The sequence below is a fragment of the Runella aurantiaca genome (assembly GCF_003339505.1).
Classification (GTDB): domain Bacteria; phylum Bacteroidota; class Bacteroidia; order Cytophagales; family Spirosomataceae; genus Runella; species Runella aurantiaca.
The window spans coordinates 1-57,671 of record NZ_QPIW01000034.1 but is presented as its reverse complement, the minus strand read 5'-3'; the positions used below and the strand labels follow the sequence as shown (position 1 = coordinate 57,671).

49 protein-coding genes (1 of these 49 running past the window's edge) are annotated in these 57,671 nt (G+C 46.3%); 36 read left to right on the top strand and 13 right to left on the bottom strand.

The genetic code is table 11. The annotated features are described in order from the left end of the window. From DVG78_RS26540 to DVG78_RS26520, 5 genes are all read left to right on the top strand, one after another. On the top strand, positions 1–1,429 hold the 3' portion of the coding sequence (locus tag DVG78_RS26540; protein ID WP_114464027.1) for a glycoside hydrolase family 36 N-terminal domain-containing protein. It extends 707 nt beyond the left edge of the window; 1,429 of the gene's 2,136 nt are visible here — the last part of the coding sequence; its start codon lies beyond the left edge, outside the window; it ends in the stop codon at positions 1,427–1,429. Positions 1,430–1,486: 57 nt separating this feature from the next. Then, on the top strand, positions 1,487–3,256 hold the full coding sequence (locus DVG78_RS26535; RefSeq protein WP_114464026.1) for an SGNH/GDSL hydrolase family protein: 1,770 nt from the start codon (positions 1,487–1,489) through the stop codon (positions 3,254–3,256). 22 nt (positions 3,257–3,278) lie between these two features. Beyond that, complete coding sequence (locus tag DVG78_RS26530) at positions 3,279–4,241, top strand: glycosyl hydrolase family 18 protein (protein WP_114464025.1); 963 nt, start codon at positions 3,279–3,281, stop codon at positions 4,239–4,241. Between the two features lie 39 nt (positions 4,242–4,280). Beyond that, positions 4,281–5,960, top strand: coding sequence for a PNGase F N-terminal domain-containing protein (locus tag DVG78_RS26525; protein ID WP_114464024.1), 1,680 nt, complete (start codon positions 4,281–4,283; stop codon positions 5,958–5,960). Between the two features lie 77 nt (positions 5,961–6,037). After that, complete coding sequence (locus DVG78_RS26520; protein WP_114464023.1) at positions 6,038–8,254, top strand: B12-binding domain-containing radical SAM protein; 2,217 nt, start codon at positions 6,038–6,040, stop codon at positions 8,252–8,254. A gap of 27 nt (positions 8,255–8,281) precedes the next feature. Here DVG78_RS26520 and DVG78_RS26515 read toward each other — a convergent pair whose 3' ends face one another. Continuing rightward, positions 8,282–9,202 carry an AEC family transporter gene (locus DVG78_RS26515; protein WP_114464022.1) on the bottom strand — a complete coding sequence of 307 codons (921 nt, stop codon included), beginning with the start codon at positions 9,200–9,202 and terminating at the stop codon, positions 8,282–8,284. A gap of 337 nt (positions 9,203–9,539) precedes the next feature. On the opposite strand from DVG78_RS26515, the gene DVG78_RS26510 reads away from it, so the two are divergent. The 9 genes from DVG78_RS26510 to DVG78_RS26470 all read left to right on the top strand — a co-directional run bounded on the left by DVG78_RS26510 (position 9,540) and on the right by DVG78_RS26470 (position 19,934). Continuing rightward, a complete protein-coding gene (locus DVG78_RS26510; protein ID WP_114464021.1) occupies positions 9,540–9,881 on the top strand; it encodes a cupin domain-containing protein in 342 nt (113 codons plus the stop codon). Positions 9,882–9,912: 31 nt separating this feature from the next. Then, positions 9,913–11,823: a glycoside hydrolase family 88 protein gene (locus tag DVG78_RS26505; protein WP_114464020.1), complete on the top strand. Its 1,911-nt coding sequence runs from the start codon at positions 9,913–9,915 to the stop codon at positions 11,821–11,823. Positions 11,824–11,857: 34 nt separating this feature from the next. After that, entirely contained in the window at positions 11,858–13,405 is a 1,548-nt protein-coding gene (locus tag DVG78_RS26500) for a tagaturonate reductase (RefSeq protein WP_114464019.1), read from the top strand. An 18-nt stretch (positions 13,406–13,423) separates the two neighbouring features. After that, entirely contained in the window at positions 13,424–14,833 is a 1,410-nt protein-coding gene (gene uxaC, locus DVG78_RS26495) for a glucuronate isomerase (protein ID WP_114464018.1), read from the top strand. Between the two features lie 165 nt (positions 14,834–14,998). Beyond that, complete coding sequence (locus tag DVG78_RS26490; RefSeq protein ID WP_114464017.1) at positions 14,999–16,036, top strand: sugar kinase; 1,038 nt, start codon at positions 14,999–15,001, stop codon at positions 16,034–16,036. Positions 16,037–16,056: 20 nt separating this feature from the next. Next, positions 16,057–16,728 carry a bifunctional 4-hydroxy-2-oxoglutarate aldolase/2-dehydro-3-deoxy-phosphogluconate aldolase gene (locus DVG78_RS26485; RefSeq protein WP_114464016.1) on the top strand — a complete coding sequence of 224 codons (672 nt, stop codon included), beginning with the start codon at positions 16,057–16,059 and terminating at the stop codon, positions 16,726–16,728. Positions 16,729–16,797: 69 nt separating this feature from the next. Next, the gene (locus tag DVG78_RS26480; RefSeq protein ID WP_114464015.1) at positions 16,798–18,099 is read left to right on the top strand and encodes an MFS transporter; all 1,302 of its coding nucleotides are present in this window, start codon (positions 16,798–16,800) and stop codon (positions 18,097–18,099) included. An 8-nt stretch (positions 18,100–18,107) separates the two neighbouring features. Next, positions 18,108–18,539 carry a nuclear transport factor 2 family protein gene (locus DVG78_RS26475; protein WP_114464039.1) on the top strand — a complete coding sequence of 144 codons (432 nt, stop codon included), beginning with the start codon at positions 18,108–18,110 and terminating at the stop codon, positions 18,537–18,539. Positions 18,540–18,746: 207 nt separating this feature from the next. Continuing rightward, on the top strand, positions 18,747–19,934 hold the full coding sequence (locus tag DVG78_RS26470) for a phosphoglycerate kinase (RefSeq protein WP_114464014.1): 1,188 nt from the start codon (positions 18,747–18,749) through the stop codon (positions 19,932–19,934). A gap of 89 nt (positions 19,935–20,023) precedes the next feature. On the opposite strand, the gene DVG78_RS26465 is transcribed toward DVG78_RS26470, so the two are convergent. Next, positions 20,024–20,665 (bottom strand): hypothetical protein, encoded by a 642-nt coding sequence (locus DVG78_RS26465; RefSeq protein ID WP_147277180.1) that lies wholly within the window; start codon positions 20,663–20,665, stop codon positions 20,024–20,026. A 39-nt stretch (positions 20,666–20,704) separates the two neighbouring features. Between DVG78_RS26465 and DVG78_RS26460 the strand changes: the two genes are divergently transcribed. The 8 genes from DVG78_RS26460 (at position 20,705) to pheS (ending at position 31,777) form a co-directional block, all read left to right on the top strand. Next, positions 20,705–22,165: an NADH-quinone oxidoreductase subunit N gene (locus DVG78_RS26460; RefSeq protein WP_114464038.1), complete on the top strand. Its 1,461-nt coding sequence runs from the start codon at positions 20,705–20,707 to the stop codon at positions 22,163–22,165. A 231-nt stretch (positions 22,166–22,396) separates the two neighbouring features. Beyond that, the gene (locus tag DVG78_RS26455; RefSeq protein WP_114464012.1) at positions 22,397–24,346 is read left to right on the top strand and encodes a KUP/HAK/KT family potassium transporter; all 1,950 of its coding nucleotides are present in this window, start codon (positions 22,397–22,399) and stop codon (positions 24,344–24,346) included. Positions 24,347–24,363: 17 nt separating this feature from the next. Next, positions 24,364–26,319, top strand: a complete 1,956-nt coding sequence (locus DVG78_RS26450) for a KUP/HAK/KT family potassium transporter (RefSeq protein ID WP_114464011.1) — start codon at positions 24,364–24,366, stop codon at positions 26,317–26,319. A gap of 7 nt (positions 26,320–26,326) precedes the next feature. Further along, positions 26,327–27,388: an NAD-dependent epimerase/dehydratase family protein gene (locus tag DVG78_RS26445; protein WP_114464010.1), complete on the top strand. Its 1,062-nt coding sequence runs from the start codon at positions 26,327–26,329 to the stop codon at positions 27,386–27,388. Positions 27,389–27,462: 74 nt separating this feature from the next. Continuing rightward, positions 27,463–28,299, top strand: coding sequence for a 5-dehydro-4-deoxy-D-glucuronate isomerase (kduI, locus tag DVG78_RS26440; RefSeq protein ID WP_114464009.1), 837 nt, complete (start codon positions 27,463–27,465; stop codon positions 28,297–28,299). A 187-nt stretch (positions 28,300–28,486) separates the two neighbouring features. Next, positions 28,487–28,864, top strand: a complete 378-nt coding sequence (gene hpf / locus DVG78_RS26435) for a ribosome hibernation-promoting factor, HPF/YfiA family (protein ID WP_114464008.1) — start codon at positions 28,487–28,489, stop codon at positions 28,862–28,864. A 131-nt stretch (positions 28,865–28,995) separates the two neighbouring features. Beyond that, positions 28,996–30,612 (top strand): amidohydrolase family protein, encoded by a 1,617-nt coding sequence (locus tag DVG78_RS26430; RefSeq protein WP_114464007.1) that lies wholly within the window; start codon positions 28,996–28,998, stop codon positions 30,610–30,612. Between the two features lie 124 nt (positions 30,613–30,736). Next, complete coding sequence (gene pheS / locus DVG78_RS26425) at positions 30,737–31,777, top strand: phenylalanine--tRNA ligase subunit alpha (RefSeq protein ID WP_114464006.1); 1,041 nt, start codon at positions 30,737–30,739, stop codon at positions 31,775–31,777. An 87-nt stretch (positions 31,778–31,864) separates the two neighbouring features. Here the strand turns inward: pheS and DVG78_RS26420 are convergent, their stop codons facing one another. The 3 genes from DVG78_RS26420 to DVG78_RS26410 form a co-directional block, all read right to left on the bottom strand. After that, positions 31,865–32,182 (bottom strand): YrhB domain-containing protein, encoded by a 318-nt coding sequence (locus tag DVG78_RS26420; RefSeq protein WP_114464005.1) that lies wholly within the window; start codon positions 32,180–32,182, stop codon positions 31,865–31,867. A 6-nt stretch (positions 32,183–32,188) separates the two neighbouring features. Further along, positions 32,189–32,698: a HEAT repeat domain-containing protein gene (locus DVG78_RS26415; RefSeq protein ID WP_114464004.1), complete on the bottom strand. Its 510-nt coding sequence runs from the start codon at positions 32,696–32,698 to the stop codon at positions 32,189–32,191. 99 nt (positions 32,699–32,797) lie between these two features. Beyond that, the gene (locus tag DVG78_RS26410) at positions 32,798–33,514 is read right to left on the bottom strand and encodes a hypothetical protein (protein ID WP_114464003.1); all 717 of its coding nucleotides are present in this window, start codon (positions 33,512–33,514) and stop codon (positions 32,798–32,800) included. Positions 33,515–33,678: 164 nt separating this feature from the next. Here DVG78_RS26410 and gcvT point away from each other — a divergent pair, with 164 nt between their 5' ends. After that, on the top strand, positions 33,679–34,779 hold the full coding sequence (gcvT, locus tag DVG78_RS26405) for a glycine cleavage system aminomethyltransferase GcvT (RefSeq protein WP_114464002.1): 1,101 nt from the start codon (positions 33,679–33,681) through the stop codon (positions 34,777–34,779). Positions 34,780–34,829: 50 nt separating this feature from the next. Beyond that, entirely contained in the window at positions 34,830–35,537 is a 708-nt protein-coding gene (locus DVG78_RS26400; protein WP_114464001.1) for a 2-phosphosulfolactate phosphatase, read from the top strand. Positions 35,538–35,589: 52 nt separating this feature from the next. On the opposite strand, the gene argS is transcribed toward DVG78_RS26400, so the two are convergent. Then, a complete protein-coding gene (gene argS / locus DVG78_RS26395) occupies positions 35,590–37,368 on the bottom strand; it encodes an arginine--tRNA ligase (protein WP_114464000.1) in 1,779 nt (592 codons plus the stop codon). Between the two features lie 258 nt (positions 37,369–37,626). Here argS and DVG78_RS26390 point away from each other — a divergent pair, with 258 nt between their 5' ends. Continuing rightward, positions 37,627–39,174: a hypothetical protein gene (locus tag DVG78_RS26390; protein ID WP_114463999.1), complete on the top strand. Its 1,548-nt coding sequence runs from the start codon at positions 37,627–37,629 to the stop codon at positions 39,172–39,174. Here DVG78_RS26390 and DVG78_RS26385 read toward each other — a convergent pair whose 3' ends face one another. Together DVG78_RS26385 and DVG78_RS26380 are read right to left on the bottom strand one after the other, a co-directional pair. After that, the gene (locus tag DVG78_RS26385; RefSeq protein WP_114463998.1) at positions 39,175–39,936 is read right to left on the bottom strand and encodes a phosphoglycerol geranylgeranyltransferase; all 762 of its coding nucleotides are present in this window, start codon (positions 39,934–39,936) and stop codon (positions 39,175–39,177) included. Then, a complete protein-coding gene (locus tag DVG78_RS26380) occupies positions 39,902–40,330 on the bottom strand; it encodes a hypothetical protein (RefSeq protein WP_114463997.1) in 429 nt (142 codons plus the stop codon). Before DVG78_RS26380 ends, DVG78_RS26385 begins: the two co-directional genes overlap by 35 nt. A 298-nt stretch (positions 40,331–40,628) precedes the next feature. Here DVG78_RS26380 and tatC point away from each other — a divergent pair, with 298 nt between their 5' ends. Both tatC and DVG78_RS26370 read left to right on the top strand, forming a co-directional pair. Next, positions 40,629–41,531: a twin-arginine translocase subunit TatC gene (gene tatC, locus DVG78_RS26375; RefSeq protein WP_114068580.1), complete on the top strand. Its 903-nt coding sequence runs from the start codon at positions 40,629–40,631 to the stop codon at positions 41,529–41,531. A gap of 6 nt (positions 41,532–41,537) precedes the next feature. Beyond that, positions 41,538–42,287, top strand: coding sequence for an ABC transporter ATP-binding protein (locus tag DVG78_RS26370; protein WP_114463996.1), 750 nt, complete (start codon positions 41,538–41,540; stop codon positions 42,285–42,287). 15 nt (positions 42,288–42,302) lie between these two features. Here the strand turns inward: DVG78_RS26370 and DVG78_RS26365 are convergent, their stop codons facing one another. Continuing rightward, on the bottom strand, positions 42,303–42,737 hold the full coding sequence (locus DVG78_RS26365; protein ID WP_114463995.1) for an SRPBCC family protein: 435 nt from the start codon (positions 42,735–42,737) through the stop codon (positions 42,303–42,305). A gap of 70 nt (positions 42,738–42,807) precedes the next feature. Here DVG78_RS26365 and DVG78_RS26360 point away from each other — a divergent pair, with 70 nt between their 5' ends. Beyond that, entirely contained in the window at positions 42,808–43,155 is a 348-nt protein-coding gene (locus DVG78_RS26360; protein ID WP_114463994.1) for an arsenate reductase, read from the top strand. A 48-nt stretch (positions 43,156–43,203) separates the two neighbouring features. Further along, entirely contained in the window at positions 43,204–44,316 is a 1,113-nt protein-coding gene (gene wecB, locus DVG78_RS26355; RefSeq protein ID WP_114463993.1) for a non-hydrolyzing UDP-N-acetylglucosamine 2-epimerase, read from the top strand. Positions 44,317–44,425: 109 nt separating this feature from the next. Here the strand turns inward: wecB and DVG78_RS26350 are convergent, their stop codons facing one another. Then, positions 44,426–45,019, bottom strand: coding sequence for a 1-acyl-sn-glycerol-3-phosphate acyltransferase (locus DVG78_RS26350; RefSeq protein WP_114463992.1), 594 nt, complete (start codon positions 45,017–45,019; stop codon positions 44,426–44,428). Between the two features lie 103 nt (positions 45,020–45,122). Beyond that, on the bottom strand, positions 45,123–45,635 hold the full coding sequence (locus DVG78_RS26345; RefSeq protein WP_114463991.1) for a helix-turn-helix transcriptional regulator: 513 nt from the start codon (positions 45,633–45,635) through the stop codon (positions 45,123–45,125). Positions 45,636–45,899: 264 nt separating this feature from the next. Between DVG78_RS26345 and DVG78_RS26340 the strand changes: the two genes are divergently transcribed. The 5 genes from DVG78_RS26340 to DVG78_RS26320 all read left to right on the top strand — a co-directional run bounded on the left by DVG78_RS26340 (position 45,900) and on the right by DVG78_RS26320 (position 51,230). Further along, complete coding sequence (locus tag DVG78_RS26340) at positions 45,900–46,769, top strand: YitT family protein (RefSeq protein ID WP_114463990.1); 870 nt, start codon at positions 45,900–45,902, stop codon at positions 46,767–46,769. A 191-nt stretch (positions 46,770–46,960) separates the two neighbouring features. Then, positions 46,961–48,445 (top strand): acyl-CoA synthetase, encoded by a 1,485-nt coding sequence (locus DVG78_RS26335; RefSeq protein ID WP_114463989.1) that lies wholly within the window; start codon positions 46,961–46,963, stop codon positions 48,443–48,445. A gap of 106 nt (positions 48,446–48,551) precedes the next feature. Next, positions 48,552–48,920: a malonate transporter subunit MadL gene (gene madL, locus DVG78_RS26330; RefSeq protein WP_114463988.1), complete on the top strand. Its 369-nt coding sequence runs from the start codon at positions 48,552–48,554 to the stop codon at positions 48,918–48,920. Positions 48,921–48,922: 2 nt separating this feature from the next. Further along, positions 48,923–49,687, top strand: coding sequence for a malonate transporter subunit MadM (gene madM / locus DVG78_RS26325; RefSeq protein ID WP_114463987.1), 765 nt, complete (start codon positions 48,923–48,925; stop codon positions 49,685–49,687). Between the two features lie 229 nt (positions 49,688–49,916). After that, the gene (locus DVG78_RS26320) at positions 49,917–51,230 is read left to right on the top strand and encodes a hypothetical protein (RefSeq protein WP_147277179.1); all 1,314 of its coding nucleotides are present in this window, start codon (positions 49,917–49,919) and stop codon (positions 51,228–51,230) included. A 123-nt stretch (positions 51,231–51,353) separates the two neighbouring features. On the opposite strand, the gene DVG78_RS26315 is transcribed toward DVG78_RS26320, so the two are convergent. Both DVG78_RS26315 and DVG78_RS26310 read right to left on the bottom strand, forming a co-directional pair. Continuing rightward, positions 51,354–51,974 (bottom strand): response regulator transcription factor, encoded by a 621-nt coding sequence (locus tag DVG78_RS26315; RefSeq protein WP_114463985.1) that lies wholly within the window; start codon positions 51,972–51,974, stop codon positions 51,354–51,356. Between the two features lie 22 nt (positions 51,975–51,996). Next, positions 51,997–55,119: a ligand-binding sensor domain-containing protein gene (locus tag DVG78_RS26310; RefSeq protein WP_158550106.1), complete on the bottom strand. Its 3,123-nt coding sequence runs from the start codon at positions 55,117–55,119 to the stop codon at positions 51,997–51,999. Between the two features lie 261 nt (positions 55,120–55,380). Here DVG78_RS26310 and DVG78_RS26305 point away from each other — a divergent pair, with 261 nt between their 5' ends. Then, positions 55,381–56,439 (top strand): sensor histidine kinase, encoded by a 1,059-nt coding sequence (locus DVG78_RS26305; RefSeq protein ID WP_114463983.1) that lies wholly within the window; start codon positions 55,381–55,383, stop codon positions 56,437–56,439. A gap of 22 nt (positions 56,440–56,461) precedes the next feature. Continuing rightward, positions 56,462–57,097 (top strand): response regulator transcription factor, encoded by a 636-nt coding sequence (locus tag DVG78_RS26300; RefSeq protein WP_114463982.1) that lies wholly within the window; start codon positions 56,462–56,464, stop codon positions 57,095–57,097. Positions 57,098–57,671 lie beyond the last annotated feature (574 nt).

Sequence of the window (57,671 nt, the reverse complement as noted above, 5' to 3'; positions counted from 1 at the left end):
GCGCTACGAGCTATCGGACCAAGCCACGCACTGGAAAATCGACAGCAGCTATACCTCGCAAGTCAATTATTACCTCGAGACCCCCTGCGTGGTGGAAGTGTATCCGATGTTGGGCGTGGGCATCGATTTGGCGGCCAAAGAATCTTACATCTCCATTCGTTCATACGAATTGTTATTGGACTCCTACGACCGCGAGCGCAACGGTTTAGCGCGTCGTAAAATGTACCGCATGCTGTTTCCGTGGACGACCCAAAACCCCATTTTTATGCACCTCATCAGCACGGAGCCAGAAAAGGTCAAAAGCGTGATTGACCAGTGTGCCGAAACGGGTTACGAAATGGTTATTTTGAGTTTTGGCAGCGGCCTCAACATGGAAGACGCCTCCGATGCCAACATTCAAAAATTCAAGTCATTAGCCGATTACGCCCACAGCAAAGGCATTAAACTAGGCGGATATTCGCTCTTCAGCAGTCGCCGAATTGACGACGAAAACGACGTAATTGACCCCGTTACGGGCTTACCGGACAAAGCCGCGTTCTTTGGTCACGCGCCTTGTTTGGCGAGTAAATGGGGCATCAATTACCTAAAAAATATAAAGAAATTTATCGCCGAAACAGGCTTTGATTTACTCGAACACGACGGCCCCTACCCCGGCGACGTGTGCGCTTCGACCAAACACCCAGGCCACAAAGGATTGGACGACTCGCAGTGGGTACAAATGTCGATGCAAAAAGAATTGTATCAGTGGCTCAATGGCCGTGGCGTGTACATCAATGCGCCCGATTGGTACTTTCTGGACGGTTCACACAAGATTGCATTGGGCTACCGTGAAGTAAATTTCTCGTTATCGAGGGCACAGCAAAAAATCCTCAATCGGCAGAATATCTATGACGGGTTGTGGGAAAAAACGCCGTCGATGAGCTGGGGGTTTGTGCCACTTACTAAATACCAAGGCGGCACTGCCGACGCGGTATTGGAGCCACTGAGCGAGCACCTGACCGACTACAAACAACTCATGATGCAGTACTACGGCGCGGGCGTGCAAGCCTGCTACCGAGGCCCACGCCTGTACGATACCGATGCCACCAAACAGGTGGTAAAAGAAACCATTGAATGGTATAAAAAATACCGCGACATCCTCAATTCCGACATTCTCCACCTGCGTCGCCCCGACGGACGTGATTGGGACGGCATCATGCACGTAAATCCAGCGTTGAAAGAAAAGGGATTGATGATGGTGTATAATCCCCTGAAAGAAGCCATTACCAGAAAAATAAAACTGCCGCTCTACTACACTGGTTTGAGCAAAGAAGCCATGATTCGCACGCAAGAAGGCAAAGCGGCAAAGTATGTATTGGATAGAAATTACAACGCCGAAATTACCGTCACTATTCCTGCCGAAGGCTATACGTGGCTGGTGGTGGAATAATGTATGCCTCTAATGCAACGAATAAACCCTTTCAGGGTGACACTTTACGTTATTTCAATGAAACAGCTACCTACCTTTCTCTTTTGCCTTTTTTCCGCCATTGCTTTGGCCCAGGCCCCCGTTGAGCTTAAATGGTGGAAACCCTCCGACAGTCCGTTTGCCGTCATTGATGGGCAGGCGTGGTCGGGAGAAATGCGCGATACAATCCAGCGTTTTCCGCCAAGGGCCGAAAATATCGTTCGGAAAGCCGTTTGGAATCTGTCGCGCAACAGCGCAGGGCTTTCGATTCGGTTTGTGAGCGATGCCCCGCAAATCATTGTTCGTTATAAAGTAACGGGCAACGCCGCCATGCCGCACATGCCCGCTACGGGCGTCAGCGGGGTAGATTTATACGGCCTTGACAGCGACGGAAATTGGCATTGGGCAAACGGAAAGTACAGTTTTAAAGATACGGTTCAGTACAATTTTGACAAACTCAAACCCAACGACAATTACCATAAACTAGGCCGCGAATACCGCCTGTTTCTGCCATTGTACAACAGCGTCAGAGACCTAGAGATTGGCGTGCCCAACGGCAGCATTTTTACAGTTCTGCCGCAACGGATGGAAAAACCCATCGTGGTCTACGGCACTTCCATTGCGCAGGGTGCGTGTGCCTCGCGCCCAGGCATGGCTTGGACAAATATTCTAGCTCGCAAACTCGACCGAACGGTGATTAATCTGGGTTTTTCAGGAAACGGACGCCTGGAAAAGGAGGTTATTGACCTCATCAATGAAATCGACGCTAAGGCATTTGTGTTGGATTGTTTACCGAATCTGATTTACCCCATTGTTGAACGTAAAGAGTTACAAAAGCGAATCATTGAATCGGTCAAAACCCTGCGCGCCAAACACCCCTATACACCCATTTTACTCACTGAGCACGACGGCTACACCGACGGCTACCTAATGCCGCATCGTCAGCCACTGTTTGAAGATGCCAACCAAGATTTGCGCGAAGCCTTTGCTCAATTGACGAACGAAAAAGTGTCTAACATTTACCTATTGCCCATCTCTGAAATTGGGATTGACCACGAAGGAATGGTGGACGGAACCCACCCCAACGATTTGGGTATGATGCGTTATGCGGTCGCGTATGAAAACAAGTTGCGCGAAATCTTGCAACAACCCGTTGGCACGCTTAAGACGCAAATTCCCGTGCAGCACAACCGCGAACCAGGCAGCTACAATTGGGAAGAACGACACAACGCAATCCTAAAACTCAATCAGACTGAGCCGACCAAAGTGCTAATGATTGGCAATTCAATCACGCACAATTGGGGCGGCAAACCCCTCAACAACCGCATTAAAGGAGCGGAAGCTTGGCAAAAGTACCTCGAACCCTTTCAGCCCCGTAATTTCGGTTTTGGCTGGGACAGGGTTGAAAATGTACTGTGGCGCGTTTATCACGACGAACTGGACGGAATTTCGCCCGAAAAAATCATTATTAACATCGGTACAAATAACCTCCACCTCAACACCGACGACGAAATTATTCAAGGCCTAAAACTCTTGGTGCAGGCCATTAAGAACCTACAACCCAAAGCTAAAATCACGCTTTTGGGCATCTATCCGCGCCGTGAGCAGGAAACCCGGGTAACAGCTTTAAACAAAGGCATTCAGGCGTTGACCAAATCCATAGGCGTTGGTTACGCCGATATTGGCAAATCACTATTATTGAAAACTGGCAAAATAGACGAAAAGATGTTTTCCGACGGCTTGCATCCCAACGCGGCAGGTTATGAACTTTTAGGCAAAGAATTACAACCCATTTTAAAAGAAAATTAACCCTTCAACAAACCACCCCATTATGAAAAAAAACGCTATTTACGTTGCACTCTTTCTATTGGCAATTCTAAATTCTTTCGCACAAACCAAGTCCAAAGAATTTAAAGTAGTGGGCTATTACGTTCCTTCGATTCCTGCCGAACAAATCCCGATTGACTTACTCACGCACATCAATTTTGCCTTTGCCATTCCTGCCAAAACGGGCGATACACTAGAACCTTTGAGAGACCCCGAGCCGTTGAAAAAATTGGTCAGTTTTGTACATAAGTACAAAAAGGAGGTTTTCATTTCCATCGGTGGCTGGGGCATTGGTGATGGCGGCGGCGATGATACGCGCTTTCATAAAATGGCCGAACGCCCCGAAGGACGGCACACATTTGTCAAAAATGTAATGAAATTCGTCCGTACCTATAACGTAGACGGCGTGGATTTGGACTGGGAATACCCCGACGAAGACAGCCGCTCGGCCGATGATTACGTGGCATTAGTCAATGAATTGGGCGATTCGCTCCATGCCAAAGGCAAAAAACTGACCGCTGCGGTGATTTCGTACGGCAAAAAAGGCTACGGCATGAAAAAAGAAGCCTTGGATAAAATGGACTGGATCAACCTCATGGCCTACGACGACGACTACGGCCCGAGCTACATCAAAGCGCATTCGCCTTATTCTTTGGCCATCAAAAGTCTAGATTATTGGACGAAAGAAAGACAAATCCCCGTCAACAAAACTCTTTTAGGATTGCCGTTTTACTCCAAAAAAGGAATGGGGAACTACGGGCCAGATTACAAATCCCTGCTCAAAGACGGTGCCAGTCCGTTGGACGATTATTGGAAAGGAGCTTTCTACAACGGCACGTTGACCATCGAACAAAAAACCCGGATGGCCAAAGAGCGCGGTTGCGGCGGTGTGATGATATGGGAAATTTCCTGCGACACCAACGACGAATATTCCCTTTTGAAAGCCATTAAACGCGGCGCTCAATAGTTTACTCTGTGTCTCTCCGTCTCTCTGTGGTTTAAAACTATGAAATCATTCCCTTTATTCATACTCTTACTGTTGTGTTTCTACGAAAGTAGTTCGCAAACCAACGATGTTTGGCAAATTACGTATCTAAGAAAAAACAACGGGAAAGTACCGCCCAATCAAGACCCGATTATTGTATTAGCATCGGCCTCGGGGACGAGCGTCTCGTCAGAAAAAACCATCAAAGGCGAGACTAAAACACCTTTTGAAATCAGCTTTGTGGACCGAACCGATAACAGCCTCTATCAAATTGCGTTTTTCGCCAACGGCAAAACCCTCATGACGCAGGACAGCAAAGCATTGGCAGAGCAAAAAATTGAATTGCTACCAGAAACACAAGTGATTTTAGGGTACACCTGCAAAAAAGCCACGACCGTTGTCAACTCCAACCGCATCGACCTTTGGTACACCGAAGAGCTAAAAGTAAAAGGTGCGCCCTCCGCATTGGGGCAAAATTTAGGATTGGTTTTGAAAATGGTACGCAACGGCAACAGCGAAACCGAAGCCGTGAAGATTGAAAAAAACACCGCTTGGGCGGCCAAAAACCAACTTCCTCAACCCAATCCACAGCGGGTAGACGCCCTTACGTACAAGGACGAACTTTGGAAAAGTCGATTTATTCAACTGCCCGTTTTCAGTCACCAAATCATCAATTTTTCGGATTCGGTTCATGCCACCAACGAAGTGGTTCGGTTTGCTCACGGTACCGTGATTGCCAAAAAAGTAAAATTCCCGAACGTGGGTGCCAGCTCAAATATTTTTCTAGAACTTTCGCAGTACTCCAACGGCGACGCCTACGACCGCACAGGCTCAGTGTTTATGATTCCAACCCAACGTAAACTATCGTTTTTGGACGCCCTGCAAAAATCGGTGAAAGAATTGCCCATTTACGAAAACGGCAATGGAAAACAGTACCAAGGAGTTGTACAAACGCCTGATTATCTGCCTGTACTGGAGTTGATGCGGTTTTTTACGCCTTTTGGCGTGCGTCAGTACAATTATTTGCAACTCAAAAACAAAACTTGGGGCGATTCCACTTATTACCGCCAAGACATCAGCGACTTGCTGCCCGCCTACAACGGTCAGGAAGTGTGGGTAGCGGTTTTTATCGGTAATTACGACAAAGGCGGCCATAAAGTAAGTCTCAATTTTTCTGTTCACCCCAACGAACGCCCCGCTGCCAAGCAGCAAGCCCGAATCGTGCCGCTTTTCAACACGACCAACGTCATGGAAATGGCAGGACAGGAATACGGAACGATGTTCAACAACGAAAAAGGTTTACAAGTGACCTTCGATGTCCCCGAAGGGGCCAAAAACCTAAAACTCCGCTACATCACAACTGGCCACGGCGGCTGGGGCAACGGCGACGAATTTGTACCCAAAGCCAATACAATCTCCGTAGACGGCCGACAGGTTTTTACCATCACGCCTTGGCGCGCCGACTGCGGCAGTTATCGACTGGTCAATCCTGCTTCGGGCAATTTCAACAACGGACTCTCGTCTTCTGACCTGAGCCGCTCCAACTGGTGCCCGGGCACGGTAACCAACCCGATTTGGATAGAATTGGGCAACCTACCCGCCGGCAAGCATACCCTCCAAGTCCACATACCACAGGGCCTCCCCGAAGGCGGTAGCTTCAGCGCATGGAACGTATCTGGTGCACTAATGGGCGAATGGTAGAACGGCGTAAAACGGCACGAAGGTAACTTTCTTGCGTACATTTCGTTACCTTCGTGCATTTATTTGCCTCATTTCCCATGCGCATGATTTCCCCAAACAAGCTTTTGCTACTTACGCCTCCGTTTACCCAACTCAATACCCCGTACCCGGCTACCGCCTATATCAAGGGTTTTTTGAACACGTTGGGCGTGCCGTCGTGGCAGGCAGATTTGGGCATTGAGGTCATTTTAGCGCTTTTTTCTCCCCAGGGCCTTACCCAATTGTTTGACGCCCTCGACCGCGCCGAGCATGACATAGAACTATCGGACAATGCCTTTCGCATTTATAGTCTTCGCGACGAGTACATTACGACCATTGAGCCCGTAATTCTTTTTTTACAGAACAAAAATCCCACGCTCGCTCACAGCATTTGTGACCGTACGTATCTGCCCGAAGCTTCTCGTTTCAAAGAAGTAGAAGACCTCGAATGGGCTTTTGGCACCATGGGCACGCAAGACAAAGCCCGTCACTTGGCCACGCTGTATTTGGAAGATTTGGGGGATTTTATTCAGGAAAGCATCGACCCGCATTTCGGGTTCAGTCGCTATGCGGAGCGTTTGGGTCGCACGGCTACGCATTTTGATGAAATGCAGGCTTCGCTGCAAGCACCCGATACGCTGATTACGACGCTGTTGACGGAATTGCTCGACCAAAAAATTAAGATGTTTGCGCCGACGGTCGTTTGCTTGACCGTACCATTTCCAGGCAATCTTTTCGGGGCTCTTAAATGCGGTCAATATCTAAAAAAACACTATCCCGACGTCAAAATCGTGATGGGAGGTGGGTTTTGTAACACCGAACTCCGCTCGCTTTCAGACCCGCGCGTGTTTGAGTACGTCGATTATGTTTGCCTCGATGACGGGGAAGCACCTTTGCGCTCGCTGTTGGAGTATCTGGAACAAAAACGGCCGTTGGAAAAACTTAAGCGTATTTTTTCCGTTGTGGATAACCAAGTGGTTTTCCACAACGGAGCTTCCGAGAAAGACGTAGCCCAGCGCGAAACGGGCACGCCCGATTACGCCGATTTGAAGTTGATGGATTATTTGTCAGTCATTGAGATTGTCAATCCGATGCACCGGCTCTGGAGCGACGGGCGGTGGAATAAACTCACTTTGGCGCACGGTTGTTACTGGGGAAAATGCTCTTTTTGCGATATTTCGCTTGATTACATCAAAAACTACGAGCCACTCACGGCCTCGCTCATCTGCGACCGCATCGAAGAAATCATTCAGAAAACCAAACAAAACGGTTTTCATTTCGTGGACGAAGCGGCGCCGCCAGCGCTCTTGCGGGATGTAGCCATCGAAATCATTCGTCGGAAATTGACCGTCGTTTGGTGGACCAATATTCGTTTTGAAAAGAATTTCACGCACGATTTGTCCATTCTCTTGAAGGCTTCTGGCTGCATTGCCATGTCGGGAGGGTTGGAAGTAGCGTCGGACCGGTTGTTGGAAAAAATGAAAAAGGGCGTAACCGTAGGGCAGGTAGCCCGCGTCACCGACGGTTTTACGCAGGCGGGTATCATGGTTCATGCCTATTTGATGTACGGTTTTCCGACCCAAACCGCGCAGGAAACCGTTGATTCACTAGAAATGGTGCGGCAATTATTCCAAAATGGCGTGTTGCAATCAGGCTTTTGGCACCGTTTTGCCATGACCTCACATAGCCCCGTGGGTTTGCACCCCGAAGCCTTTGATGTACAGCAAATCGGTCCCGATTTCGGCGGTTTTGCCGACAATGACCTCTACCACGATGACCCAACGGGGGCCAATCACGACCTGTTTGGGGAGGGTTTGCGCAAGTCACTGTTCAATTATATGCACGGCGTAGGGTTTGAGATTCCACTCAATAAGTGGTTTCCGTTCAAAGTACCTTCCACCACCATTCCGCCCAACTACATTCAAAAGCAAATTACCCAATACGAAGATTCGGTTCGTAAAAATGCGTTTGTGGTTTGGTTGGGAAACCTGCCTTCCTTGGCACATTTTGAGGTAAAACAAGGTAAAAAAACGGTGCATATGGCCGAACTTCATTTTTACCACAAAAAGCACGATTTGGTACTTGAAGTACCTGCGGCAATGGGAGATTTTTGGATGGAGATATTTCCAAAAATTGCGATTACTAACTTCGAGAAGCCTTTCCTGTATCAACAGTTACAAAACGATTTTGAAAACGCGCCATTCGGAAGTTTTGACGCTTTTTGCAAGACAACCGCTTGGAAGCAATTGCGCGAGAATGGATTATTAATTCTGTAATTTGTTATCGCTCCTGACTTCTGTCCCTCACGCCAATTTCAGTCCAACCACCAAGCCCCACATCAGCAAAAAGCTGATTAACAGCGAGATATTCACCAATACGCCCGCAATACGCGAGTCGTAATTAAGCTCATCGGCAAAGGGAAGAATCGTCATACCAATCGGGAGAATAACACAGACCAACAGCACATTACGGGCAAGCGTAGGCTCGGGAATCAATACGTACAAAAGCAAAACCGCGATAAAACCGCAGGCATAACGAATCGTGAGGACCTTTACCACTGCCCACACCTGACTTCGCTCCAACGAAAAACTCATATAAATCCCCATGAGCAGCAACACAAGCGGCTTGTTGGCCTTGGCCAATACATCCAAAAAATCATAAGCAACTACTGGCAACTCTATTTTTAAGGCATTGATGGTCAAGCCAATGAACATCGCCTGCAACGGCGGCAATTGAATCACTTTTTTCAACACTCTTCCGTAGTTCACCCCTCCTTCGCCCTTCACCGCAAAATAACTCCCTACGGAATAAACCAAGCCAAAGGTGATGATGGTATTGCCGATGTCAAACATCGCCACGTACACCAACCCTTCGCGCCCCCAAATACCCTCAATGATGGGAAACGCAAAAAGCCCTACGTTCAGGCCACCACACGACATGGTAAGCACGCCGCGCAGCCGATTGGGATAATCCTTAAACCAAACCCACCCTACCAACGTCATGACAACTCCCAAGGCAATGCAAATCAACGGAATAAGAAAAAGCGTAGGTTCAAATTTGATGCGAAGCATACTGACAATCATCAGCGCGGGAAAAGTGGTGTGCATCAAAAATTTTGAAATAGCTTTGCCATCCTGCTCGGTTACAAAATCAAATTTTTTAATCAAAAAACCCATCGTCGCAATGCCGAGGGTGATTAAGAATACACTGTTGGTTTGATTCATTTGAACGGGATGGGAAGATTCTTTTACTTTAAAATACAAAAGTAATAAAGGGATAACTAGTCTTTCTTAAAACTTTGAAAAGTATAATTTTTTATCATTTTTTCAGAATCACTTTTCTCACCATAAACTCGTTCAACCCGGGGCTTATTCTTGATTCTTTACAATCTATTTTTTGTTAAGTACAATTCGGCAACGTTGCCGATAACGTTTGCATAAAAATATCGGTCAAAATCATTGACAAACAACTAAAATAAAGATAAACTCAATCCGTCGGTTGCTAACTCCCTACAAAGAGTTGGTAACTAGCTCTAACTGAAAAATACAATTTTAATTTTTTATGCATCCTTCATTCGAAAAAGTACTGGTCGCCGACGATGACCTTCCGTGGGAAACCGTCGATGAGAAAATAAAGCGTAAAGTCATGTCATACACCAATGAGTTGATGTTGGTAAAAGTTGCTTTTAAACAGGGAGGGATTGGAACAATTCACCAACACCCCCATTTACAAATCAGCTACGTGGCCAGCGGCGTGTTTGAAGTGACCATCGGTGACCAAACCCGAAACTTAAAAGAGGGAGACGTTTATTTTGTTCCTTCCAACGTATTACACGGAGCCATTTGCTTGGAAGAAGGTTTGTTGATTGATGTTTTTAATCCCATGCGTGAAGATTTTGTCTAACTATCAGCTATAAACTGAGTCATACTATCCTATGAAACACCTACTATTTTATTCATTTATCCTGGCCGTCAGTCATTCACTCATTGCCCAAAAAACACCTTATTCGGTTCGGATGGCCGAATCAGTGATGAGTTGGCACAAAGATTCCATTACGGTCAAGGAAGGGAAACCCGCGGGCTGGGATTACGAGCAGGGTTTGATTTATAAAGCCATCGAAAAAGTATGGAACCGCACTGGCGACGGTAAGTATTTTGAGTATGTGGTGCGGGATATAAACCGCTACGTCCAAAAAGACGGCAGCATTCGTACCTATAAATACGACGATTTCAACCTCGACAATATCCCGACGGGACGCGCGCTGTTGACAATCTACCAACAAACCCAGCCCGACAAAGAAAAATACCGCAAAGCCGCTGATTTGTTGTGGAAACAAATTGAAAACCAGCCCCAAACCAAAGAAGGCGGTTACTGGCACAAAAAGCGCTACCCCAATCAAATGTGGCTCGACGGGCTGTTTATGGCCGAGCCTTTTTCGGCCGAGTATAGCCTAATTTTCAACCATCCAGCGCATTTTAACGACATTGCAAAACAGTTTGCGCTGATTGAGAAATACGCCGTTGACCCAAAAACAGGGCTCGTTTATCACGCATACGACGAAAGCAAATCCGAAAAATGGGCCGACCCAAAAACGGGCCTCTCGCCGCATTTCTGGAGTCGGGCCATCGGCTGGTATGCCATGGCATTGGTCGATGTATTGGATTATTTTCCCCAGACTCACCCTGAGCGCGCCAATCTCGTCAAATACCTGCAACGTTTAGCCCCCGCACTTGTCAAGTATCAAGATGCCAAGTCGGGCGTATGGTACCAGATGACCACCCAAGGTACGCGCAAAGGCAATTATTTTGAAGCCTCCGCTTCGTGCATGTTTGTGTATGCATTGGCCAAAGGCGTACGCATGGGATATTTGCCCCAAACCTATTTGCCCGCCGCCCAAAAAGGCTACGCAGGCATCCTCAAAGAATTTGTGGAAGAAGGCGCCAACGGCACGATTAACCTCAACAAAACGGTGAGTGTAGGTGGTCTCGGCGGCACACCTTACCGCGACGGAAGCTATGAATATTACCTTAGCGAGCCCATTCGTAAAAATGACCTGAAAGGCGTAGGGCCATTCATCTTTGCCAGCGTCGAAATGGAAATTGCCGCCGAAAACAGCCTTGGCAAAGGCAAAACCGTCGCCACAGATTATTATTTCAACCGAGAGTTTCGCAAAGATTGGAACGGGCAGGAAGAACAGTTTCACTACACTTGGGAAGACCCCATGCATTCAGGATTCAAGGTGTGGGGAAATATTTTCCGTGATTTAGGCGCAAAAACCACGGCCATCCAATCCGCCCCAACGGCCAAAAATCTCAAAAACGTAGACGTTTACATCATCGTAGACCCCGACACGAAAAAAGAAACGGCTCATCCTAATTTCATTCAAGACACCGACATCCAGCAAATCAGTAATTGGGTAAAGGCTGGCGGAACGCTCGTGCTGATGGCCAACGACACCGCCAACTGTGAGCACAAAAATTTCAACCGTTTGGCCAATGAATTCGGCATTCAGTTTTTGCCCAAAAACGTGAATATGGTACAAGGCACGCAATGGGAGCAGGGACGCATCGACATTCCAGCGGGAAATCTAATCTTCAAAAATACCAAGGCTGTTTACATCAAAGAGTTGGCGCCGCTCAACTTAAAAGCTCCCGCGCAAGGAATTCTGAGCCATAAAGGAGACGTGATTATCGGCGTAGCCAAAGTAGGAAAAGGAACGGTGTTTGCCGTGGGCGACCCGTGGCTGTACAATGAATATACCGATGGTCGCCGTATTCCAGTCGTTTATGAAAACTTTTCGGCTGCCAAAGATTTAGCTACGTGGCTACTTTCTGCCAAAAAATAGCCGTCCCCTAAAACCAGTCAACCAATACGGCACCATGACATATCTATCTAAAATTGAATTAAAACAGCTTCATAACCGACCGAATTTAGTCGTTCCTGACGAATCTGTTTTTGAATTACCCGAAAAAGTACTGCAATTCGGCACCGGCGTTTTGTTGAGGGGATTGCCCGATTATTTGATTGACAAGGCCAATCGGCAAGGTATTTTCAACGGCCGAATCGTAGTGGTCAAATCGACCGATGGCGGCGATGCCACCGCTTTTGACGAGCAAGACAGCCTCTATACGCTGTGTGTTAGAGGGGTTGAACTGGGCCAAAACGTCGAAGAAAATATCGTTTGTTCGGCCATCAGCCGCGTGTTGTCGGCCAAATCGCAATGGCAGCGTATTTTAGATTGTGCCAAGAACCCCGAACTGCAAATCATCATTTCCAACACCACCGAGGTAGGGATTCAACTCACGCAGGATGATATTTCTGCCACTCCGCCCGCGTCATTCCCCGGGAAATTGCTGGCGTTTTTATACGCCCGATTTCAGGCTTTCGGCGGCAGCAAAGCCTCAGGGTTGGTGATTGTGCCTACTGAACTGATTACCGACAACGGCACTAAACTAGAGTCCATCGTCATCGAATTGGCCCACCGCAACGGGTTAGAGTCCAGTTTTCTGGATTGGCTCGAAAGCGCCAACCATTTTTGTAACTCATTGGTAGACCGAATCGTACCTGGCAAACCTGACGCCGATACTCATAAAGAACTTACGCAAGAATTGGGCTACGAAGACAGACTGCTCACCATGAGCGAGGTATTTAGACTGTGGGCTATCGAAGGCAACGAACACGTAAAACAGGTACTTTCTTTTCACAAAGCCGACGATGGTGTTTTTGTTGAGCCTGATATTAACCTCTTTCGCGAACTTAAACTGCGACTACTGAACGGCACCCATACTTTGAGCAGCGGCTTAGCCTATTTAGCCGGATTTGACAACGTCATTGGTGCAATGCAAAACGAAACGATGTCGGCGTATATCAGCAATCTGATGATGGCCGAATTGGGTCTGGCGATTCCTTACCCCATGGACGAAAAAAGCCCGCAGCGTTTTGGAATGCAGGTATTGGACCGCTTTCGTAATCCACACCTCAACCATCAATGGCTCAGCATTACGCTCAATTATACCTCAAAAATGAAACTGCGTAATGTTCCAACGCTTCTTCGCTATTACGATGTTTTCAACTGCGTACCTGAATATTTTTCGTTGGGTTTTGCGGCCTATTTGTGTTTTATGAAATCGGTTGCCAAAGAGCGTTTTGTCTATTTTGGCGAGCGAGATGGGCAACTCTATCCTATTCAGGACGAAAAAGCGGAGTATTTTTATCAACAATGGCAACAAAATACATCTGCTCAATTGGTTGAATTGGTGCTGCAAAACAAAACGCTCTGGGACACCGACCTTACTTTATTACCAGGTTTTGCCCAAAGTGTAACAGAAAACGTAGAAAATATGCTTGAAAATGGGGTAAAATCCACGATTGAAGCCTTTTTTTATAAGAATACCACCCCATACGTAGAAATTAACGCGACTCTCTAACCATCTAGCTATACTAAAATGTTGGTCACTAAAACTTTTTTAGACGAAGACTTTTTGCTGCAAACCGACGCGGCACGCACGCTTTATCATGAGTTTGCGAAACAGATGCCCATCATTGATTACCACAATCACTTGCCGCCCGACCAAATCGTTAACGATAAAAACTTTGAGAATTTAACGCAGATTTGGCTCTACGGCGACCACTACAAGTGGCGAGGAATGCGTACCAACGGAGTAGACGAGAGCTACTGTACGGGCGACAAAAGTGATTATCAAAAGTTTGAAAAATGGGCTGAAACCGTTCCGTATACCCTTCGAAATCCGCTTTACCACTGGACACATTTGGAGTTGCAGCGTTATTTTGACGTTCACGATATTTTGAGCCCTAAAACGGCCCGAAAAATCTACGATGAGTGCTCCGAAAAACTCCGCACGCCCGATTATTCGGTGCGAAATCTGTTGCGTAAAATGAACGTCGAAGTCGTCTGTACCACCGACGACCCACTGGATTCGCTAGAATACCATCAGCAATTGAAAAACGAAGGCACTTTTGAAATTCAAATGCGTCCCGCTTTTCGTCCCGACAAATTTATTTTAATCGGTAATCCAAACTTTGCGGGTTTCATCCAAAAACTAGCCACTATTGTAGGTTTTGAAATCACATCGTACGACGATTTGACCAAAGCCCTACGCGCCCGGGCTGACTTTTTCGCTTCCTTAGGTTGTTTGTTGTCTGACCACGGTCTGGAACAATTATACGCGGCTGATTTTACGCCCGAAGATGCCAACGCGATTTTCAAAAAAGCATTGGCGGGCCAAACCATCACCTCGGCGGAGCAGGTATTGTACCAATCCGCGATTTTGCACTACCTCGGCACCATGTACCACGAACTGGGCTGGACGCAGCAATTCCACATCGGTGCATTGCGCAACAACAATACCCGCGCGCTGCGTCTGCTTGGTCCCGATACGGGCTGGGATTCCATCGGCGACTGGTCGCAGGCAATGGCTTTGTCTAAATTTTTAGGCCGTTTGGATGAATACAACCAATTGGCAAAAACCATCATTTATAACCTCAACCCTGCCGACAACGAAGTGATTGCCACCATGATTGGTAATTTCAACGACGGCTCAGTAGCGGGAAAAATCCAGTTCGGCTCGGGTTGGTGGTTTATGGACCAGAAAGACGGCATGGAAAGACAAATGAATGCGCTGTCGAACATGGGGCTGTTGAGTCGCTTCGTCGGAATGCTCACCGATTCACGTTCGTTTTTATCGTTTCCTCGTCACGAGTATTTCCGTCGTATTTTGTGTAATATGTTCGGCAACGACATCGAAAATGGCGAATTGCCCAATGATACCGAGTGGATTGGACAGGTAGTTCAGAATATTTGCTACAATAACGCCAAGCAATATTTCGGATTTTAAGAATCTGTCGGGTTGGTTTTAGGGCGCGTGTGAGGGCGGTTTTGAGAAACCGCCCTCACGGATGCTGATGGTTTTGAGAAACCATCAGCACGTATTAAACCAACACTACATGTCAAACAGATGCTATTACTTAATTAAACAATTGATAACCAAAAGAATACACCCTTGCGTACAGGAAATACTATTTGTTGTTTTGGAGAATTACTATTGCGTTTTTCACCGCAACTCAATGGTGAGTGGATTAAACAGGCTAACATGCCCGTTTTTGTCGGCGGTGCCGAACTCAACGTAGCCAATGCCCTCGCCAATTGGAAAGTGCCGGTACGCTACAGCACAGTTTTACCCGAAAACCAACTCTCGACCGAAATCGAAGCCTATATTGAGGAAAAAGGGATTGAAACATCTGGCATTCGACATTTTGGGTCGCGCATCGGTGCGTATTATTTGCCACAGGGCGCAGATTTAAAAAACGCTGGCGTGATTTATGACAGGGCTTTTTCTTCGTTTTCAGAATTAAAAGTGGGCAAAGTAGATTGGGAACAGATTTTGGAAGGTTGCTCGTGGTTTCATTTTAGCGCCATCAGCCCCGCCCTCAACCAAGATGTAGCAGATGCCTGTCTGGAAGCATTACAGGTAGCTTCGCGCTTGGGCATCACCATTTCTGTAGATTTAAACTACCGCGCCAAACTATGGCAGTTTGGTAAAAAACCCGTCGAAATCATGCCCGCCTTGGCGCAGTACTGCGACGTAATCATGGGTAATATCTGGGCCGCTAATACACTTTTGGGGATTCCAGTTGACAAAACGGTGGAGCAAAATCCTACGCAGGAGAAGTATTTGGCCCACAGCATTGCCACTGCCGAAAATATTCAGGCGACATTCCCGAAATGCAAAGTCGTGGCCAATACCTTCCGTTTTGACGCGTTCGAAGAAGGAATTCAGTATTATACCACTTTGTTCAAAGACGGCATACAGTACGTTTCCCCCGAATTTACCACCCAGAAAGTGGTGGATAAAGTAGGCAGCGGCGATTGTTTTATGGGCGGTCTTATTTATGGCCTACACCACCAACACGCTCCGCAAGACATCATTGATTTTGCGGCAGCGGCGGCGTTTGGCAAATTGCAGGAATACGGCGATGCCTCGCAGCAAACCGTAGAAAAAGTAAAAGAAACGTTAAACAACGTTTTGAGTGAGAATTAATGTAAACAACAACGATATCAATGGCTTTTGAACCACAACTCGTTTATCAAACCCTGACAAGCGCACCCATCGTCCCGGTGTTTTATCATCCCGACGCAGAAGTAACCTGCCAAATCATTAAAGCCTGTTACGACGGAGGGATTCGGGCGTTTGAGTTTACCAATCGCGGCGAAAACGCCAAAGAAGTTTTCAAAGTATTACGCGATTTTATCAGTACAAACTACCCAAAAATGGCTTTAGGTATTGGAACCGTTTTCAATGCGCTTCAGGCGGAGGAATTCATTGCGTTGGGCGCTGATTTTGTGGTTCAACCCTGTACCACAATGGATGTGGCCGAAGTGTGCAAGGCGCAAAACATCGCTTGGATGCCTGGTGCCATGACCGTTTCGGAAGTTTACAATGCTACTTTACTAGGTGCAGAAATTGTAAAAGTCTTTCCAGGAAATGTCGTGGGTTCTGGATTTGTCAAAGCTTTGAAAGGCCCTTTACCCAAGGTTAAAGTGATGGTAACGGGAGGCGTAGAGCCCACCTCCGAAAGCCTAAAAGAGTGGTTTAGCGCTGGGGTAAGTGCGGTGGGCATCGGCTCACAACTCTTCCCAAAGGCCGTTGTCGAAGCAGGTAATTTTGAAGAAATAGCCCAAAAGATAAATACATTACTAACCTATTACCAAACCCTCGCTCCAACCGCATAGAAACACAGACTGTATAGCCAGAAGCTATGTGCCCTTTGTGCCTATGTTGTTACAAAACCCTTCTTCTACATGGAAAAAATCGGTAATTATCGCTGGACCATTTGCGGTCTGGTATTTTTCGCAACCACCATTAACTACCTCGACAGGCAGGTAATCAGTTTATTAAAATCCACCCTTTCGGAAGAACTGAACTGGAACGATGGTGACTACGCCAACATTGAAATCGCCTTCAAACTTTTTTACGCCTTCGGGATGCTCGGCGCTGGGCGTTTGGTCGATAAGCTGGGCACCAAAATCGGCTACGCCGTTGCTACTACTTTGTGGAGCGTGGCGGCCGTAGCCCATGCCTTGGTGAATACTGTTTTTGGGTTTGCTGTTGTACGTTCGGCGCTCGGTATTACAGAAGCTGGAAACTTTCCCGCCGCCATCAAGACCGTTGCCGAATGGTTTCCTAAAAAAGAACGTGCTTTTGCCACAGGAATTTTCAACTCTGGCACCAACTTCGGCGCCATTGTGGCTCCCCTTTCAGTTCCTTTTATCGCCGCCGAAATGGGTTGGCAATGGGCGTTTATTATTACGGGGATGTTGGGTTTTGTGTGGCTCGTGCTTTGGCTGATGTTTTATGAAGTACCAAGCAAAAGCCCAAAACTTTCAAAAGCCGAATACGATTACATACATTCTGATGCCGCTGAAGTACTGGCCGACAAAAACGATGTCAATAAGCCGCAGGTTTCTTGGTTCAAACTTTTAAGTTTCCGCCAAACTTGGGCATTCGCCATTGGCAAGCTCCTCACCGACCCTATCTGGTGGTTTTATCTTTTCTGGTTGCCCGACTTTTTGCAAAGCCAATACAAACTTACGGGTACTCAGATTGCCATTCCTGTTGCGGTAGTGTATACACTCTCAACCTTTGGCAGTGTTTTGGGTGGTTACTTGCCAATGTACCTTATAAAAACAGGCTGGCCCGTGTTCAGGGCGCGCAAAACTTCCATGCTTATTTATGCCCTTTGTGTATCGCCGATTATTTTCTCGCAAATTTTAGGCAGCATTGACATGTGGTATGCCGTTTGTGTCATTGGATTTGCCGCCGCCGCTCACCAAGCGTGGAGCGCCAATATCTTCACTACGGTTTCGGATATGTTCCCCAAATACACCACCGCCTCCGTCACCGGAATTGGTGGGATGTTTGGCGCCTTGGGCGGGATTTTACTTTCTGCTTTGGTTCAAAAAAACATGTTTGTCTATTACCGTTCTATCAACCAAATCGAGACGGCCTATTACATCATGTTTTTCGTGTGCGGTGCCGCTTACGTATTGGCGTGGACGATTATGCACTTCTTGGTCCCTAAAATGAAACCGGTAGATTTATAAAAATGACTATGAAAAAGGCCCTCACATTTTTACTGATTACTTGTTTCTCGGTTCTCAATACAACTTTTGCCCAATCAAAAGATGAAGCAGCGGTTGCGAGTGCCGTAGAAGCACTCAAAAAAGCAATGATTGACGCCGACAAAGCAACGCTCGAAAACCTCACCGATGAAGCCCTCAGCTATGGCCACTCCAACGGCAAAATTGAAGACAAAGCGGAATTTGTGCGCGCTATTGTAAGCGGCGAATCTGATTTTGTAACTATCAGCCTGACGGAACAAACCATCAAAATAGCTGGTAACGCCGCCATCGTACGTCATAAATTGGCGGGGACCACCAACAATAGCGGTAAGCCCGGCACGGCAAATCTCTCGCTTTTGATGGTGTGGCAAAAACAAAAAGGAGGTTGGAAATTGTTGGCCCGACAGGCCGTAAAAATTTAATGACTTTATTTTTCACAAAAATCCCCTTGGCCTCGGTTAAGGGGATTTTTTATGGTTCATTTATTCCCAAAACCCGCTACGATTCTCCTTCAACCACTCTTTCTGAGGCAGTTTGTAAAAAGAAAAAACGGATAATGTGAGGGTAGTGGGCCGAAAAAACTATTTTTGTCCTGTAAATCAATCTTTAGTTCAACCCACTGGAATCCTATGAAAACCGTAGATTCGTACAATTTTGCAGGGAAACGAGCGCTTATTCGCGTGGACTTCAACGTGCCCCTCAATGAAAAATTCGAAATTACTGACGACACCCGTATTCAGGCGACCCTCCCCACCATCCGCAAAATTTTGGCAGACGGCGGCTCCTGCGTTCTGATGTCACATTTGGGGCGGCCGAAAGACGGCCCAACCGAAAAATATTCACTTAAACACTTAATCAACCCATTATCAGTAATCTTGGGGGTTTCAGTCAAATTTGCCGATGATTGCATCGGAGAATCTGCCTACGACCAAGCTACCACCCTCCAACCCGGCGAAATCCTGTTGCTCGAAAACCTTCGTTTTTATAAGCAGGAAGAAAAAGGCGATGCTGCCTTTGCCGAAAAACTTTCAAAACTCGGCGATGTTTGGGTAAATGATGCCTTCGGAACCGCGCACCGCGCCCACGCTTCTACGGCCGTTATCGGACAATTTTTTGAAGACCGTATCTGCGGTTACGTTATGCAAGCCGAAATCGACAATGCCCAGCGCATTCTCGAACACGCCGAGCGCCCTTTCACGGCCATCATGGGAGGCGCCAAAATCTCTGACAAAATCCTCATCATTGAGCGTCTTTTGGACAAAGTGGACAATCTCATCATCGGAGGCGGAATGACTTATACATTCACCAAAGCCCTCGGCGGTAAAATTGGAAAGTCACTTTTAGAAGCTGACAAACAAGAATTAGCCCTCGAAATTCTGGAAAAAGCCAAAGCCAAAGGCGTGAATATCATCATGCCCGTGGATAATGTATGCGCCGATGCTTTTTCAAACGACGCCAACCGCCAAATCGTTGCCACTGGACAAATCCCCGACGGCTGGGAAGGGTTAGATATTGGTCCAGAAAGTATTGCATTGTTTGAAGAAGTAGTACGTACTTCAAAAACCATTCTTTGGAATGGCCCGATGGGTGTATTTGAATTCCCTAACTTTGCTATCGGTACTGACGCCATCGCTAAAGCAGTGGTCAAAGCAACCGAGGAAAACGGTGCGTTCTCGCTCATCGGCGGGGGAGATTCGGCCTCGGCCATCAACAACGCTGGCTACGGCGACCGCGTGAGCTACGTTTCAACGGGTGGCGGAGCATTGCTCGAATACATGGAAGGAAAAGAATTGCCCGGCGTAGCGGCGTTGGCTTAATTTTTTCAATATTCCTTCAAAAAAGAAGGGCGCACGAAAATGCGTCCTTCTTTTTTAGAGTACCCTAAAACTTTGATAATCAACAATTATTATCCTTCATACTTCTCCACTACGCGCAGAATATCTTCTTCTTTGGAGAGTTTCAATTTTTGGTCTTTGATAAACGTTTCCAACTCGACCTGCTTGTCGCCGAGGGCTTCCAACAACGCTTTTTTGTCTTTTTTGAGGCGGGTCAAGGTGCCGTTTTTAAACAAATACAACGCATCTTCTTTCATAAAACGTTTGGTCTGGGTGGCCGAGCTGTACAGTTTTTCGGTCTGAATCCTAACGGTGCTGTGTTTTAGTAATTTAACATTTCCGTCGTACATTACCTGATAAAAATTTCGGGCGGTAAGGGATTCTATCGCTGGAAAACCACTTCTAAACACGCCGTCGTTGGTCGAAAACTCCGTAATTTCGCTGCTGAACCGGTACGGCTTTTGGTTTTCTTCGTATTCGAGTTCGTCTTTGTAGAGGTCATACCGCATTTTTGCCAGCTCATAGGTTTTGCCATTATTTTTGGCTTTGACACTCCCCCTCGACCATGCGTCGTTGAGGTAGGGTGAACCTTCGATTTCTACGTATCCATTTTCGAAAATAGGACGCCCGTTGATGTCCTGAATAAACATACTTTGGGCATAAGTTACGAGGGTTAGTAAAATCAATCCCCCACAGAGTAATGACTTTTTCATGTTGCGTTGTACTTTTGCGAGCAAATTAAACAATCTACCTTGCGACTCCAAGACCATCTTTATCACGTTATCCAAAGTCTGCCCGGTTTTTTACCTGAAACGTGGCTGGCAGGAGCATTTTTGTTCATTATTCTCAGTGAAATTCTGCTAAAATACAGCCCTTGGCAGTTGCAGACTACTGGCATCCTGCGTAGCTTGACTATCGGAGCGCTGGCGGTCGCTTTGGTGTTGGTTTGTCTTCAATGGAACGACTTGGGCGGTTATTTATTTCATCACCTGATTTATCTTGACCATAAAGCCGTTTTCTTCAAACTTATTATCCTCCTTACGGCGCTATTAGTGCTGCTACACGTACAATTTGTGCAGACAAAACTCCCCGCCGAGTTTTACAGTATTTTGTTGGCCGTAGTTTTAGGGCTTTTTCTGATGACGATGGCCACCAATGGCCTGAGCGTGTACCTGTCCATAGAACTGGTATCAATTGGGTCTTATTTAATGGTCACCTTTGGCAGCGGCAAAAAACCCGCAGAAGGCGGAATTAAATACCTTTTGTTTGGCGCACTCAGTTCGGCCATCATGCTGTACGGGCTTTCGCTACTGTACGGGATGACGGGCACGTTGGATTTCACGAGCGACGTATTTGCCAGTCAGTTAGCCCAAAATCCGCCGCTTATTTTGTTGGTGGTAGGATTTCTCACCTTGAGCGGCGTGCTATTCAAACTTTCGCTGGTTCCGTTTCACGTGTGGCCACCAGATGTGTACGAATCTGCACCCACGCCCATTGTGTCTTTTTTATCAACCGCCCCAAAAGCGGCGGCATTGTTGCTCTTGATGCGTCTTTTGAGTGTATTCCCTGCCGATTTTCAAAAACTCATGGCCATCATTGCGTTGGTGAGTATTTTGGTCGGCAATCTCGCTGCCCTTTGGCAAAACGACCTAAAACGACTCATGGCTTACTCTGGCATTGCACAGGCAGGATTTATCATTGTGGGGTTGACCGCGTTTAATCAAACGGGGTTTGAAAGCGCGGCGTTTTACATTACTGTCTATGTCATCATCAACATTGCAGTTTTTCTTCTCATTGATTTAATGGGGCAAGATACAGCTACCCCAACTTTGGCTTCTATCACGGGTAAAGGCGCGGCATATCCCTTACTAAGTGTTTGTTTTACGGTTCTGATGCTGGGTTTGGTTGGACTGCCGCCCACGGCAGGGTTTACGGCTAAATTACTCGTATTCTCCTCACTTTGGGAAGCGTATCAGGCCAATGGCGACTCATTATTAGTGATATTGTTGGTCGTTGGGTTGCTCAATACCGTTGTTTCACTGTTTTATTATTTTAAAATTCCCTTTTATCTATTTTTTCGAAAAAGCCCATCGTCACTGGTTTCGTCGCCTGTTTCGTACGCAGCAACAATTCTTATTTCACTCCTGACAATCACCATTTTAGCCCTCTTTTTCAAGACCGACGGGTTGATTGTCTGGATTAGGTTACTGTAAGTATTTTTTCGCCGCTTCAAACGCCTTAGGCGTTACCATATTGGCTGATTCTTATCAGATTAGTGAATAATTTTGGGCCTCTGAGAACAACGGATAGCCCAAGCATTTATATTTGTCCGACTTTTTCACCAAATCTGCGGAAACCCACGTTCTAAAAGCGATTTAAAATTAGACATACATCCCTGCTTCATAACCAGTGCTTCCTATCATTATATAGAACAAACGATTTTCATGGAACAAGGTAACGGTCACCACAATTTAGACAAAATCTCAGGCGCTGGGTTATTGGTTGCATTGGGGATTGTGTATGGAGACATTGGAACCTCTCCATTGTACGTAATGCAAGCCATCATCGGTAAAAGCAGGATCAATGAAGAGGTTGTATTGGGTGCGCTCTCGTGCGTATTCTGGACGCTCACGCTGCAAACAACCATCAAATATGTCGTATTAATTCTACGGGCCGACAACCGTGGTGAAGGCGGAACATTAGCACTTTTTGCGTTGGTACGACGTCATGCCAAGTGGCTCACCATTCCTACCATGATTGGGGGCGCAGCGCTCTTGGCCGACGGTATTATTTGTCCACCGATTTCGGTTTCTTCGGCGGTCGAAGGATTGGAGATTTTATATCCCAACATTCAGACCGTACCGATTGTACTGGTCATTTTGGCGGTTTTGTTTCTCATTCAGGTTTTTGGAACAAAGGTAGTGGGCGGGGCTTTCGGGCCTATCATGTTGGTTTGGTTCTCCACCTTGGGTATTTTGGGATTTTCTCACGTTATCCAAAACCCATTGGTTATCAAAGCCCTCAACCCTTATTATGCCTATCAATTGTTGGTTGAACATCCCGGAGGATTTGCACTTTTAGGAGCCGTTTTTCTCTGTACCACGGGAGCCGAAGCACTGTATTCCGACTTGGGCCACTGCGGGCGGGGAAACATTCGGATAAGTTGGGTATTTGTAAAATTCACTTTATTGCTCAATTATTTTGGTCAATCTGCATGGCTGATGGCACACAATGGCCAGTACCTCAACGGCCGTAAGCCTTTTTATGAACTCATGCCAGACTGGTTTTTATTGCCTGGTATTGCCATTGCTACCATGGCCGCTATCATCGCCAGTCAAGCGTTGATTACGGGTTCGTTTACGTTGGTCAGCGAGGCTATTCGCCTCAATTTTTGGCCCAAAATCAAACTTAAATACCCTTCAGCCCAAAAGGGGCAATTGTATGTGCCTAGCATTAACCTGCTTCTCTTTATCGGTTGCGTGGCTGTGGTGCTGTATTTCAAGCGCTCCACAAACATGGAAGCCGCCTATGGTTTGGCCATCACACTCACCATGCTCGTAGACACGCTACTGATGTCTTACTATCTCTATACACATCGCTACAATATGTGGCTGGTCATTGTATTTTTGGTGGTGTATTTTGCGGTAGAAAGCGCTTTTATGCTCGCCAACTTAGAGAAATTTGCGCACGGAGGTTGGGTGTCGGTATTGATTTGCACCATTCTCGCTACGGTTATGTTTATCTGGCTCAAAGCGGGCCAAATCAAAGCACAGTTGACGGAATATACCAAACTTGCTACGTACATTGATGCACTCAAAGAACTCAGCCGCGACGTAAGCATCCCCAAATACGCCACGCACCTAGTGTTTATGTCAAATGCTTCGCGTACGAGTGAAGTTGAATCTAAAATTATTTATTCAATTTTCGAAAAACGCCCCAAACGGGCCGATATATACTGGTTTGTCCACGTTGACACGACCGATGAACCTTACACAATGCAATACAAAGTCGACGTCATTGAACCCGACGATGTCATCAAAGTCACTTTCCGGCTGGGCTTTCGAATCGAACAACGCATAAACCTCTACTTGCGCCGTATCATCGAAGACATGGTAAAAAACAAAGAAGTAGACATTACCAGCCGTTACGAATCACTGCACCGCCACAACGTTATCGGCGATTTCCGCTTTGTTGTGTTGGAAAAATTCCTTTCGTATGAAAATGAGTTACCCATTTTTGAGCAGCTTATTATGAAAGCGTACTTCTTTATCAAAAGCTTTACCAACAGTGAAGACAAGTGGTTTGGGTTGGATAGCAGTGCCGTAAAAATCGAAAAAGTCCCGCTCATCATCAGGGCCATAGACAAGGTAAATCTGCAACGGATTTATGGCTAATTTTTAACCAAATATATATGGAATCTAACGACGCCCACCGGCACGACAACTCCAAAGTCACGGCAGCCGGGCTACTGATTGCCCTCGGTATTATTTACGGAGATATCGGTACCTCTCCCCTTTATGTTATGAAGGCTGTCACCGGAACTACCAAACCCATCGAAGAAAACGAAATTTTAGGCGCACTTTCTTTGGTATTTTGGACGCTCACCCTTCAAACTACCTTTAAATACGTCATTCTGATTCTTCGAGCCGACAACCGGGGCGAAGGAGGTATTTTTGCGCTTTACGCTCTGGTGCGCCGGCACGCCAAATGGATTACGATTCCAGCCATGATTGGCGGGGCGGCATTATTGGCCGACGGCATCATTACCCCTCCCATCTCCGTTTCGTCGGCTATTGAAGGGCTAAAAATTATTTACCCTGAGTTGCAGACCATTCCAATTGTCATTGCGATTCTATCGGCTCTTTTTTTAATTCAGGGTTTTGGCACAAGCGTAGTAGGTCGGGCTTTTGGACCAATCATGCTTATTTGGTTTTTGATGCTGGCAACTTTGGGTTTCATTCACATCAGCGACGCCCCCGAAGTGCTCAAATGCTTTAACCCTTATTATGGTTATTGGTTGCTGTTTGAATATCCAGAAGGTTTTTGGCTTTTGGGAGCGGTATTTCTCTGTACCACTGGGGCCGAAGCGCTTTACTCTGACCTTGGTCACTGCGGGCGAGGCAACATTCGGGTGAGTTGGGTATTTGTAAAAGCCGCCCTTTTTCTGAATTACCTCGGCCAAGGCGCGTATTTACTAAGCATAAAAGGACAGCCTTTGGGCACCCGTAATCCTTTTTATGACCTTATGCCCGACTGGTTTTTACTTCCGGGCATCTGCATCGCTACCATGGCGGCGATTATTGCGAGTCAGGCTTTGATTACAGGTTCTTTTACTTTGGTCAGCGAAGCAATACGCCTCAATTTTTGGCCCAAAGTAAGGCTTCGCTACCCAAGTCTCCAAAAAGGGCAATTGTACGTTCCGAGCGTCAATTGGCTTCTTTGGGCAGGGTGCGTCGGGGTTGTTTTATATTTCAAGGAATCTTCTCGCATGGAAGCGGCCTACGGCTTAGCCATTACGCTGACCATGCTGATGACCACACTCTTGATGTCTTACTACTTATACGCCCGGCGCTATAATGCCTGGGGAATTGTGCTGTTTTTTGTGCTCTATTTAGGAATCGAAGGTTCATTTTTGGTGGCAAATCTGCTCAAATTTACACATGGCGGATGGGTGTCATTAATTATCGGCGGTGCCATTGTTTCTTTGATGGTCATTTGGTATAATTCGTTTTTTATCAAGCAACAATTGACCGAGTACGTTAAGCTAGAAAGATTTCTGGAATCATTGAAAGAACTCAGCCGCGACGTAAGCATTCCCAAATACGCCACTCACTTGGTGTTTATGTCGAGTGCTTCGCGCATAAGCGAAATTGAGTCAAAAGTGATTTATTCTATCTTCCAAAAACGCCCCAAACGGGCCGATATCTATTGGTTTGTACACGTTGATACCACCGACGACCCTTACACAATGGAGTACAAAGTCAACATCATCGAATCTGACGATGTCGTCAAAGTTAATTTCTATCTGGGTTTCCGGGTAGAACAACGAATCAATCTATACCTTCGGAAGGTGATTGAAGAAATGGTCAAGAACAAAGAAGTGGATATCACCAGCCGCTATGAGTCACTCAATAGACACAATGTAGTGGGCGATTTTAGGTTTGTAGTACTGGAAAAGTTTTTGTCTTACGAAAACGAATTACCTTTGTTTGAACGAATCATCATGCAGGCGTATTTTTTCATCAAACAATTCACCCCTGGCGAAGACAAATGGTTTGGACTAGACGCCAGTGCCGTGAAGATTGAAAAAGTGCCGTTGGTCATTCAGCCCGTAGAAAATGTCCTGCTCAAAAGAAGATATAATTAAATAGACCATGAAAATTTTGATTACCGGCGGCGCCGGCTTTGTAGGCTCTTCGTTAGCGATAGCATTGAAAACCAACTATCCTTCTTACGAAATTTATTGTTTAGATAACCTAAAACGAAAAGGTTCAGAACTCAACGTAGCGCGCATTTCCCAACTCGGAATCACGTACGTTCACGGTGACATTCGCAACAAAGAAGATTTTGATTCGCTACCAGCCGTAGACGTTGTGATTGAAGCATCTGCCGAGCCTTCGGTTTTGGCAGGATTGGATGGAACGCCCGATTACTTAATAAATACCAACCTTTTCGGTACCGTCAATTGCCTGAATTACGCCCTCAAACACCGCGCGAAATTCATTTTCTTATCCACGAGCCGGGTATATCCCATCAAGACCATTGAAAAACTCAATTTTACTGAATCTGAAACCCGGTTTGAATTGACCGATGAACAACCCGTTAAAGGGGTTTCATCCAAAGGAATTGCCGAAGATTTTCCGTTGGAGGGCGCCCGTTCTTTGTACGGAACCACCAAACTAGCTTCGGAATTAATCATTCAGGAATACAATGAATTTTATGGTTTACAGACCGTCATCAATCGCTGCGGCGTGATTACGGGCCCATGGCAAATGGGCAAAGTAGACCAAGGCGTGATGGTTCTTTGGATTGCAAAACATTATTGGGAACAACAACTGGGGTATTTTGGCTACGGTGGCACGGGCAAACAAACCCGTGATATGCTGCACGTGGCGGATTTATACCGTTTGATTGACTGGCAATTGCATAATTTGGAAAAAGTAAACGGTGAAATTCTCAATGCGGGCGGAGGAAACGAAAGCAGCACTTCCTTGCAAGAACTCACCAAAATCTGTCAGGAAGTAACGGGCAAGACCATCCCTATCAAACAAGTGGCCGAAACCCGCACGGCAGATATTCGCCTGTATATTACCGACAATTCGAAAGTAACACGGCTCACTGGTTGGGCGCCTCAGATTGGGGTACGCCAGATTGTGGAAGATATTACAGAATGGTTGGACCAAAATCACGTTGCTTTAGCACCAATCCTAAAATAAGTCGCTGGTTTAGCGAGCGGGTATATGCTATTGCTTAACTGCTCACGACTCTTTACTCAATACACATTACTCTTATGCACATCCAAGTTCGACATGCTACCAATCCGACGGATTTCAAAAGTTACGATACGCACCGAATCCGCGAGGAATTTTTAATGGAGAAACTATTCGTTCCGGATCAGTTCCATTTCGTTTATTCCCACTATGACCGCATGATTGTGGGAGGAATTAAGCCCGTAGGGCAATTGCATAAACTACCCGTTTATGAGGAACTCCGCGCTGATTATTTTCTCGAACGCCGCGAATTAGGTATTCTCAACGTGGGTGGCGATGGGTTTGTGATGGTAGGAGAAGAACTTTTTACGCTTCAAAAACGCGACTGTCTGTACGTAGGAAAAGGCCATAAAATGGTTTCTTTCAAGAGTTTGGACCCAGAGTTTCCCGCTAAGTTTATTCTGATTTCGACTCCCGCGCATCGTCTTGTGCCAACGGCTCTGATGAAAGCCGCCGACGCCATGCCCGTAGACATGGGCTCTCCCGAAAAAGCCAATACCCGTACTATTTATAAGTACATCCACGCGGGCGGCTTGGAAAGCTGCCAACTCGTGATGGGCATGACGGCCATGAAGTACAGCAGTGTTTGGAACACCATGCCGCCACATGTTCACGACCGCCGTTCCGAAATTTACGTCTACTTTGACATGGAAGAAGACCAGCGTATTTTCCATTTTATGGGGGCACCCGAAGAAACCCGCCACTTGGTAGTAGCCAACGAGCAGGCCATTATTTCTCCTCCGTGGTCCATCCACGCCGGAGCCGGAACCACCAGTTATTCGTTTCTGTGGGCAATGGCGGGAGAAAATTATTCCTTCACGGATATGGATATGCTGACAATGAGTGAAATAAAATAAAATTTCAAAAAAACTAACCGGAATGCTTGGTTTTTAAGAAAAAAACACACAGTTTAGATTTACAATCGTTGAAGGTAGACTTCAATTTTAGAGATAGCGGTCTGGCGATGCAGACCGCTATTTTTTCCCCTTTTGAGTCCACAAATACGATTGTCAATTAATTGTTAAACTAAAACTGTGCGTAATTATGAGACTTCAAGTGCACGCGATCCACTTCGACGCAGATTCAAAATTGCTCGAATTTATTGAAAAGAAACTAGAAAAACTCGAAACATTTTATGACCGAATAACCAGTGGTGAAGTATACCTCCGATTAGATAAAAGTGAAAGCAGTAAAGTCAAAAATAAAGTTTTAGAAGTCAAAATCAAGGTTCCCAATGCAGAACTATTTGTCAAAGAAAGTGGCAAAAGCTTTGAAGAAGCCACCGATTTGGCCCTTGAGGCCCTCAAAATTCAGATAAAAAAATACAAAGCCAAACGGCAAGAAGTAGAAAACAAAACCATCAAAGAAGCCACTACCAATGGCTCAGAAGTAGCCGAAGAAATAGAAATTGAGGAGATTTAGATAAGGCTACATTCATAAAAAGGGCGAATACGACGGGTATTCGCCCTTTTTGTTGGGCTTCATCGCCCAAAAGTCTTTAATCTTGATTAACTTTGGAATACCATTACACTCCATCTACCCCAACTTCCTTTATGAAAAAGCTTTTCTTCTTATTGTTCTTCCTTATCGCCCAAGTTTCACTCCCTATTTTGGCCCAAGTGCAAAAAGCACCCAACCGATCCGAAGGAGACGGCCCTCACAAACGACTCATCATCAGAGGTGTAACCATCATCAACAGCACAGGTTCACCCCCAATTGGTCCCATGGATATTGTGGTTGAAAACAACCGCATTGCCCAAATTCGTCAAGCAGGTTATCCAGGAATGCCCGCTGACCCCAAAAATGGCGTAAAAGCCAACCCGGGCGACAAAGAAATGAATTGCCAAGGCATGTACCTCATGCCAGGCTTTGTAGATATGCACGGCCACATCGGCGGTGTACAGCAGGGAGCCAATGCCGAATATGTGTTTAAACTCTGGATGGCGCACGGAGTCACGACCATCCGCGACCCATCTTGCGGTAATGGACTGGACTGGGTGCTAGACCAAAAAGAAAAAAGCGCCAAAAATCTGATTACTGCTCCGCGCATCAAAGCCTACACCGTTTTCGGACAAGGAGCTGCCGACTTTATATCTACGCCCGAACAAGCTCGTGAATGGGTACGCCAAAATGCCAAAAAAGGCGCTGACGGCATCAAATTCTTCGGTGCCGAACCCGAAGTGTTTAAGGCTGCCCTCGACGAAAACAAAAAACTGGGGCTTGGCTCAGCCGCCCACCACGCCCAAACCGAAGTGGGGCGCATGAATGCCTTGGCCACCGCTAGAGCTGGCCTAACGAGCATGGAGCACTGGTACGGCCTGCCAGAAGCACTATTTGACGATAAAACCCTCCAAAATTACCCAACGGATTATAACTACAACAACGAGCAAAACCGTTTTGAAGAAGCCGGCAAACTCTGGAAACAAGCGGCTAAACCTGGTACCGAAAAATGGAATCAGGTGATGGACGAAATGTTGAAACTGGATTTCACCATTGACCCCACCTTCAACATCTACGAAGCCAACCGCGAACTAATGCTGGCCCGCCGCGCCGAATGGCATGAGGAATACACGCTGCCTTCTCTGTGGCGCTTTTATGGTCCCAGCCGCATCTCTCATGGGTCGTATTGGCACAACTGGGGCACGGAGCAGGAAGTAGCATGGAAAGAAAATTATCGTCTTTGGATGGCGTTTATCAACGAATACAAAAATCGTGGTGGCCGGGTTACCACAGGTTCTGATTCGGGCTTTATTTATCAATTATACGGTTTTGCCTACATCCGTGAACTAGAATTGCTCCGCGAAGCAGGATTCCATCCCATGGAAATCATCCGGGCCGCCACGCTCAAAGGAGCAGAAGCCCTCGGCATGTCCAAAGATATTGGCTCGGTAGAAGTAGGAAAACTGGCCGATTTTGTGATTACCGAAGAAAATCCGCTCGCCAACCTGAAAACGCTTTACGGAACGGGAGCCATTCGTCTCAATGAAAAAAATGAAGTGACGCGCGTGGGTGGCGTAAAATACACCGTCAAAGATGGCGTGGTGTACGATGCCAAAAAACTGCTGGCCGACGTGCGTAAGATTGTCGCCGATGCCAAAAAAGAAGAGAATTTTGAAATTACTCAGCCGGGCATTCCCCAAAAAACAGGAAAAGTATCGGGCAGTAATTAGTAGTAATCAGTGATTGGTGGTTTGTGGTTAGTTGGGAAGAATGTTTAACTTTGCAGTCTATTATTGAAGCTAATTGAGTGCTGAAATTGTCCCTAAGCACTACCCACCAATCACTAATCACCCGATGCTAACCGAACGAGTCAAAGAGATATTTCAGGAAATAGAACAGTTTGAAGTTGCCACCAAGGAGCAACTAGAACAATATCGTCAACGCTTTGTAGGACGCAAAGGCGTCGTCGAAGCCCTTTTTGAAGGACTGAAAGACATTGCCAAAGAAGAGCGCCGTGCTGTAGGTCAGGAATTGAACGCTTTAAAAAATTTCGCCGTCGACCGTTTCGCCGTCATTCAGGCCGAATTTGAAGCCAATGACGGTGGCTCCAGTGGCCCATCGGTTGATTTAACTTTGCCCGTCGTTCCTAATCAACTCGGCAGTATACACCCACTCACCTTGGCCCGCGCCAAAATCATCGAAATCTTTGAGCGCATGGGCTTCAGCGTGGCCGACGGCCCTGAGATTGAGTCGGATTGGTACAATTTTACGGCCCTCAATTTTCCCGAAAACCACCCCGCACGTGAAATGCAGGACACGTTTTTCGTGGCCAAAAATGCCGAAGCCCCCACGCAAGACATGCTCCTGCGTACACATACCTCAAACGTACAAATCCGCATGATGGAACGCCAAAAGCCGCCTATCCGCGCCATTATGCCAGGGCGAGTGTACCGCAATGAAGCTATTTCGGCCCGCGCGCACTGCTTTTTCCACCAAGTAGAAGGCTTGTATATTGATAAAAACGTAAGTTTCAAAGACCTCAAAGACACGCTTTATCACTTCTCCAAAGAGATGTTTGACAAAGACGTCAAAATACGTCTCCGTCCGTCGTTCTTCCCCTTTACGGAGCCAAGCGCCGAGATTGACATTTGGTTGGGAACCGACACGGAAGAGACCTACCGTTTATCTAAAGGAACCGGTTGGGTAGAGATTGCTGGCAGTGGCATGGTAGACCCCAACGTCTTGGCCAACTGCGGCATCGACCCCGAAGAATACACTGGTTTTGCCTTCGGAATGGGCATTGAGCGCATTGCCCAGCTCCGCTACGGCGTTCGTGACCTACGCCTATACTCTGAAAATGATGTACGCTTTTTGCGTCAGTTTGAAGGGGTGTAAATCCACGATTAAGGTCATCAAAAAAGGGTTGAAAACTAGTTTTCAACCCTTTTTTGATGACCTTTTTAGGTTTCGCAGGATAAATAATTAACCAATTGCCTCATTAAATTTATCAATATTATCTCTGAGTTCACAGTATTTTTCTAAATAAAAATCTTCGTTACGTCTCGTTCCAGTAATATGTACTGTTGAGTTAAATTTATCGACAATAATTGGAGCATTACCTCCAACCATTTTATCTTCATTTCCTGTAACCACAAACTCTTCGGATTGATAAAAGAAAATCCATCCAAATTTAAATTCTATCGTTTCACTTTCCATTATTTTTAGACGGCGGGTAGCTCTTTTTTCAAGTTCTTTCAATTCACCTTCTACAAGTTCTTTTGCCTGTTCAATATTTATCATAAATATTTACTCAAATGAATTATTCAATTTTTTCAACTCAGCTACGGCTGCCTCTTTTAGCAATGGATTTCTTGAAGTTGCAAGCATCTGTAATTTTTTCAGAGACTTTTTATCGTTTATAGCACCTAAAGCCCATATACATTTCTTTGCTAATGGAATAGGTTCATCATCATATTTACTTTCATCAAGTAATGCAACGGAAAATAATGTGTCAATGCTATTAATATCTTTCAACTCCTCTAAATATTCAGCTATATCTTCTTGGCTTGAATGCCAATTTTCTTCCAATAGCTTACAAAATAGGTCAGTATATTTATTATTCAACCCATCTGTTTCTGAGGCGATTAAAGAGCATTCTAATAGTAAATCATTCTTTTGGAAACGTGCTTCATTAATTAACTCTATTAAACTGTCAGTATACTGATGTTTACGACAGGGAATAATTAATTTAATATCAGGGGCTAATGGTCTATTAATTTTCGCTATTTCCTTTAACTGTAATGCGACATTCATCATTCTTCTGACTCTTGAAACTCTCTTCTGAAAGTTTTATGGGTATTTTTCAACTGCAAGAAACGAGGGGGAAGAATAGTAGATTGCAAACGCAATCATTGGCTAAAACCCGCCACCAATCCACTGTTCGTCGTCAAAGTCTCCTTCCAACTCGCCCGATTTAGAAACGAACAACGGGCGTGCCTTCACGGGACGCTCAGGTTTGACCGTCATGAAGTTGCGGTATTGCTCATCAGAAATTACCTCCAACGAAAGCGCGCGTTTTAGCACAATCGGGAACGGAACCCGGAAAAAATCAGCAATATCTACGGCCAGCGAAGAAGATATTTTGGTAATGCCCCGGTGAAAGAAGCTCTGCACTTCACTTTCGGGTAGCAACGCATCAAAAACGAGTTTTTCCGAACGTTGACACAAGGCATCTGTCTGTGGATAACTCATGTACAACCCCAACGAAGCCGTCAGTAATGCCGTGTAATAACAGCGCTCATAATCATTGGCCTTGGCATTCAAAAACACCCACCCTTTGTTTTGAAACAAAGCTGAAAAGCCAACAAATTCGGTTTCTACCGCGTGTAATTGCGCCACTTTGACCACTTCCGGATAAGGCAAACGGCGGCCTAGCTGGCGGATAATATCCTGCCCCGACGAGACATCGGCAGCCTCACCAGCGGGTTCCAATAGCCAATCTCCCGCCAAAAGTCCCTGAAATAAACGTTCACCGTCGCGCTGGGCCGCGATTTGCCCCAAATGAAGCAACGTACGGTCTTGCAATCGGAAGTCAATCGGGACTTGATTTTCAGGTTGTTTTTTCTTCCCCATTTCACCTTAAAAGGTTGAGTATAAGACAAAAGTAGACGAATTTTGAAAATGTACAAATGAAAAAAAACACAAAAGGTGATAAATAAGTGTATTTTCAAATTGTCCAGTTTTCAAATTTTCAAATTAGAAGGGTAGCTTTGTACCAACATTTCAACAGACCACATATGACTGATCAACTTAAAACGGTTCCGCTCAACGACCTCCACCAAAAATTGGGTGCAAAAATGGTACCATTTGCTGGCTTTATGATGCCCGTTCGCTATTCATCCGACCTTGAAGAGCACCATTGTGTTCGCAACGGAGTAGGCGTATTTGACGTGTCGCACATGGGTGAATTTATCCTTAAAGGCCCCAAAGCCCTCGACCTCATTCAGCGGGTATCGGCCAATGACGCGTCGGTGTTGTTTGACGGCAAAATCCAATACAGCTACCTGCCCAACGAACAAGGTGGTGCGGTAGATGATTTGCTGGTGTACCGAATCGACGAGGAGGAATACTTTTTGGTGGTCAATGCCTCTAATATCGAAAAAGACTGGAACTGGATTCAAAGCCATAATACCGAAGGCGTTCCGATGATTAACGCGTCAGATGATTTGTGTCTTTTTGCCGTACAAGGCCCCAAAGCGGCCGAAGCGCTGCAAAAACTGACGAGTATTCACTTGGCAGAAATGGAGTACTATACCTTCAAAAAAGGGACTTTTGCGGGTTTACCCGATATTATCGTTTCGGCCACTGGTTATACTGGGGCGGGCGGATTTGAGTTATACATTCCCCGATATGCGGCCATTCATGTTTGGCACCATATTTTTGAAGCGGGCAAAGAGTTTGGCATCAAACCCATCGGCTTAGGTGCACGTGACACACTTCGCCTCGAAATGGGTTATTGCCTCTACGGAAACGACATCGACGATACTTCTTCTCCACTCGAAGCTGGCTTGGGTTGGGTGACCAAATTCACCAAGAACTTCATTAATTCTGAAGCACTTCTCCAACAAAAACAAGCAGGATTACAACGCAAACTGGTTGGTTTTGAAATGATTGACCGAGGCATTCCGCGCGGTCATTATGAGCTTTGTGATGCCGAAGGCAACGCGCTGGGCCACGTAACATCTGGCACCCAATCACCTACCTTAAGCAAAGGCATCGGACTGGGGTACGTCCCTACCACTTACAGCAAACCCGGAAGTGAGATTTTCGTAAAAGTGCGTGAAAAATTGCTGAAAGCGCAAGTCGTAAAATTACCATTTGTAAAACCAACCGTATAACCGAAAAACAGTTTTATGAACTGTTCTTTTCGTTACGTTAATAACATCGTATGAAATCCATTGACGTCTGCCTGACCCCTGATTTATTACACCTTCATGCCATCGACAATACCATCGTCGTTGTTGCCGACATTTTCAGGGCTACCTCCTGCATGGTCACGGGACTGGCGTATGGCATCGAAAGCATTACGCCCGTTGCTACGGTAGAAGAATGCTATGCTTATCAGCAAAAAGGGTATTTTGCAGCAGCGGAGCGCAACGCCATGAAAGTAGAAGGATTTGAACTAGACAATTCTCCTTTCAGCTACATGGACGACCGCCTCGTAGGCGGGCACGTCGCCATGACCACCACCAACGGCACCTTGTCTATCACCAAAGCCAAAGCAGATGCCGTAAAGGTGTTGGTGGGGGCGTTTCTTAATTTAGGCGCCGTGGCCAATTATCTGCAATCTCAATCGTACGATGTGCTGGTGTTGTGTGCGGGTTGGAAAGGCCGCGTCAACCTAGAAGATACGCTTTTTGCGGGGGCGTTGGTAGAAGCCCTCAAAGAAGAATACATGATTGCCGAAGACAGCGCCCTGATGGCGATGCGGGCCTATCAGCAAGCCAAAGATGATTTGTTGGGCTACGTGTCCAACTCTTCGCACGTACGTCGTCTGCAACGTCTGGGCATTCAAAAGGACATTTCGTATTGTCTGCAACGAGATTTATACGATGTAGTGCCCATTTTGCGCGGAAGTACGCTGGTGGGTATGTGATGAAAGCGGAGAAAAGTCAGGAGTGAGCTTATCTCTCCCTCCTGACTTTCTACTACATTCTATCTGGCACTTCAATGCCTAGCAACCCCATTGCTTTTTGGATGCCGTCGGCTACGGCTTGTGAGAGCAGCAGACGCGCCTGTTGGGCGTCGGCATTGGGTTCTTGTAATATTGATACTTCTGCATAAAACGTATTGTACGCCTTCGCCAATTCGTACGCATACTGCGAAATCAACGCGGGAGAATAATTACGAGCGGCATCGGCCACTCGTTCGGGGAATTGAGTAAGGCAAAAAATAACCTCTTTCTCCGAATCCGTCAACGCAACTGCTACAGCAGGTTTAGTCCACTCCACCCCCATCTGTACCGCTTTCCGCAGTACCGAGCGGGTACGGGCATGGGTGTATTGAATAAACGGTCCAGTGTGGCCGTGCAACTCCACCGACTCGGCCGGGTTGAACAGCATTCGCTTTTGCGGGTCTACTTTCAACAGATAATATTTCAAAGCCCCTAAGCCTAGCATCGAAAACAGTCTTTGTTTTTCGGCCTCGCTAAAATCATCAATTTTTCCTTTGGCGTTGCCTTCTTCGGCGGCGGCGGCGGTTACTTCGGCCACTAGTTCATCGGCATCCACGACTGTCCCTTCGCGTGACTTCATTTTTCCCGACGGCAAATCCACCATGCCGTAGCTCAGGTGATAACAACCTTCGGCGTAAGCACGACCCAAGCGTTTAAGAATGGCAAACAACACCTGAAAGTGGTAATCTTGCTCGTTTCCGACCACCCAAATGGATTTATTCGTGTGAAAATCGGCAAACTTCAGGTCGGTTGTTCCCAAATCTTGGGTCATATAAACGGAAGTACCATCGCCCCGCAACACGAGTTTTTCGTCCAAGCCTTCGGCCGATAAATCAATCCACACCGAATTGTCTGGTTTTTGGAAGAAAACACCTTTGGCCAAGCCTTCGTCCACGGCATCTTTGCCCAGAAGATAAGTGTTGGATTCGTAGTAGGTCTTGTCAAAACTGACCCCGATTTTTTGATAGGTATCGTTAAATCCAGCGTAAACCCACGCATTCATTTGCTTCCAAAGCGCAATCGTTTCGGCATCGCTTTGTTCCCATTTCAGGAGCAGTTGCTGGGCTTCGAGCATCCACGGCGCTTTTTTCTCGGCTTCTTCTTTGGTCTTGCCTTCGGCTACCAAGGCTTCGATTTGCCGTTTGTATTCTTTGTCAAACAAGACGTAATATTTACCTATCAGGTGGTCGCCTTTGAGTCCTGAAGACGCAGGGGTTTCACCGTTGCCGAGCTTGGCGTAGGCCAACATCGACTTACAAATATGAATGCCTCGGTCATTGACCAAACAAGTTTTGACCACGTCGTAGCCGTTGGCTTTCAAAATTCTGGACACCGAATCGCCCAAAAAGTTATTCCGTAAATGCCCCAAGTGCAACGGCTTATTGGTATTGGGCGACGAAAATTCGACCATGACCGATTGCCCATTGGGAGCCGAAAAACCAAAATTTGGGTCAAGCGCCAAGGTATTGAGGGCTTCAATCCAGGCCGATTCAGCAATGCTGAGGTTCAAAAAACCCTGCACCACGTTAAATTTGCTCACCACGCCCGATTTTTCTATCAGATACTGTCCGAGGCTATTCCCGATTTCGACGGGAGGTTTGCGAAGGCTCTTGGTGTAGGGAAAAGTAACAAACGTATAAAAACCTTCAAAGTCTTTTTTGGTCGGCTGAAGCAGGATTGTTTCTTCGGCAACGTTATAAATTTCCTGCAATGCGCTTTGGATATACGTCTTGATAATTGATTCTATATGCATAATTCCGTATTCATTATTCCGTTATTCGTCGTAAATCGCTCATTGTTACCCTGAAAAGAGCAGTAACCGATAAGGGTTTCAAACGAGTCGCAAAAGTACTTCAAATTCGTCAAGCAAATAATAATTTAATCGTATTTTCGTATCTTCAACCCCTCAGTGCGCACAAAAAAGTTGATTTTAAATAAAGCGTTTGCTACTTTTATTGATAACAAGCGTTTATGATGAACTTCTAACCATTCGGCACTTAACAGTCAAGAAATGAAAACGTTGAAACAAATACTACGCTTATTGATATTCATTGGTGCCTTGTTTTCAGAAGCTCGGGCGCAATTGGAGCAATCTTTACGGTTGGAGTTTAAAGTCAGCCAAACCAACGATGAATATTTTGACGTAACGCCGCTCAACAAAGAAGGTTTGTTGGTGACGCAGCGCAAAGAAGAATATTATGGCAACGAAAAATGGTCTTTTTTCCGTTTTGACACCCTGCTCAAACAACAATGGTCGGCAGAATATAAGTTATCTTACGAACTGCATCCTATCAAAACTTATCACAACCAAAACTACCTTTTTTGGCTGCTTCAAGAAACCGACAGCGACAAGCTCACCGTGCTGCGCGTAGACTTACACAATGGTGAAATCGAGACTTTTAAGGGCGATTTGTTGACCCGCGCCGACATTGTGCATTTCAAAGTATTGGGCAACACCGCTTTTATCGGCGGCTACCACCACAGCCGGCCCGTGGTCATGGCTTTTTCTTTCTTTGACAAAAGCATCAAGGCACTACCGTATCTGTACACTACCAACACCGAAATCAGTAACATCGAGCTCGACGAACAACGCAATCAACTCAATGTGTTGCTCTACACCATCAAACGGGGCGATTGTCAATTTACCATCAAAACTTATTCGTACGAAGGCAAACTCATCAAAACAACGACGATGCCTTTTGAAGACAATAACGGCCTGATTTCGGGCAAAATCTTACCGCTCGACGAGACTTCGTCGCTCATTGTCGGCAATTATGCACAGGGCTGTACCCAGTATTCGCAGGGGCTTTATTTCTCAAGAATCAAAGATGCCGAGCCTGAAAAACTGCAATGGGTCGACTTTTCAAAACTGGAAAACTTTTTTAATTACCTAAAACCCAAACGCAAACAACGGGTGGTAGAAAAAATTTCTAAACGAAAGGAAGAAGGAAAAGAGCCTAAGTTTCGGTACCGATTGCTGGTTCATGAAGTTATTAAATCCAACGATGAGTTCGTGCTAGTGGCGGAGGTATACTATCCCGTGTATAAAAATGGGACCATGTACACTGGAGGTATGGCGGCCCGAAACCCCAACCGCGAATTTGATGGTTTTCGCTACACACACGCCATCGTTTGTGGGTTTGACAAAGCAGGAAACCTGCTATGGGACAACTGTTTTGCCCTCGAAAATGTCGAAAGTATTGAGTTGCTGCCCATGGTTCAGGTCACTCGCCGCGATGGGCTGCTGGTGCTGGGCTATCCCAAAGACGGGAAGATTAACACGGAAGTGATAGAGCGCAACAAAATAGTTCGTGAAAAAGAAGCATTTACCATCAAAAGCGCCGACGACAACGACCGCATTGTAGACAATGAGCGCGGACTTTTGGCCGCGTGGCATGACCATTACTTTTTGGCATACGGCTACCAGAAAATCGGCAGCGAAAAATGGGTTGGCGCCCCGCGTGAAGTTTTTTACATCAATCGCTTCTCTTACGATCCTTATGCTCCGCGCTTAGATGCCAAGGAAGAAACAAAAAAGGGAAAATCATCGGGGAATTAATCAGGCAATAATTTTTTCGTTAAAGCTTCTGACCGCCTGCGCGATTTCGGGTAAAAGATCAGGGTTTTTCTCAATGCCGTTTCCAACCACTACCACATCGGCACCCGCCTCAAGCGCCGATTGTGCTTTTTCGACGGAATTAATGCCTCCCCCCACAATAATGGGGGTATCTACAGCTTGGCGCACCGCCGCAATCATCTCGGCCGAAACGGGTTTTTGTGCCCCGCTTCCTGCGTCTAAATACATGATTTGCAACCCTAACAATTCGCCCGCCATGGCCGTACAGGCCGCCACTCCAGGTTTATCGTGGGGAATGGGAGTGGTGTTGCTAATATAAGACACCGTAGTGGCACGGCCACTCTCGATGAGCATATAACCCGTGGGCAGAATTTCCAATTTGCTTTTTTTCAACAGCGGAGCCGCAATAACGTGTTGCCCAATGAGGAGTTCGGGATTGCGGCCCGAAATGAGCGATAGCAACAAAATAGCATCCGCCGACGGCTCTATGTGCAGGCTGTTGCCCGGAAAAAGAATCGCAGGAATATGGGTATGTTTATGAATCGCGGCAATGATTTCATCTGAAGCATACCGGGTAATGAGACTGCCGCCCACAAAGAAAAAATCGACTCCGTAACGCACACTTTCGGCGAGCATAAACGGAAACGACTCCAACTCAACCTTGTCGGGGTCGAGCAACACTGCGAACGCTTTTCGCCCGTTTTGAAGATTACTTTGAAGTTTCGTTCGTATCTGTGCCTGCATTCGTATTTTGCTGAGTAGCCAAAAAATCCATTAATTTTTGTCGTGCCAGTCCTAGTAGCCAAGTCGTCGCATAAGAAGTAACGGCTTTCACAACCCACGATGTTTTTTCTGTATGACGCTCAATGCCCCCTGAAACGTTGCTCGTATTTTTTGCTTTTATTTCAGGTTCATCTTCCGGCAATAGCGCATCAACCAATAAATAGACCGCCACAATCACGCCACCGATGACCAACGCCTGCTTACCGATTTCGACGGCATCCACTTTTAAGTCTTCTATTTTTTCTTCCAGCAGACGGCGATACCCTTCTGAGGCAGTTTGTAATTCGGTAATCCGGCCATTGGTGTCACCAAATGGCTCCTCAAAAGTCAGGATATTTTTTGGGAGTGAAGCCATTATGTGGATGTTTTTAAGTTGATTACTGGAATTTTAAGGGTGAATAACAGAGACAATTTACGCCTAATCCATTCAATTCCACTTAAAATCAGCTAGCAAATCTTTCTCAAAAGTCGTAAAAACCTACTAGAAGCCCAAAACTGAACCTAATTTTTAAAGAAATTGTAACGCAAAAGCGTCTAAGCGTGTACCTTTGTATGTTTGTACGGAGTAGTTAGTACATTGCATTGTATTTTACTAGGACCGGAATATCCATTATTTGTAACACAAATTGAGTACCATCAATATAAAATAACCAATGCCACTCGACCAAGAATTTGATAAAGAGAATGCCACCGGCGACGAAATGAGTTTTATTGAGCACCTCGAAGAATTGCGTTGGCACGTAATTCGGGCCGTAGGGGCGATTTTAATTTTTACCATTGCCGCTTTTATTTACATTGAAGAAATCTATGACAAAATCATATTAGGTCCTTCCAAGTCTGATTTTTGGACCTATCGGATGCTTTGCAAAATCGCTGACTTCACGGGTGCCGAAGGACTTTGTATTGACAAATTAGACTTCGAATTACAGAGCCGTGAGATGGCAGGCCAATTTACCATGGCGCTGCTTTCTTCGGTTATCATAGGTTTATTGTTTGCGTTCCCTTATGCTTTTTGGGAAGTATGGCGCTTTATCAAGCCAGGTCTTAAGCCTGCTGAGCGGCGCGTATCGCGGGGCGCGGTTTTCTACGTTACTTTTCTATTTTTGTCGGGTGTTTTCTTCGGATACTATATTGTTTCTCCGCTGGCTATCAACTTTTTAGCCAATTTCCAATTAGACCCCCGCATCAAGAACCAATTTGACATCACCTCATATGTAGGGCTGATTTCGGTATTGACGCTTGCCTGCGGGCTTACATTCCAGTTGCCAGTGGTAGCGTTCGTTTTGTCGCGAATCGGTTTTCTTAACCCTCGCTTCATGCGCGAGTACCGCAAACACGCCTTTGTGGTTATTTTGATTTTGGCGGCGGTCATTACCCCCTCTCCCGACGTGCTCAGTCAGGTATTGGTGGCATTACCTTTAACGCTTTTGTACGAAATCAGCATCATGGTTTCGGCGTGGGTAGAGCGCAGTAAAAAAGAAGACGCCGAATTGGAAGCCAAGGAAGAAGAAGCCAGCGCAATGGGTGAGCCTTGGAATCCTGATGCTGACATGTAATTAATCATGATTCAATTTACCGACATTTCTAAGTCCTTCGATGGACGCATGGTATTGGAGGGTGTTTCTGGGACGTTCAAACCCGGCGATACAAACTTAATCATTGGCGGGAGCGGCACGGGTAAAAGCGTGCTGCTCAAATGCCTCATTGGCCTTGTCAAACCCGACCACGGCAATGTACTGTACAACGGTCGCGATTTTTGGAACAGTGATGAAGACACCCGCAAGCAGATTCGGCGCGAAATGGGCGTTCTTTTTCAGGGTGGAGCGTTGTTTGATTCCAAGACTGTGGCCCAAAATGTACGCTTTCCGCTCGAAATGCTCACCAATATGAGCGAAAGCGAAAAAGGCGACCGCGTAAATTTTTGCCTTAGCCGCGTAGGTCTTGAGCAAGCCGCTGGGCGGATGCCTTCCGAAATCAGCGGCGGGATGAAAAAGCGCGTCGGCATTGCACGGGCCATCGTAATGAATCCAAAGTATTTATTTTGCGACGAGCCAAACTCTGGCTTAGACCCGCTCACGTCCATCAAAATTGATGAGCTCATCAAGGAAATTACGGACGAATACCACATTACCACCGTCGTGATTACGCACGACATGAACTCGGTCTTGGAAATCGGCGAAAAAGTGATGTTTCTGTACAAAGGTCATAAAGTCTGGGAAGGCGACAACACCACCATTACCCAGTCAAAAGTGACCGAACTGAATGAATTTATTTTTGCCAATAAGCTACTACGAGACATGAGCCGCCAATAAGGATTTTCGATTTATTTACGAAAACACTTTACGGTAAATGGGCTTTCGGTACAAAAACTGCCCGTATAAAAGGGGATAAAACAGGTAATTTGTCAGGATAAAAGGCGTACGAAAGTCAATCTCATCCACAATGATGGTATGCTCACCATCTTTAATGATTCGGTGACGGTGCCGCCAATAACTTAAGAAAAACGGAAGTTTTACACCTTCATCAATAAAAAAAAACTCCTCAGCATTGCCTTGCTGCTCCGTAATTTTACTCGTCCAAAGTTGTTTGAAGAGAAAAAAATTTAGTTCTAATTCCACCATATTTCCTTTCAGACACCCATCAAAGCGAACCACCCGAACGGGAGGAAAAGGAGGACTCAGCCGACGAAAGAGTGTTTCATCAAAGCCTTTCCAAACCTGTAAGTAGGACTGCTGAACGGTGGTTCTCAGAATAAGTTTCATGGCTACTTAACACGCCCTACTCAAAAAAGTTTTCTACTTTGCAGTTCTATTCACCAATACATTTACCCTTATGTTGACCGTTTACGGAATCCCCAACTGCGACACCGTCAAAAAAACACTAACTGCGCTGAAAGAGAATCAATTTCCCTTCACGTTTCATGATTATAAAAAACAGGGAATTTCGCACGAAAAACTGGCGCTTTGGCTCACCCAACAGCCCAAAGAAATCCTCATCAATCGGGCGGGAACCACGTGGAAACAGCTCTCTGAGGAACAAAAAAATGCCGTTCAAGACAACGAAAGCGCGATTGCACTCATGATGGAGAAACCTTCAGTGATTAAGCGCCCAGTCATTGAAAAAGACGGAAAAATTGTGGCCGTGGGGTGGAAACCCGATACGATGGCGAGTATCGCATAAATTGACCGTGTATCTAGTGCCATTTTTACATTGTTTGCTTCCCAGAAAATGAAGTTATTGACCGTATTCGGTACCCGCCCCGAAGCCATTAAAATGGCGATGGTGGTACGAAATTTAAGCCAAAACCCGCACGTTGAGCATAAACTGTGCGTGACTGGACAGCACCGGCAGATGCTGGATCAGGTATTGGATATTTTTGAACTAACGCCCGACTTTGACCTCAACGTAATGCAGGCTGGGCAGGATTTGACCGATATTACCTGCCGTATTCTGACGGGCCTACGCACGCTTTTTCAATCCTATCGCCCAGATGTTGTGTTGGTACACGGAGATACCACTACGTGCATGGCTACGTCGTTGGCCGCTTTTTATGCAGGCATTAAGATTGCGCACGTTGAAGCAGGGTTGCGTACGGGCAATCTTCAATCACCCTATCCTGAAGAGGCCAATCGCCTCATTACCGACCGTTTAGCCAACTATTATTTTGCTCCCACCGACCGCAATGTACAGGCACTTTTAAAGGAGGGCATTGCTCCTGAACTTATCTTAAAAACGGGCAATACGGTTATTGATTCTTTACTCTACGTCAGCCAACGAGCCACGCATTTTTCTGTTGACATTCCGCTTTCTGTGCAACGCGTTTTTGAATCGGGTCGAAAAATTTTGCTTGTGACAGGGCATCGTCGCGAGAACTTCGGTGATGGCTTTATCCAAATTTGTGACGCCTTACGTCATGTGGCCGAGAAATACCTAGACCTAGAAATAGTCTACCCGGTTCACCTCAATCCAAACGTTCAGCAACCAGTCTATGACCGATTGGGCAACCTACCCAACGTACATTTACCAGCGCCGATGGATTACACCAATTTTGTGTACGCCATGAAAAAAAGTTGGGCCATTCTGACCGATTCGGGCGGTGTGCAAGAAGAAGCTCCGAGTTTGGGGAAGCCCGTTTTGGTCATGCGGGACACCACCGAGCGCCCCGAGGCCATCGATGCGGGCACCGTTAAACTCGTAGGGGCCAATCGCGACTCTATTGTACATTCCGTCAGCGAGTTATGTGAAAACGAAACCCTTTACCGACAAATGTCGGAGGCAAATAATCCCTACGGCGACGGCTTGGCAAGTGAGCGAATTGCGGCGTTTTTGATGAGATTATAAAATTAGGTATCACAAAAAATTTATATCGTTACTAAAGCCGCACCCTGCAAGATGCCATCACGGCCTCCCGATTTACATTTTAAATTTCTCAGTTTTTCGGTTCTCAACTTTACCTTTCTGTCTTTTGCTCTTTTGGAAAAGGAATAACGCCCGTTTGTTCATACAACTGCAACCATTCTTTTTTGGGACTTTGAATCGTCAGGTAAAAATCATAGAAGGGCTTCATATCCTTGACATAATCGCCAGTGAGGTAAATGGGCTCACCGAATACCACCAATTTTCGGGTATAATCAAAGCCGACGAGCACCAGCGGAACTTGGGCTTTGAGCGCCATAAAATAAAAGCCCGTTTTGAGTTTGGAAGTATTGCTGCGGGTGCCTTCGGGGGCAATGGCGATGTGAATAAACTCGTTTTGTTTGAAAGTCTCGGCCACGGCATCCACCAAATTATTGGATTTTTCACGGTATACGGGATACCCACCCAATGCCCGAAAAAACCAAGCCGAATACCATTTAAAGAGAGAGCTTTTTCCCAGAAAGCCCATTTTAACCCCAATGAAGGCTCTTACGCCAACTCCAATAAAAAAATCAGAGCTGTTCCAGTGCGGGCAAACTACCCATATTGCCTTTTTTAGGTCTTTGGGAACACGTCCAAGGATTCCCCATCCGAAAATTCGGTATAAAAATGCAAAGAGCCAATTCATCATCATCAAGGTTTAGGTACCTCAAATTTAGGAACTCCTTTCGATTTGGCAACAGGTAGCGTTAATGATTTCTCTACTATTTTACTATTGTTTATAAAATAGTTTACAGACAAATCATGCTCATTCTCTTTTTATATTCGGTGGGGGTCTGCTCGGTGAAGTTTTTAAAGGCGTCGTCAAACAAAGCGATAGACTCGTACCCCACTTTGTACGCGAGGTCTTCCATTTTGCCGTGTTGGTATTCGGGCATTACAAGCAAGCGCTTGGCTTCCTGAATGCGGTAAGTTGAAATCAATTCGGGGAAGCCTTGTTCTAAATTTTCGTCGATTACCTGCGTCAACTGCGCCGCCGTAACATTGAGTCGAGCCGCCAGTGATTCTAGTGAAATGTTTTTTTCGAGATAAGGTTTTTCATTGTTCATGAGCCTGAACAGGCGATTTAGTAGACGAACGCCGTATTCTTGATTTGCCTTTCTACCAAAAAACAGCAAGTTGATTTTCATGGGTTTTTGAAGCATTTTTTCAGAGCGTACCACAAAAAGCAGCACCCAAACCAAACCTCCAAAGAGGCCCATCCACCCCAATAACCCATTAAAATTAATCGGTAGTTCTTTCATCTCATGGCTGGTTTTGTGATAAGATGAGAAAAGGCCCCTCAACGTTGCATGAACTACTAAATCAATTTTACTTTTTTCTCGTACGGGCCACACAAACAAAAGATTTTGAGCGCGGCCCGTATAGTCTCCTCCGCATAGAATTAGGAAAAGTCACGTACCCAATGTCAATATCAAGGTTATTGCGAATCTCCTCAAAATTGCTGTAATTGATAAAGTTCAGCGTTAAAACTATATCATCACCCCTCAATATCTACCATTAACAGTATGCAAGGCATTACAAAACGTTCATTAGTAAAAGATGCAGTACTTATTACGGCGGGAATTTTCAGCGCCGCATTGGGCCTGAAAGGGTTCTTACTTTCCAGCCACTTTATCGACGGCGGAGTTACTGGAATTTCCATGTTGTTGGCTTCTATTTTTCACGTTCCGTTGGCGGTGCTTATCCCTATCATCAACTTTCCGTTTATCATCATGGGCTATCGCCAAATCGGCAAGGCCTTTGCGTTCAAAAGTACCGCCGCCATTACGGGGTTGGCGTTGTGTCTAGCTTTGGTCGAATTTCCAGATGTTACCCCCGATTTATTGTTAACATCGGTTTTCGGCGGCTTCTTTATCGGAGCTGGTATTGGGTTGGCTATGCGAGGAGGAGCGGTGTTAGATGGTACAGAAGTGGCCGCGTTGTTGGTGAGTCGACGAAACTCAAGCGTGCGGGTCGGCGACGTTATTCTGGGGATGAATATTTTCATTTTTGCTACGGCTGCTTACTTTTTGGGGGTAGATATTGCCCTTTATTCTATGCTCACCTATTTTACCGCTTCCAAAACCGTCGATTTTCTGATTCATGGGATTGAAGAATATACTGCCATCTGGATTGTGTCAGACCATCACGAAGAAATCCGGGAGCTGCTTACCGACAAACTGCACAAAGGTGTAACAGTGCTCAATAGCGAAAAAGGATTTGGAAAAAGAGGCGCTCAAACAGAAGCCACAAAAGTACTCTATTCTGTCGTTACGCGACTGGAAGTGAGCCGCCTACGCGATGCCATTGCCGAGATTGACCCTTTGGCTTTTATTGTTCAACACGGAATAGATGACGCCCGCGGGGGTATTGTGAAAGGAAGGCCGTTGCATTAACCCATTCATCAACCGCCGAACAAATTGAAAAACAGAGCAATACCTATATCTTTTTCATGGTCTTCTCTCTTTTATGGATTCAACGTGAATAACCTTTTGTAATAATGCGAAATCCATTTTCAATAAGCTTCGCTGATTTTTGGCAGAATGCTCGTTTTCGAATAGCTTTGAGCCTTTCCTTTTTTTAACCTATGCTACAGTTAATCAAAAACGCCTCCCAAACCCAAGGCAATCAAGCCATTGTCGCTGACAATCAAACCTATACTTACCAACATTTACTGGAAGCTTCGCACGGATTTGCGTCAATATTACTTGAGCAAACAACCGATTTGGCCGAAGCTCGCGTCGCCTTCATGGTCTCTCCCGGCTTTGATTATGTGCGCGTGCAGTGGGGCATTTGGCGCGCTGGCGGCGTGGCGGTTCCGTTGTGTATCACGTACCCATTGCCCTCTTTACAGTACGTCATCGACGATACCGACGCGCAAATCATCGTGGCGGGGGCCGAATACGCCGAGCTTTTAGCGCCGTTGGTTACCCAAAAAGGCCTTCGTTTCATTGCCTTAACGGATGTTAAAGACGCTGCCTTATCTCCCCAAAAACTGCCCAATATTTCGCCCGACCGCCGGGCGATGATTCTCTACACCAGCGGAACCACTAACCTGCCCAAAGGCGTGGTCACGACGCACCGCACCATCGAAGCGCAGGTATCAACCTTGGTAAAAGCCTGGGAATGGTCGGCCAACGATCACATTCTGTGCGTATTGCCGTTGCACCACGTTCACGGCATTATTAACGTCATTTCTTGCGCGCTGTGGTCAGGCGCAACGGTGGAGTTCTTGTCTTCGTTTTCGCCTGAAGCGGTTTTTGGGGCATTTTTGCAAGAAAAAATCAATGTATTCATGGCCGTCCCGACCATTTATTTCAAGCTTATCGCCTACTGGGAAAGTCTGCCAAAGGAGAAACAACAAGTAATTTCAGACAACCTTTCCTGCTTTCGACTGATGGTTTCTGGCTCGGCTGCATTGCCTGTATCGGTTATGGAAAAATGGGAAACCATCAGCGGACATACGCTTTTGGAACGCTACGGCATGACCGAAATCGGCATGGGTATTAGCAATCCGTACCATGGCGAGCGCAAAGCAGGCTACATCGGCAAACCTCTGCCGGGCGTTCGGGTTCGGTTGGTCGATGAGCAAAATCAAGTCGTCAAAACAGGGCAACCCGGAGAAATTCAGGTGAAGGGCAAAAACGTATTTTTGGAATACTGGCAACGCCCCGAAGCCACCCAAAAGACTTTCACGGAAGATGGTTGGTTCAAAACAGGCGACGTGGCCGTGGTTGAAAAAGGCTACTACCGCATCTTGGGCCGCGATTCTATCGACATCATCAAATCGGGTGGTTATAAAATCTCCGCGCTCGAAATCGAAGAAGTATTACGCACGCATCCCGCCATCAGCGATTGCAGCGTGGTCGGCATTCCCAACGAAGAATGGGGGGAGTTGGTCGTTGCGGCCTTGATGGTCAAAGACCCCGAAATCGACCTAAAAGCGCTCAACCAATGGCTTCGCGAGCGTATGCCCGCCTATAAGGTACCTCGCCACTACATAATCATCGACGAACTCCCCCGCAATGCCATGGGCAAAGTCACCAAAAACGACATCAAGAAGCTGTTTTGATTTCTTCAACGTCGGCGGGGTTAATCGTCACAGTCTCAGACCCTGCCGACGTTCTCCGTGACAACCAACCCTGCCGACGTAATTCTAAACCTTTAACCTCCAAAAAATGATTATTTACGGCGTAGCCATTTTGGCTTTCTGCTACATCATCGGCCAACTCATCGGTGAATTTTTGGGTAAATTCATTGGCGTTGACGCTAACGTCGGCGGTGTAGGTTTTGCCATGTTACTGTTGATTTTTCTGAGCGATTGGCTTCATAAAAAAGGTTATTTTGATAAATCTACCGAAAATGGAATCCTGTTTTGGAATCAAATGTACATTCCGATTATCGTAGCAATGTCGGCTATTCAAAATGTAAAAGTGGCGGTTTCGAGTGGCTTCATCGCCATTATGGCGGGGATTGTCCCTTTTGTGATTTGCCTGCTTGCCATTCCGCTTTTAGCCAAACTTTCTAAAAATACCAAGCCCGACTAAGCATGGAAATTATCGTTAAATTTCTCGAAAAAAACGGGTTGGTCTTTGCCTTTTTGGTCGTAGGGCTTATCATTTATCTGTCGGGCATTATTTCCGACAAACTTACCCGTCGTAAAATCCCCGCCTCGGCCATTGCTATTCTCGCGGGTCTGGTCATTGCCTACTTTGGTGGGGTGTATTCGGGTGGGGAAAAGGGCATTGCCGATATTAAGATTTTTTCGGGCTTCGGCATGCTGGGCGGCTCCATGTTTCGCGACTTCGCCATTGTTTCCACCGCCATGGGCGCGAGTTTTTTAGTGTTGAGGCGCACGGGCTGGGTGGGCGCTTTATCGCTGTTTTTGGGCATTGTACTTTCTTTTCTGGGCGGTGTAGGTGTGGCATTGCTCTGGGGTTATCGCGATGCCGTCAGCCTGACCACCATCGGCGCGGGGGCATGTACGTACATCGTCGGGCCAGTAACGGGCGCGGCAATTGGTGCCTCGTCCGACGTCATTGCCTTGAGCATTGCGGCGGGGGTGGTCAAAGCCATCGCCGTAACCATCGGTACACCCTTCGTGGCCAAATACATCGGCCTCAATAATCCACACACCGCCCTCATCTACGGTGGATTGATGGGAACCACCAGCGGCGTAACGGCAGGATTGGCCGCCACCGACCCCAAACTTGTTCCGTACGGTGCCCTCACCGCCACTTTTTACACGGGTCTGGGCTGCCTCGCCTGTCCTTCGATTCTGTACCTTCTGATGCGGCTGACGTTTGGGGGCTGATGCGCTTATTTTCTATAATGGTTGCGCCTCTACGGCGGTGTTCCATTCACAGGCTTCTGTTTAGAATTATAGTATCTCTTCACTACCTTTTTTTCTCAATTAAAACGTAGGAAGACGCAATTCAATCATTTCTGGCTATTAAAAATGGGCGTGTTAGGGCAATTTTGGGACAACGAGCGCGCTGAAACGCTCTTTAATGAATCCGATTCGTTTAACTATACAGCCAAAAATGAAATATTTTCTTCCTCGATTGACCATGGGCGTCTGGCTCGTGGGTCAAATTGCCTGCCAAACACCTGGCAGTCTTGTTAATGTAGAGCCAATAGGCAACCTCCCCGCCGAAATCACCGAAAAGGGGAAGCCCATCGGTGCGCCCGTTGCCAAATCCATCGGCCCCGAAGGTGGTACGCTGACTTCCCCCGACGGGAGCCTACAATTGACTTTTCCAGCGGGGGCGCTCAGTGCCCCTACTGCCCTTCAGCTACAAATGGTAGAAAACAAAGCCGCTGGGGGTATTGGGCCAGCATTTGAAGTAACGCCCAAGGAGACCAAACTCAACAAACCTGTTTCACTCGCTTGGAAATTTGGCAAGGACGGCCTCAACGGCACCGCTACCAATGTGGTGGGGCTGGCCAGACAGCGCGAAGACGGTGCTTGGCTTGGCAAGTCTAACCTCAAAGTAGACGTTGCCACTCAAACACTCACCGTACCGACATTTGACCTAAAATACCCTTTGGCTTTTTATCAGAATTTTTATCTGAAATACGATGCCAGTGTGTTGGTTCCTAACCAACAAATAATGCTTACGGTGGCCTATCAACCCAACCACAGCGACAAAGAAGAGTCGGAGTCGAGAGAGACATTGTTGGCGTCGCTTAAGCCGTGGGAACCCGTTGACCATACAAACCTCCGAAACTGGCGTCTCAACGGTGAGCCCGCACTGTCGGCCAACAAAGCCAATGGCTCGTTAAGTGTTCACAACAAAGGAGAAAAGGCACTCTACATCGCTCCCAGCAAAGTACCCGCCAACAACCCGATGGCCATCAGTGTTGACCTAAAAACGGGCGGACGTAGTCAAATCATTCTGGTTGCCAACGTGACCGTCGTAGCCGCCAATCGAATGACCGTCAACGGAAGAATCTACGAAAACCCTAAAGTCTCGGTCAATAACGACGAGAGCGGCAGCCGTATTTATATCAGTATGCAAGAAGTCATGCCTCCAGATGCGAATTATCCAGCAGGTCTCAGCGTTTCCATCAAAAATTTCAAAGGAAAAGGTACCTACACAATTGAGTCGGACGAGAAATGCCGCATGGACGGTAAAGAAAGCGGAAAAACTGGAAAATTATTTGATTCTCAATACGTCGACCCCATCAGTTTCGACATGGTTTATTCAAAAGGCTCCATCACCATCACAGAATACAACGGCAAACTTGGCACCATTGCGGGCACCTTCAGCGCTACCCTTTACCATGAACCAGGTCGTTATAAACCCGTCCAAGCAGGTACTTTCGGGGGAGAGTTTCGCACCATTGAGAATTAAGATTGGGACAAAAAGCGTTATTCTCTGCCCCGACATTATTTCCAATAACTTTATTCGGTAGATATTCAAATCAATCTCCTACCCGTCTGACGGTTTAGAACCGTCAGACGGGTAAGTTATCGCTCAAATCAACCGCTCCTTCCTTGCCTTCTCAATGGCCTCTGCTTTGGAGTGGACTTCGAGCTTCCAGTAGATGTTTTTGATGTGGGTCCGGATGGTTTCTTTATCCACAAACAATTCATCGGCAATGGTCGTGTAGCTTTTCCCTTGCGCAATACGCTCCAAGACCTCCGTTTCGCGGGCGGTAAGGGGAGAATGATGATTTTTTTGGAACGACGCCACCACCATGCGGGCAATATTGGTGCTCATGGGTGCGCCGCCCTGTCGTATCTCACGAATGGCCTCAATGAGACGACTGGGCGGCATATTTTTGGTGAGGTATCCACCCGCACCAGCGCACAGCGCTTTGAACACCAACTCATCGTTTTCGTACACAGTCACCACAATGAGTTGGGTCTGAGGGCGTAGTTTTTTGGTGCGCTCAATGCCTTCTACACCGCCCATGCGCGGGAGTTCGAGGTCCATGAGCACTACGTCGGGGCGGTCGGTGGCGAGGTTGCGCAGGTAATCTTCACAATTAGAATACGAGCTAACGACCAAAAAATCTTCGGTATTGTTCAGCAAATCGGTAAATGCTTCGCGGATGAGGTGGTCGTCTTCGACGAGGGAGAGGCGGATTGGCATTTTTGGAATAATTTAGTCAGAGCTAACGCCCAGTTTTGTCAATATTTGGGCTAAATTGTACTCCAGCCCCTACTTTTTTTCGAAATTCTATACAAGTTCCTTTGCCTTCCAGTGTTCGGATGATGGCGCTACCACCTATTTTTTCGGCGCGGGTCTGGATGTTGGTCAGTCCGTTACCCTGCCGGGTTTGGTCAGCGTAAAAGCCCTTGCCGTTGTCTTCCCATTTGATGCTCATTTCGTCGTTTTCAACGCTAAAAGTAAACGAAACGTCCGTGGCTTGGGCGTGTTTGAGGGTGTTGCTGATGGCTTCTTTAAACAGCAACACTAAGTGCCGGCTTTCGCCCATGTAGAGCGTCACCGCGCGGAGCTCATCGTTGAGGCCATTGACCGAAAACCGAATCCCCGTTTTATCAAACGCATCGTCGCCAAAATCTTTGAGGCGTATGGCAATCTCGTAGAAATTATCGTGTTCGGGATTGATGGCCCAAATAAAATCTTTCGTTCCCTGATACATGCGGTTGGAATTGTCACCGATTTTGGTGAGCAACGTCCCGATTTCGCCCTTGGCCTGACCGTTGAGACGGGTTTTAATCATTTCTGTTAACAACGAAATCCGCGTCAGCGTATTTCCGAATTCATCGTGCAAATCTTGGGCTGCGAGTTTACGTACGCGCTCGTTCTCCTCCAACTTAACCCTCTCCAAATCAAACAGATACTTCACTTTAGCCCGTACTCGATAATCGTAAAATAACTTAGCCGCCGTAGCCAATACCAACAAAGCTACGGCGTAAAACCACCACGTTTGCCAAAAAGGAGGTTGGATGTAAAGCGGAATGCTGAGGATTTCTTTATCATTCCACAGCCCTTCGTTGTTGGCAGCTTTGACGCGTAGCGTATACTGGCCAGGGCTCAAATTAGTAAACGTCAAATAGCGACGCGTACCAGCCATGACCCATTCTTTGTCAAACCCTTCCAAATGATACGCAAATTGATTCTGGGTGGGGTTGGTATAATCTAACGCCGCCAATTCAAACGAAAAAAAATTCTCGCCATATTTTAGGGTAATGGGCTCTTTCAACGCCAGCAGACTGTCAATGTCCCATTCTTTTTCAAACTTTTTGAAGGACGTCACCGCGACTTTTGGCAAGTGCCGATTGGGCACTAATTCGGTGGGACGACAACTCAGCAACATACCGTTGCCACCGAAAAACAACTCTCCGTCGGTGCTTTGGTGAAAACCCCCAGAGTTAAATTCCCCACCACCGAGGCCGTCTTGGGCAGTATAATTGCGAAAAGTGCGTCTGTCGGGGTCAAAACAAACCAAACCACCATTGGTGGTGAGCCATATTTTCCCTTTCGAGTCACTCAACGCCCCGTACACGAATGCATTTGAAAGGCCTTCTTTTTCGGTAAAATGCTCAAACGTCACCTTTCCTTTTTCTTCAATCACTCGACTGAGCCCTTTGGTGGTACACACCCACACGCGCTGTTTAGCATCGACATGAATGTCCAATACAATATTGTTTATCAACGACTTAGGGTCACTAGGCCTATTTTGAAATAATTGGACACCCCTTCCGTTGGCGGGCCATTGTACCAATCCATTTCGCATCCCAATCCAAAGTGTGCCTTTGGCATCCTTCTGAATAGCCCCGACGTTGCGAAGTTCAATTTTAGTATTTTGGGCAGCGGGTAGTTCCCGAATGATTTCGGGCGAGCCAGTCGGAGTGAGTTTGGCCAGATAGGACTGGGTGCCTACCCACATTTTCTGTTGTTTGTCTTCGTAAATCCGCAAAACCCAAGGTTTTTTATTGTCGAATGCGGGCAGCACAAACGGAGCAAAACGATCATGAGAGCGGTCATACCGAAGCAATCCCGCATTGCCACCTACCCACAGCGTACCTTGCGCATCTTCGGTGATGGTTTCGACCAAGGCATCATTGGGTAATGCGTATTTTTTAATGGCTTGAGACTGACGGTCAATTCGGTACAAATTGGCAAAAGTCCCCGTCCACAAAAACCCTTTCCGATCGGTACCAATGCCGAAGTAACTTTTTCCAGCGGCATTTTCTTTACTAAATAGCCGTTCCCAATGCTGAAATGTATTTTTTGAACGTGAATACAACTGTACTCCCGCCTCGCGTGTACCTACCCAAACCACATCTTCCGATGCTTCTCGCCCTTCATAAATGCACGTAATATGACTACTTTTGAGGCCATTTTTTGCCAATAAATCTTCCTGAAAACTCCCCATACGTACCAATTGCCGCGTGGTTGCGTCAAAACGATAACGAAAAATACCGTTCCCCTGCGTTCCTATCCAAATCACACCGAGTCGGTCGGTCCAAACAGTCGAAAGTTGAACTTTAATGGGCAGCCCATCTGTCAGGTCTTCCCATGCACCCGTTTGGGGATTGGCCAACCCAAACTGACCCTGCGCACTCACCCACAACCCCTTACCACGCGCATTCCAGACGTGCGAAGGAGGTTGGTTAGCGTCAAAAAGCGGTAAGGAACGGTTACGACTATTTTCGAAGCGTATGCTATTGCCAATCAATAGTTTGTTGAGGCCTTTGGCCGTTCCTATCCATAAATTTCCTTCGGCATCAAGGGTCATACTTCCCACAAAATCATTCGAAAGCGAATAAGCATCGTCTGTAGAATGACGGTACAAAAAATGCTGAAATTCATCTCCTTGTGGCCGCAGGCACCATAAACCTGAAGACGTTCCGACCCAAATCGTATGGTTTTTATCTTCCACAATGCTCGTGACCATGCCTTGGATTTGCGGAAAATGTTGAAAAGTATTCTGGCGAAACAACCGCCGATTCAGGCCTTTGGTGGTGCCCACCCAGAGATGATGCCGCGCATCTTCGTACAAAAATGTAATGTCATCGTGCGAGAGCGTAGTAGAGTCAAACGGATTGTGGCGGTATTTTTTGATGGTCTGTCCGTCATAACAATTGAGGCCGTCTTGCGTACCCATCCACATCAGCCCTCGGTGGTCCTGCACGATGCTGCGCACTTCGTTTTGGCTCAGGCCTTCGTTGAGAGCAAGGTGGTCCCAGTAGTCGGAAGGAATCACGTTGTTTGCCCAAACGACATTGGAGATACAGATAGAAAGCAGTAATAAGATTTTTTTCATTGTTAACCTCACCCCTGCCCCTCTTCTTAAACAAGGATAAGGGGTATACGAGTTATATTTTACAAAAGTAGGTTGGAACGCCCGTTGTTTCATTCACCCAAAATAGGGGATTATGGTTTTGGCATTTTACCGAAATTTTAAGGGGTAATTTATTCATTTTCTGCCTATTTCGACAAATCACAATAGGCTTAAAAGTTAATTTTGTTTTTACCTAAAAAAATAGCTACGTTCGTCGACTTAAATCCCTGATGGTCAACGGCAATGAAATACCTTCTTCTTTTCCTTCTGTGTACTAAGGTAATTGCCCAAAAAGCCCCTTTTACCGTGCAACGAATGCTGATAAACGGCAAAGAAGTCTCGGCTTCTTCTACGACCATTATCAAGCTCAAATCCTCCCAAAATGAGTTATTGCTTGAAGCAACAATGCCCGCTATCGACTCGTTTTTTTACGAACACCGTTTGCTGGGATTAGATTCTCATTGGGTCAGGACGACGTACCCCGTGGCGCATTACCAACAACTCAACGGCGGCAATTATACCCTTGAACTCAAAGCCCAGAAGGCTTCTGGCTCCCCTTTCATTCTGTCGTTTCCCATTGAAGTGCAACAGTCTTTTTGGGAAGAATGGTGGTTTTGGCCCATGATTATTACCTACGTCGTCATGGTGGTTTCGGTGGGTATTTATCTTTTTTTTCTTTATAATTTCAAACAAAAGCTTAAGGTTCAGACCATTCGCAACCAGATTGCCGCCGATTTGCACGATGAAGTAGGGTCAAATTTGAACAGCATTGCGATTTTTGCAGAAGTATTACGAAAAAAAACATCAACGGAGACACTCCCGATTTTGGAGCGCATCATCGATAATACCAAAGAATCGGTGGGGCTGATGCAGGATGCCGTCTGGGCCATTAATCCCAAAAATGATTCCAACGAAAAGCTGTTTGAGCGAATGCGCTCTTTTGCTTCGGCGTTATTGTCCAACAAAGGCATTGAGTTTGATTTTGAGATTCAAGAAAACATTCAGAAAGCAAATTTCACTTTGGAGCAACGCAAGAATTGTTACTTGATTTTTAAAGAAGCCGTCAACAACATCGCCAAACATTCGCAGGCCGACAGAGCCTCTGCCAAAATCACCTCAGACCCCAATTGTTTTTATATAACGATTGAGGACAATGGTCGGGGATTTGACGCGACCGCCGACCATGCCGGAAACGGTGTCAGCAATTTTAAGAATCGAGCCGAAGAAGCCGAAATGTTTCTGGAAATTCAGTCAACGCTTGGCAAAGGTACCTCCTTACGACTGGAAGTTCCTATTTTGTAAAACCCCTACAACCTCTAAGCTCATGATAAAAATCGTTTTGTTTGAAGACAACAAAAACCTGCGGGAGAGTCTGGAACTGTATTTATCGGTCACCGACGAAATCTGGGTAGCGGGCGCCTTCGCCGACGCGCGTGAGGCCGTCAGTGCCGTCAAAAAACTTAAACCTGATATTGTGCTGATGGATATTCAGATGCCACACCTTACGGGCATTGAAGCCATGATTGAAATCAAGAAGGTGTACCCGCAGGTGAAAGTCCTGATTCAGACCGTTTTTGAAGACGACGAAAAGGTATTTCAGGCCGTGTGCGCGGGGGCTTCGGGTTATCTCGTCAAAAATCCCAATCCTGAAGTGTATGTACAGGCCATTCGAGAAGTAAACAACGGCGGCTCGCACCTGTCGCCAAGCATTGCCGCCAAGGTGATGAATATGTTTCAGAATCAATTTGTGAAAGGTCAACCCACCTACGTGGGCCTCACGCAGCGCGAAAAAGAAGTGTTGGCCTGCATGGTCAAAGGCCAAAGCTACAAGATGATTGCTGACACCTGCGGCATTACGTTTCATACGGTGTGTACGCACGTAAATCACATTTACGAAAAACTGCACGTCAACTCCGCCCCCGAAGCCGTGGTGAAGGCACTAGAAATGAGGTTAGTATAAAAAACTCTTCCCCCTTTTTCCTTTTTCTTGGCCAGCGCGAATTTTGGCATCCAAAATTTCACTGGTTTTTTCCAAAGACAAAGCCCTGCCCGATTTCATCTTTAAACAATGATAGGTATATACGGGGGCACAAAATGTTTGTCTTGTGTCACCGATTATCATTTCAAACACCATAAAGCGAAAACCGTAAGGGGGAAAATCGACCATGGTATAGTTGGGTTTATGGTGCGTAAATTCGAAAGAAACATGATTGGGAGTTACCTCCGGCGCATCCAGAAAAATTGTCGCAGTATCTAGCCTATCACTCGCGGCATTTTCCCGAAAGCCAACAATCCTGCTTTTATCAATCGTCAGGTCATATTGCAGGTAAATATCAATGATGGGCTTGCCGTCCTGATAAACAGGAAGTATAGAAATATTGGCACTTTTTTGTACGACTTCAAGGTTTGTATTGTCCTAAAATTAGTTGACCGTTTTTAGTTAATCCTGAAATATGTTTACCGTTTTCTTCTTAGTCCGAATTTAATCTATTTTTTCTCTTTCCGTTTAGAAGGATCGTAATAGTTTTTCCAAC

Coding starts and splice junctions, on each gene's coding strand:
- DVG78_RS26455 (WP_114464012.1), top strand. CDS start 22,397: ATGGAACAAGGTAACGGTCACCACAATTTAGACAAAATCTCAGGCGCT.
- DVG78_RS26525 (WP_114464024.1), top strand. CDS start 4,281: ATGAAATCATTCCCTTTATTCATACTCTTACTGTTGTGTTTCTACGAA.
- DVG78_RS26505 (WP_114464020.1), top strand. CDS start 9,913: ATGAAACACCTACTATTTTATTCATTTATCCTGGCCGTCAGTCATTCA.
- DVG78_RS26305 (WP_114463983.1), top strand. CDS start 55,381: ATGAAATACCTTCTTCTTTTCCTTCTGTGTACTAAGGTAATTGCCCAA.
- tatC (WP_114068580.1), top strand. CDS start 40,629: ATGCCACTCGACCAAGAATTTGATAAAGAGAATGCCACCGGCGACGAA.
- DVG78_RS26310 (WP_158550106.1), bottom strand. CDS start 55,119: ATGAAAAAAATCTTATTACTGCTTTCTATCTGTATCTCCAATGTCGTT.
- DVG78_RS26370 (WP_114463996.1), top strand. CDS start 41,538: ATGATTCAATTTACCGACATTTCTAAGTCCTTCGATGGACGCATGGTA.
- DVG78_RS26390 (WP_114463999.1), top strand. CDS start 37,627: ATGAAAACGTTGAAACAAATACTACGCTTATTGATATTCATTGGTGCC.
- DVG78_RS26385 (WP_114463998.1), bottom strand. CDS start 39,936: ATGCAGGCACAGATACGAACGAAACTTCAAAGTAATCTTCAAAACGGG.
- DVG78_RS26315 (WP_114463985.1), bottom strand. CDS start 51,974: ATGCCAATCCGCCTCTCCCTCGTCGAAGACGACCACCTCATCCGCGAA.
- DVG78_RS26350 (WP_114463992.1), bottom strand. CDS start 45,019: ATGAATTGGCTCTTTGCATTTTTATACCGAATTTTCGGATGGGGAATC.
- DVG78_RS26500 (WP_114464019.1), top strand. CDS start 11,858: ATGACATATCTATCTAAAATTGAATTAAAACAGCTTCATAACCGACCG.
- DVG78_RS26380 (WP_114463997.1), bottom strand. CDS start 40,330: ATGGCTTCACTCCCAAAAAATATCCTGACTTTTGAGGAGCCATTTGGT.
- DVG78_RS26445 (WP_114464010.1), top strand. CDS start 26,327: ATGAAAATTTTGATTACCGGCGGCGCCGGCTTTGTAGGCTCTTCGTTA.
- DVG78_RS26320 (WP_147277179.1), top strand. CDS start 49,917: ATGAAATATTTTCTTCCTCGATTGACCATGGGCGTCTGGCTCGTGGGT.
- DVG78_RS26475 (WP_114464039.1), top strand. CDS start 18,108: ATGAAAAAGGCCCTCACATTTTTACTGATTACTTGTTTCTCGGTTCTC.
- DVG78_RS26415 (WP_114464004.1), bottom strand. CDS start 32,698: ATGATGAATGTCGCATTACAGTTAAAGGAAATAGCGAAAATTAATAGA.
- argS (WP_114464000.1), bottom strand. CDS start 37,368: ATGCATATAGAATCAATTATCAAGACGTATATCCAAAGCGCATTGCAG.
- DVG78_RS26450 (WP_114464011.1), top strand. CDS start 24,364: ATGGAATCTAACGACGCCCACCGGCACGACAACTCCAAAGTCACGGCA.
- DVG78_RS26485 (WP_114464016.1), top strand. CDS start 16,057: ATGGCTTTTGAACCACAACTCGTTTATCAAACCCTGACAAGCGCACCC.
- DVG78_RS26465 (WP_147277180.1), bottom strand. CDS start 20,665: ATGAAAAAGTCATTACTCTGTGGGGGATTGATTTTACTAACCCTCGTA.
- wecB (WP_114463993.1), top strand. CDS start 43,204: ATGAAGTTATTGACCGTATTCGGTACCCGCCCCGAAGCCATTAAAATG.
- uxaC (WP_114464018.1), top strand. CDS start 13,424: ATGTTGGTCACTAAAACTTTTTTAGACGAAGACTTTTTGCTGCAAACC.
- DVG78_RS26300 (WP_114463982.1), top strand. CDS start 56,462: ATGATAAAAATCGTTTTGTTTGAAGACAACAAAAACCTGCGGGAGAGT.
- DVG78_RS26340 (WP_114463990.1), top strand. CDS start 45,900: ATGCAAGGCATTACAAAACGTTCATTAGTAAAAGATGCAGTACTTATT.
- hpf (WP_114464008.1), top strand. CDS start 28,487: ATGAGACTTCAAGTGCACGCGATCCACTTCGACGCAGATTCAAAATTG.
- gcvT (WP_114464002.1), top strand. CDS start 33,679: ATGACTGATCAACTTAAAACGGTTCCGCTCAACGACCTCCACCAAAAA.
- DVG78_RS26480 (WP_114464015.1), top strand. CDS start 16,798: ATGGAAAAAATCGGTAATTATCGCTGGACCATTTGCGGTCTGGTATTT.
- DVG78_RS26535 (WP_114464026.1), top strand. CDS start 1,487: ATGAAACAGCTACCTACCTTTCTCTTTTGCCTTTTTTCCGCCATTGCT.
- DVG78_RS26345 (WP_114463991.1), bottom strand. CDS start 45,635: ATGAAAGAACTACCGATTAATTTTAATGGGTTATTGGGGTGGATGGGC.
- DVG78_RS26430 (WP_114464007.1), top strand. CDS start 28,996: ATGAAAAAGCTTTTCTTCTTATTGTTCTTCCTTATCGCCCAAGTTTCA.
- DVG78_RS26400 (WP_114464001.1), top strand. CDS start 34,830: ATGAAATCCATTGACGTCTGCCTGACCCCTGATTTATTACACCTTCAT.
- DVG78_RS26530 (WP_114464025.1), top strand. CDS start 3,279: ATGAAAAAAAACGCTATTTACGTTGCACTCTTTCTATTGGCAATTCTA.
- DVG78_RS26520 (WP_114464023.1), top strand. CDS start 6,038: ATGCGCATGATTTCCCCAAACAAGCTTTTGCTACTTACGCCTCCGTTT.
- DVG78_RS26335 (WP_114463989.1), top strand. CDS start 46,961: ATGCTACAGTTAATCAAAAACGCCTCCCAAACCCAAGGCAATCAAGCC.
- pheS (WP_114464006.1), top strand. CDS start 30,737: ATGCTAACCGAACGAGTCAAAGAGATATTTCAGGAAATAGAACAGTTT.
- DVG78_RS26420 (WP_114464005.1), bottom strand. CDS start 32,182: ATGATAAATATTGAACAGGCAAAAGAACTTGTAGAAGGTGAATTGAAA.
- madL (WP_114463988.1), top strand. CDS start 48,552: ATGATTATTTACGGCGTAGCCATTTTGGCTTTCTGCTACATCATCGGC.
- DVG78_RS26515 (WP_114464022.1), bottom strand. CDS start 9,202: ATGAATCAAACCAACAGTGTATTCTTAATCACCCTCGGCATTGCGACG.
- DVG78_RS26365 (WP_114463995.1), bottom strand. CDS start 42,737: ATGAAACTTATTCTGAGAACCACCGTTCAGCAGTCCTACTTACAGGTT.
- madM (WP_114463987.1), top strand. CDS start 48,923: ATGGAAATTATCGTTAAATTTCTCGAAAAAAACGGGTTGGTCTTTGCC.
- DVG78_RS26510 (WP_114464021.1), top strand. CDS start 9,540: ATGCATCCTTCATTCGAAAAAGTACTGGTCGCCGACGATGACCTTCCG.
- kduI (WP_114464009.1), top strand. CDS start 27,463: ATGCACATCCAAGTTCGACATGCTACCAATCCGACGGATTTCAAAAGT.
- DVG78_RS26410 (WP_114464003.1), bottom strand. CDS start 33,514: ATGGGGAAGAAAAAACAACCTGAAAATCAAGTCCCGATTGACTTCCGA.
- DVG78_RS26360 (WP_114463994.1), top strand. CDS start 42,808: ATGTTGACCGTTTACGGAATCCCCAACTGCGACACCGTCAAAAAAACA.
- DVG78_RS26470 (WP_114464014.1), top strand. CDS start 18,747: ATGAAAACCGTAGATTCGTACAATTTTGCAGGGAAACGAGCGCTTATT.